Origin of the sequence: Chitinophaga sp. YIM B06452 (assembly GCF_039655965.1) — a bacterium.
Taxonomy (GTDB): domain Bacteria; phylum Bacteroidota; class Bacteroidia; order Chitinophagales; family Chitinophagaceae; genus Chitinophaga.
Genome location: NZ_JAWLKY010000011.1, coordinates 1 through 57,671 on the forward strand (window position 1 = coordinate 1; position 57,671 = coordinate 57,671).

Consider the following 57,671-nt stretch of genomic DNA (forward strand, 5'->3'; position numbering starts at 1 on the left):
ACCTGTATCAGGCAATGTGCTTAGCAATGATACTGATCTGGAAGGGAACACATTGACAGCCAGCCTTGTAGTAGCGCCTGTGAATGGAACGGTGGTGCTGAATGCCGACGGTTCCTTCACGTATACGCCGAATGCAAATTACAATGGCACTGATTCGCTGATCTACCAGGTTTGTGATAATGGTTCTCCGTCGCTCTGTGATACGGCAACACTGCACATCGCCATAACGAATGTGAATGAAAGACCGGTGGCTGTGAATGATGCTTACACGGTGAACGAAGATACTGCGCTGAATGTACCATCCCCGGGCCTGCTGGGCAACGACACCGATCCCGACGGCGATACGCTGGCAATTGCAGTTCTGGCTGCCCCAATGAACGGAACATTGACATTGAATCCGGATAGTTCCTTCATTTATGTGCCGGCGCCGAACTTCTTCGGCAACGACACAGCGTATTACACCATTACTGATCCTGATGGATTGATGGATACCGCGATGGTGATATTTACTGTAACCGGCGTAAACGATGCACCGACAGCAGCAGATGATGCACTTACCACTGACCAGAACAGCCCGGCCACCGGCAACCTGCTCAGCAACGACAGCGATATCGATGGCAATATCCTCACTGCGTCGGTAGTTTCAGGTCCGGCAAACGGTACCATCACCCTGAACGCAAACGGCAGCTTTACCTATACGCCTGCCAATGGCTTCAGCGGTGCGGATTCCATCACTTACCGCGTTTGCGACAGTGGCACACCATCCCGCTGCGATACCGCGACGGCAAGGTTCACCATTGCCGCGGGCAATATAAAACCGGTAGCTGTAAACGATACCATTACTGTAGTTTCCGGCGCAACCGTTACTCACGAAGCCCTTGTGAACGACAGCGATGGCAACGGCAATACGCTCACGGCCAGCATCATCCGCCAGCCGCAGCATGGTACGCTTGTGTTCACGCCAGCGGGCAGAGCAACCTACACCGCCAATGCGGGCTATACCGGCACCGATACGGTCATTTACAGGATATGTGATAATGGCGCCCCGGTGCTCTGTGATACGGGCGATATCTACATCACCATCACCGCAGTACCGGAAGAGCCCGCCGCGGGCTTGGCCAAAGCCGCCGATGCGCCTGTGTTACAGCCTGATGGCACGTACAGGCAAACATTCGTATTCACTCTCCGCAACACCGGCAATGCAGACCTGAAAAACGTGATGACCGGGGATGACCTCGGCAGGGTATTCCCTTCACCGGTAGCCTTCACAGTGGAAAGCATCACTGCCAGCGGAACGCTGATCGCGAACACAGCTTACAATGGTATCAGCGATACAGCGCTCCTGCAAAATCTCAGCACCCTGGACGCAGGCCGTCAGGACTCCATTACGCTTACGCTGAAAGTGAATGCCAACGGTAGCTTCGGGCCGTTTACCAATACCGCCACCCTGCAGGCGCAGAGTGTAAGGGACAACCTGCCGGTAACAGATATTTCAAACAACGGCCGCAATGCGGCAGCCCCGGGCAGCCAGCCCACCAGCTTCAGCTTTGCGGCCAACCCGCGGATCGGGCTTGCCAAGGCTGTAAGCGAAACCAGGCTGGAGATAGACGGCAGCTACACCTTTACGTACACCTTCTTCCTGCGGAACATCGGCAATACGGCACTCACGGAAATACGCCTGGCAGACAACCTCCAGGCAGTATTCCCCGCGCCGGTATCGTTCCGTGTAGCCGGAAACGTTACTGCTTCCGGCGGGCTTGCGCCCAACCCGGCGTTCAACGGCACTACAGATCAGCAACTCCTCGTGCCCGGCGGCAGCAGGCTTGAGCCCGGCAGGGAGGATACCGTTCGTTTGATGTTGAACGTATTGCCCAATAAGTCTTTCGGCACCTTCAACAACGTCGCGAATGTGCTGGCAAGGGTAGCCGCAACAGGCAATGATATCTCGGATGTATCCACCAATGGCAACCTGGCCGATCCGGACGGCAACGGCATCCCGGATGAACGGGCCGCCACGCCGGTGGTACTCAGTCCCACGCAGCTGCGCATCCCGCAAGGCTTCTCGCCGAATGGGGACGGGGTGAACGACCGCTTCGTGATCGGCAATGCCGGCAGCGACAAGATCAGCCTGGAAGTATACAACCGCTGGGGCAACGTCGTCTATAAATCCACTGAATACAGCAACGACTGGAATGGTACCTGCAACCTGGGTATTCACATGGGGCAAGACCTGCCTGACGGTACTTATTATTACGTAGTCGTGAATAGTACAACCGGTGAGAGGTACGTGAACTTCATCACCATAATGCGTTAAACCATGAAAAAGATCATCACCCTCTTCGTGATATTGTGCATGAGCCGGCAGTTGCTGGCGCAGCAGGAAGCCATGTATACGCAGTATATGTTCAATATGATGGCCGTAAACCCCGCCTATGCCGGCAGCCGCGGCGTGCTGAGCGCTACCGCTATGTACCGCAACCAGTGGGTGGGAGTGGAAGGCGCTCCCCGGACCGGCACACTTTCTTTTGATATGGCCACGCGCAATAAAAAAGTGGGGTTGGGGATACAGGCGTTCAACGACCGGATCGGCATTGTGAAAACCACCGGCTTCTACGCCTCTTACGCTTACCGCATCAATTTTAATGAGAATGGGTCTGCGCTTGCGATCGGTTTGCAGGGCGGGCTGAGCAATTACCGGGCGGACCTGACGAAGGTAGAGCTGACAGACGGCGGCGATCCGGCATTTATGCAGAATATCAATGCTATCATGCCCAGTTTTGGCGCGGGAATATTTTACAACACACCTAAATTTTACGCGGGGTTCTCTGTTCCCAATCTTGTAAAAAGCTACCTGCGCAAAGATCAATATCTGTATAGTACGGAAGTGGTCGCAAAAAAATATATGCATCTTTTCCTGGTAGCCGGTTACGTGTTCGACCTTAATGAAAACCTGAAGCTGAAGCCTTCTTTTCTCGTGAAAGCCGTAAGAGGAGCGCCGGTAGTGGTAGACGTCAATGCTAATTTCTGGATAAAGGAAATAGTGGGCATCGGCGCATCCTACAGAACGGGCGATGCTATTGCCGGGCTGCTGGAATTGCAGCTGAGCAACCAGTTCAGGCTGGGTTACGCTTATGATCACAGTATTTCCAATCTCGTGAAATACAACCAGGGCACGCATGAGATCATGCTGCGCTATGAATTCGGGTGGGACAGGAAGCAGGTGGTTTCCCCGAGATTTTTTTAACACGATATAACGAGCATTCATGCGTTTATCCGTCATCATACTTTCCTTTTTCATCCCGGCCTCCGGCCTGGCGCAAGCCGCTATGGCGGATTCTGCGCAATGGGAAACGGCTTACCTGAATATGAATTCCGGGTACGATGATCTTTGCCCCGCTGTGTTTAACCGTGGCCTCCTGTTCGTCAGCAACCGCGGCAGAACGCAGGCGGCTACGCGGCAGGATGCCGGCAACCGGTCCCCGTTCTTCACGCTCTTTTACGTGTACGACGTGGCCAGCCTGAAAGGCACTGCCGCGCCGCAATGGAGAACCGCTTCACCTGTGCAGCCGCAGGCGGTATCCGCCAGCAGCAACGATACCCGCAAACTGGCCGCCACCAGGCCGCCGGCGCCTTTGCCGCAGAATGTTGAACGGCTGGGGAAGGATGAGATATTATTGTTCAACGTGCAGGTGAACGACCGGCTGAACGATGGCCCCGTTGCATTTAACCAGCGGCAGGATACGATGTACATCACACGCAATGGCCGCAGCAGCGGCAAAAACAAGACGGACCGCCTGCAGATCCAGACACTGATATACCGGTATGGCAACTGGCTGCCGGCGGTAAGCCTGCCTTTCAATTCCGGTGAATATTCCACCGGCCACCCCGCGCTGCATCCACAGGGCAGCCTGTTGTATTTTGTATCAGACATGCCGGGTGGTATGGGAGGAAAGGATATTTATTACGCGCTTAAAACGGATTCAGGCTGGTCAGCCCCGCAAAACGCAGGCCCGCTGGTGAATACACCCGGGAATGAAATGTTCCCTTATTTCGCGCCGGACGGTACTTTGTATTTCTCTTCAGATGGCAGGGGAGGGCAGGGCGGCCTGGACCTTTTCTCCATCCGGCTTTCCGGCAATATGCCTTCCGGAGAAGCGCTTAACCTGGGCGCCCCCGTCAATTCCCCGCAGGATGATTTCGGCATATGGCTGAATAATGATGGCAGAACGGGTTACTTCAGCAGCAACCGCTATGGAACGGATGATGTGTTTGAAATGAGAAGGAAATGATCAGACGAGCGAATTCAAATGCCAGACCCTCGCAGCCACAAACGCCGCGATGGCCGCGTACAGGATATATACCCACAACCTGCTGCCGCGGGCGAGGAACAGCCCGGTGCCGGTGAGCACAATGATCAGCAGCGCCCATACGTGCAGAACCAGGAATGCATCATTATCCAGCTGTTTGATCGAGGGATCATACGCATACCGGTAAGGTGAGGTAATGGCAAAAAAGAAGGTGATGACGGCGATCACCGCGAGACAAACGACCTGTAATATCTTATTCTCTTTCATACAACAGGAAAAATGAAAAGCCCCCGTGCTGCGGAGGCTTTTTGAATATTTATAACGGGATGTTCCCGTGTTTTTTCTTCGGCATGTTCACCACTTTATTCTCCAGCATCTTGTAGCCTCGGATGAGTTTGTCCCGTGTTTCTTCGGGGCTCACCACCTCGTCTATATAACCTTTTTCGGCTGCGAGGTAAGGGTTGGCGAAGCGTTCGGTGTAATCGGCCACCAGTTCGTTCATGCGGGCTTCTTTATCCGTAGCGGTATCTATCTCTTTTTTGTAGATGATCTCTACTGCTCCTTTCGGGCCCATCACGGCTATTTCCGCCTGCGGGAAGGCAAAGTTCAGGTCTGCGCCGATGTGCTTGGAATTCATCACGCAATACGCGCCGCCGTATGCTTTGCGGGTGGTAACGGTGATCTTGGGGACAGTGGCTTCGCTGAGGGCGAAAAGCAGTTTGGCGCCATTGGTGATGATGCCGTTCCACTCCTGGTCTGTACCGGGCAGGAAGCCGGGCACGTCTACCAGCACCAGCAGCGGGATGTTGAACGCGTCGCAGAATCGGGTGAAGCGGGCGCCTTTCACGGAAGCGTGAATGTCCAGCACGCCGGCCAGCACAGCGGGCTGGTTGGCCACGATGCCGATGCTCCTGCCTGCAATGCGCGCAAAGCCCACGATGATATTGTCTGCAAAATCTTTATGCACTTCCAGGAAGCTGCCTGCATCCGTCAGTTCCGCGATCACTTCCTTCATATCGTAAGGCTGGTTCGGGTTCTCGGGGATCATGTTATTCAGTGCGGGGCGGCTTTCGTTGGTGGTTTCGTAGGGGTACACCGGCGCCGTGTCTTCACAGTTCTGCGGCATATAGCTCAGCAGTTCCTTGATGTTGCGGATGCATTCCACTTCGTTGGCGCAGGCAAAATGTGTTACGCCGCTTTTGGTGGCATGGGTATGCGCGCCGCCGAGGGCTTCGCTGGTCACTTCTTCATGGGTAACGGTCTTTACCACGTTGGGGCCGGTCACGAACATGTAGGAAGTGTTTTCCACCATCAGGATAAAATCGGTGATGGCGGGGGAATAAACGGCGCCGCCGGCACAGGGCCCCATGATGGCGGATATCTGCGGTATCACGCCGGAGGCGCGGGTGTTGCGGTAGAAAATGTCGGCGTAACCGGCGAGGCTCACCACGCCTTCCTGGATGCGCGCGCCGCCGCTGTCGTTCAGGCCGATAACGGGCGCGCCGTTTTCCATGGCGAGGTCCATCACGCGGCAGATCTTACGGGCATGCGGCTCGGAAAGGCTGCCGCCATACACGGTAAAGTCCTGGGAAAATACATACACCAGCCGGCCGTTCACGGTGCCGTAGCCCGTTACCACCCCGTCGCCGGGAAACTGCTCCTGGTCTGTGGTCATACCCTTATTGCGGTTGTGCACAAACATGCCCAGTTCTTCAAAAGAACCTTCGTCCAGCAAAAGCTGTAATCTTTCGCGGGCCGTCAGTTTGCCTTTCTTATGCTGGGAATCGATGCGTGCCTGTCCGCCGCCAAGCTGCGCTTCGGCGATCTTGGATTGTAGTTCCTGGATTTTACTCATTTTGTAAAAATACGGAAAGCGCCTTAATTAACAGGCTGCCTGTTTATGGAAAGTGAATGGCCACTTTCGGCAGGAGGAGGGTATCTGAAGAATTGCCTGCATTGTCTTTGATAAATACTTTCAGCTGGCTGGTATCTACTTTGTTGGGAGGGGGATTGCCGCTGCCGAACTGGCGAAGGCGGATGAAGGTCTGGTCTGAAGCGTCGCCCATGATGAGCGTCAGCTCCGCATTGATCTTGGTGCCTTTGTGGATCTCAAGGCTGGGCATTTTAATGAATTCATAGGGGTCGCGGGTGCCATTGTCGGTGGCGGTATCCATCCGGTAAAGGTCCAGGAAATAAAGGTTGCCTTCTGTATCGCCGTCCCCATCCTGCAGGTTAAAATAAAACTCAACCTGCTCTACTTCCACCGGCACGTCTTCCATGGTTACGGACTTAAAGGTCAGGATGGGCTTGGTGCCACCGGCCCCCTCTTTTTTACAACCGAAGAAACCGAAGGCTATAGCGGATAAAAGTATTATTTTCTTCATATAACAAACCTACATTAAAATGACCAAAAGGCAAAACAACCTGCATTATAAACGCCAGGTATCCCCGGTTTGTTACATATACCTCCGGGTATTCGTAAATTTGCTCCCCAGATGAAGGATCAACTCGCCGCAAGGATATTTTCAGAAAAGGACCCTATGGCCCTGGCGCCGGAGCTTTTCAGGCTCCAGTACGGGCAGAATGCCCTCTACCGGGCTTATGTGGATGCCCTCCGGGTGAACCCCGCACAGGTGAACGCGCCCGAACAGATCCCTTTCCTGCCCATCCGCTTTTTTAAGACCCACCCCGTGGTTTGCGGGGAATTTGAACCCGAAGCCATATTCGAAAGCAGCGGCACCACGCAAACGCAGAACAGCCGCCACCTGGTGAAAGATACGGGCATCTATACACGCAGTTTTATGGACGCCTTCCGCCGCTTCTACGGTCCCGTGGAAGGCTTTGTGGTACTGGGCCTGCTGCCTTCCTACCTGGAAAGGCAACATTCCTCGCTCGTATACATGGTGCAGGAAATGATCACGCGCAGCGGCCATCCCGAAAGCGGTTTTTACCTGTACGAACACGATAAACTGGCAGACACGCTGCTGGCCCTGGAAGCCCGCCGCCAGCCCGTGCTGCTCATCGGCGTCACCTTTGCCCTCCTGGATTTCGCGGAAGCTTACCGCCTGAACCTGCGCCACACCATCGTGATGGAAACCGGCGGCATGAAAGGCCGCCGCGAAGAATGGACCCGCAGCGAACTGCATGATTTTCTCATGGAAAGACTCGGCGTGCCTGCCATCCACGCGGAATACGGCATGACCGAGCTGCTCAGCCAGGCCTATTCCAAAGGCGGCGGCCTGTTCCAATGCCCGCCCTGGATGAAAGTGATGGTACGCGACGAAAATGATCCTTTCGACCTCTCCGCCGCTTCCGCCTCGGGCGTCATCAACGTAATAGACCTCGCCAATATCCACTCCTGCGCTTTCATTGCCACAGACGACATTGGCCGGCTGCAGGCCGATGGCAGTTTTGAAGTACTCGGCCGCCTGGACCACTCCGCCCTGCGCGGCTGCAGTCTAATGGTCAGTTAGTTATGGTGTTTTAGAATAATATGTTTACCTTGCCCGGAGAATCACCAGACCTATGAAAACACCTATCCTCCTGGCATTGGCCCTGTTCCTGTGTATGCCGGCCCTCCAGGCGCAGCTGCTCAAAAAGCTGACCGGCAAAAAGAAGGCGCCCGTTGAAACGGAAGAGACCATAGACGAAACTTTCCCGCAGGCGCGCGGCAGGGCCAAAGCCGCAACGCCGGAACCCACCCTGATCATCGGCGGCGACGAGAGCGTGCGCATGGATTCCTCCTACGAATACGACTGGGCCGTGTACCAGGAAAGCGAAGCCTTCCAGGGCAGCCAGCGGGTGATAGACGGAGGGGAAGACATCGTGATCTATTACAGCAGCACTGAACCGGCTTTCTGCATACAGCTGAAGAGCCGCAGTACCGGCACGCGGTATCATTTTTACGGGGATTTCGGGAAAGAATCGCAGCTTATGCTGGCCGGTGTGGGCGGCATTGCCAGCGGCGACAAAACAAGGCTGCAGCTGGAAGGCATGGAGCCCGTTTATCCCGGTGAGATCGGCTACCTGAGCCAGCTGAAAAAGACCGGCAGCAAAAAAGTGATCGCGGGCGTGGCCTGCGAAGAATACGTGGCGCACAACCTCCGGCACGACCCGCGGGTGGTGAACACCAATCATTCCAAAGTAACCGCCTACGTATGGATCCCTATGGACCCGCATGCCGTATTCCCCGGTTACAGCCTGATGCCTGATCATTTCAAGATACAGATAGAACGTATGCGCATAGCCGGCTCATACCCGCCGGTGGTGATGCCGCTGGAAATGTTCCTGGAATACGGGAATGGCGATAAAGTGTTCACCCACACCACGCACATCATCATCAAAGAAAGACGGAAAGTGGAATTGGCGGACATCAATAAATAGGGTAAAAAGATCCCGGCCCGCATCGGCGCTTCTTCCGGGGGCAATGTTGGCGATATGGGTTGTACAGGGATGAACTTTCATGGGGGATGCGGACAGACCTGGTTGTTCGGGCTCCTATCTATCATCCATAAAAATGCGATAGCAAGCGGTTTATATGAAAATTCAATTGTAATGCGACGGGTTACACGTTAAACAGGCTGCATGAATTTAACGAGTTCGGGGTTCATAAACTATTTTATATTCGGCGGATTATCCGTATATTCTTTGACAGGCGGCAAAAAGCCCCGGCATTGCGCCAGGGCTTTTATTACACTTAAGCTGATTGAAGGTTTCCGTATCAATACCTTCCTGGAACAGGGGCGTTTAGAGGACGATACGCTTATGGGTAAACGAAAGGATGAAAGGCCGGCCCTGCATGCACGTTTTAGAATGGCAGTGAAGCATACGTTGACGCCTCTAAAGTATATGCTGAAGTGTAAAACTTATGTGAAATGTTTGTGAAGTAAATGCTAAAGTACAGGCAGTTACGTGAAGGTTAGCCCACTTATGTTGTAGGGAATTATGTATATTGACAGGAATTCTTGAAATTACACGCGAACAAAATTTAAAACCACACCACATGCGACGTTTAGCCACTTTATTATTTATCAGCGGGGCAGCCATTATGATGTCTTTCGCTGTGCCAGCCAACGAAAACCCTGCAAAACCAACCACGCATGCCAAAGCCGCGTATGCCGTTTACCAGGTAGACAACCAGCAGAGCAAGCTCACCTGGACCGCCAAGAAAGTGACCGGCTCACACGCCGGCGCCATCGCTGTTTCCGCGGGCCAGCTGGATATCGATAAGAACGTATTAAAAGGGGGCAGCTTTACGCTGGATACCCGCAGCATCACCGTGACCGACATCACGAATGCGGATATGAACGGCAAGCTGGTAGGCCACCTGAAAAGCGACGATTTCTTTTCCGTGGAAAAGCACCCCACCGCTACATTCGTGATCACCAGCGCCACCGCTAAAGGCGGCGGCAATTATGATGTTACAGGCAACCTCACCATCAAAGGCATCACCAATCCCGTGTCTTTCCCCGCTACAGTAACCGTAGCCGGCGGCCAGGCAACGGCGAAGGCGACCGTAACCGTAGACCGCACCAAGTTCGACATCAAGTACCGCTCCAAGAACTTCTTCGAGAACCTGGGCGATAAAGCCATCTACGACGATTTCACCCTGGACGTGACGCTGGTGGCCAGCGCGAAATAAATTGACCTTTATAGAACAGAGGGATAATGCGGATGAAGGCATTATCCCTTTTTCTTTGCCGGAGAATCGCCGTCTTCTGCGGCTTTCCCGCCGGGCGAAACCATATTCCGCCCAAATTGGCGTACTTTTGCGGCTTAATGCTACCGGCAATTATGACTTTCAACGATCTGAACCTGAATAAACCGCTGCTTTCAGCCCTGGAAGACCTGAACTTCACCACGCCTACCACCATCCAGCAAAAGGTGTTTTCCGTGGTCATGAGCGGCCAGGATGTATGCGGCATTGCGCAAACCGGCACGGGCAAGACCTTTGCATACCTGCTTCCCTGCCTGCGCCAGTGGAGCTTTACCAAAGACCGCTTCCCGCAGATACTCGTTGTAGTACCCACCAGGGAACTGGTTGCCCAGGTAGTGGAAGCCGTAAAACAACTCACCCCTTACATGAACGTTGAAGTGGCCGGCTTTTACGGCGGCACGAATATGAACCCGCAGATGGCCATCGCCGAAGGCAAGCTGGACGTGGTAGTAGCTACTCCCGGCCGGCTGGTGGACATTGTAATGAGCGGCGCGCTGAAACTGAAGAACATCAAAAAGCTGGTGATCGATGAGGTGGATGAAATGCTGAACCTGGGCTTCCGTACGCAGCTGAAAAACATCCTGGACCTGCTGCCCGCGAGACGGCAAAACCTGATGTTCTCCGCTACCATCACGCCTGAAGTGGAAGCGCTCATCACTGAATTCTTCAACAACCCCGCCACGATAGAAGCCGCGCCCGCCGGCACGCCGCTGGCAAATATTGCACAGAGCGTTTACCATGTTCCCAACTTCAACACGAAAGTGAACCTGCTGGAACTGCTGCTGAAAGAACAGGCGGATATGACGAAAGTGCTGCTGTTCGTAAGTACCAAGCAGCTGGCAGACCAGCTGTTTGAAAGGCTGGAAGCGGATATGCCGGGCAAGGTGGGCGTGATACACTCCAACAAGGAGCAGAACTACCGTTTTAATTCCGTGAAACAATTCCAGGAAGGTAATTTCCGCCTGCTGATCGCTACGGATATCATCGCCCGCGGGCTTGACATTTCGGAGGTAACGCATGTGATCAATTTCGACATGCCGGAAGTGCCTGAAAGTTACATCCACCGCATTGGCCGCACCGGCAGGCAGGACAAGCAGGGCAACGCCATCAGCTTCGCTACGGAAAAGGAAATGGAGCAGCTGGAAAAAACGGAGGAGCTGATGAATTATAAAGTGCCCGTAACACCCCTGCCGGGAAACCTGGAGATCTCTACCGTGCTCACCAAAGCGGAGATCCCCGAAGTGATCGTGCCGAATATTGTATTGAAAAAGCCCAAACGTGAGTCAGGCGCGGCGTTTCACGAAAAGGCCGCGAAGAACAGGAAGGTGAATGTAAAAATAAGCCACAAGGAAAAGATGATGAAGAAATACGGCAAACCCAAATCCCGCGGGAAAAAGAAATAGACTCGTCATTGCTCGAAAAGTCTGTTGTTGCCCGGGAATACCGTCATTGCGAGAAGCAGCAGAGCCCATGCGGGAGGGGCGACGAAGCAATCTCCCGCATTGGATTGATATACGCTATGTTTGGAGATTGCTTCGTCGCGCTTCCCGCTGCATAGAATTCCGCAGCAGCTCCTCGCAATGACGGGTTATAAATTCAGCAGCCCGAATTTATACAGATTATTCACCGGTTTATTATCCCAGAATAATTCAAAATCTTCCAGCCCTGCCGCTGCATAACTTTCTTTCACTTCCTGCAGTGTGAGTGTTTTGGGCTGGTCTACGGATACTTTTTCGAGTATGTCCGCCAGCCATTGCCCCTGCTGCGGTTCCACGCTGATATTGATCTTTTCTTTCCGGTTTTGGAAAGTGAGGGAAGCCACTTCCCAGGTATTGCCTTTTTTGCTTTTGGTGACGGTTTGCAGGGCGGGTTTTTTGCCAAGCCACACGATCTTCGCGGTAGGTTTGGCGGAAGCGAGCTTGTCTTCCACCAGCGCGTTCACGATGTAATCGGGCGCAATTTTCGTTTTGGGTACTTTGAATTCAAACCACTTCTGCAAAGGATCGTCCAGGCAAATGCCGTGCATGTAATTGAAGAGCGATTTTTTGAGGCCGAAGCTGAAAGATTCATGATCGGCGCCGGTTTCGTCGACGTGCATGATGTCGTTGTTCGCGAAGGCGCCGATGGCTTCTGTTTCTTTTCTCACTTTGTATTTCGCGGGGTCCAGGCCAACGGGGCTGTGGGCGGTCATGGTGAAGAGATGCCAGAAAGCGGATTGCAGGATGCCCGCTTTGAACATCTGCCGTACCATTTCCAGCGAATCGATGGTTTCCTGCGCGGTTTGCGTGGGAAAGCCGAACATCAGGTAAGCGTGCACCATGATGCCTGCTTCTGTGAAGTTGCGGTTCACCTGCGCTACCTGCGCCACGGTGATGCCTTTTTGTATCAGCTCCAAAAGCCTGTCTGAAGCCACTTCCAGGCCGCCGCTCACGGCAATGCAGCCGGATGCTTTCAGCAGCAGGCAGAGGTCGCGGGTAAAACTTTTTTCGAAGCGGATATTGGTCCACCAGCTCACGGTCAGCTTCCTTCTGATGATCTCCAGCGCCAGCGCGCGCATGAGGGCGGGAGGAGCGGCTTCGTCCACGAAGTGGAAACCGGTTTCGCCGGTCTGCCGGATGATCTCCTCCATCCGGTCTACCAGCAGCGAGGCGGCTATGGGTTCATACAGGCGGATGTAGTCGAGGGAAATATCGCAGAAGGTGCATTTACCCCAGTAACAGCCGTGGGCCATGGTGAGCTTGTTCCAGCGGCCGTCGCTCCACATGCGGTGCATGGGGTTCACCACTTCTATGGCGGAAATATATTGATCGAGTAAAAAATCGCTGTAGTCGGGCGTGCCCACCTGGCCTTGTTTATAGTCTGCGCAGCTTTGGTTGTTGAAGTACGTCACCTCGCCGTTTACCAGCATGAAGGTGCGTTTCAGTTCCTGTTGCGTTTTGGCCCCGGTGATGTACCCGTAAAGGTTTTCGATGGGCGCTTCTCCATCATCCAGCGTGATGAAATCGTAAAATTCGAACACTCGCGCATCGGTGAGCGAGCGCAGTTCGGTATTGGCAAAACCTCCGCCCATGGCTACTTTCACATCAGGGTAATTCTTTTTTATCCATTGCCCGCAGCGCAGGGAAGTGTAGAGGTTGCCGGGGAACGGCACGGAAATGGCTACCATTGCAGGTTGTAGCGTGGCTATGCGTTCGGAGAGGATGCGGATGAGGATTTCGTCGATATAGGTGTAAGGCTGCTGCAGCGCGTTGTAAAGTTCATCGAAGCTGTTGGCGGAGCGGGCCAGCTTTTCGGCGTAGCGGCTGAAACCGAAATGTTCGTCCACGCATTCCATGATCAGGTCGCTCAGGTCTTCGAGGTACATGGTGGCGAGGTGTTTGGCCTTATCCTGCGTGCCCATGGAGCCGAAGGCCCAGCCCAGGTCTTCCAGCTGCGCGAAGCGCGCCGCTTCCGGCAGGAAGTCGCGCTTGCAGATACGGTGCGCCAGGGTAGGGTTGTGGCCCTGTAAAAAGCGGATCACCTCGTCGATGGTATGGATGTAGTCTTCCTGTAGGGCGATAATGCGGGAGATATTCTCCGAAAATTCGCCGCCGCGTTGCGTAATACGGTCAAACAGCGCCTGGAGCCCGTTTTTGGAGAACAGCGCTACGGTTACCTCGATGCCGAGGTCCGCCTGGAAAGCCGGTATGTTCCTGGTGTTCAGGAAGCCCTTCAGGTAGGCGGTGGCCGGGTAAGGCGTGTTCAGCTGTGTAAAAGGCGGCGTGATCAGGAAAACGGAAGCGCTCAAAATCAAATCGGTTTAAACAGCAAAAATATCACTAATTCATTAAACAGGGATTTCCTATTTTACGGTCCATGGCTTCTTCACAAACTTTAACGGCCCTTTTCGCCCTGGCGTTCGCGCTTCCCGCTATGGCTCAATCAGATACCACTACCCTGGGCGGTATTACGGTGCACGGCTATTCCCAGCAGCGGGAGCTGGCTTCCATCCCGGCCGCGGTGGCCCTGGTGCGCGGGCAGGACCTGCAAAGGCTTTCCGGCCAGTCCATTCTTCCCGCGCTGAATGCCCAGCCCGGCGTGAGAATGGAAGAACGTTCCCCGGGCAGTTACCGGCTCAATATCCGTGGCAGTTCCCTGCGTTCGCCTTTCGGGGTGCGCAATGTGAAGATGTATTACAATGGCCTTCCCTTCACCGATCCCGGCGGCAATACTTACCTGAACCAGTTTGCCGTAGGCAGCTTTTCGGGTATGGAAATATTGAAAGGCCCGGGCAGCAGCCTTTACGGCGCAGGCACAGGCGGCGTGTTGCTGGCGGAGAGCGGGTTTGATGAGGAGGACCATTTTACCGCTGGTTACACCGGCGGCAGCTACGGCAGTCATTTGCTGGCAGGTAAAGGCAATTGGGGGACGGAGAAATTCAAACAACAGGCGCTGCTGAGCTGGCAGGAATCCAACGGTTACCGTGCGCAAACCTACATGCACCGCACGGTGGCGGGATGGGGCGGCCGCTGGAAGCCCAATGACAAAGCGGACTTTGAAGCGCATCTTTTATACGGTGATCTTTTTTATGAAACGCCCGGCGCCCTCACGCTGGCGCAGTTTGAAGCGGACAAACGCCAGGCAAGACCAGCAGGCGGAGGTTTTCCTTCCGCTGCCGGCGCGCATGCGGCCATCCACCAGCAAACGTTGTGGGGAGGCGTACAGTTTGGCTACCGCTGGAATGAGCACTGGGAGCAGCGCACGGGCATATACGGCGCATTCAGCAAACTGGAAAACCCTGCGATCCGGAACTTCGAAAAGCGCCGGGAGCCGCATTTCGGCGGCAGAACGGTGTTCACGTATTCCCGTTCCATCCTGCGCGTGCTGGCAGGCGCGGAAGTGCAGCACGGTAATTTCTCCACGAAAGTATTTACCAATGCCAGCGGCGAACCCGGCATACTGCAAACGGACGATAAGATCAATAACACGCTGTATTCGCTGTTCCTGCAACCGGAACTGCTGCTGCCGCGCGGCTGGACGGTCACCGCGGGCATCAGCATGAACAATACCCGTACGGCATTCACCCGCGTGTCTGAAACGCCGGCGTTTAATTTCACGAGCCGTTATAAAAATGAATGGGCGCCAAGGCTGGCGATGATGAAACAATTCGGCGCATGGGCGAACCTGTACGCCGTGGTGTCCAAAGGTTTCAGTCCGCCCACGGTGGCGGAGCTGCTGCCCAGCACCAGCGTGATCAATACCACTTTGCAGGCGGAGAAAGGCTGGAACTACGAAGCCGGTATAAGAGGCGGTAAAAGCGGTTTCTGGTACGACGTAAACCTGTTCTGGTTCCGCCTGCGGGATGCGATCGTACAACGCAGGGATGCCAGCGGCGCGGATTATTTCGAGAACGCGGGCGCTACTACGCAAAAAGGTTTTGAAGCGCTCCTGCAATACCGGTTCAACACCCTGCTCACACTGCGCGGAGCATACACTTACCATCATTTCCGCTACGATGAATTCCGCCAGCAGGATAAAGTATACGACGGCAATGCCCTTCCCGGCACACCCGCGCATACGGTGGCTGCTACGGCCGATCTCCAGCTGCTGCCTGCTCTCGGGCTTTACCTGACTTATCAATACAACAGCGATACCTGGCTGAACGATGCGAATACCGACAAGGCAACATCCTTTCACCTGGTCGGTGTTAAGGCGCAATATACTTTCACGTGGAGCGGCCGCTGGCGGGCCGGTGTGTTTGCCGGGGCAGACAACCTGCTGGATCAGACCTACAGCCTCGGAAACGATATCAATGCCGCCGCGGGCCGTTATTACAACGCCGCGCCGGGCCGCAATTTCTATGCAGGCTTCAGGGTGCGGCTGGATGGGCGGTGATAGAACAACAAACCCGGACAAGCTGCCGCCTGCCCGGGATGTTCTTTGTTATACCAGGGAATATAGGACGGGCTAAACAGGATTTCCGTATATGCGTTACAGTGATAATACTAATACCAGTTTTTCTTTCTCAGGGAAGCTTTTTGTATTTGCCTGAAATCAGCGCGTGGCGGTTGTTTACCTCCAGCTTCTGGTAAATATTCTTGATATGGGTCTTTACCGTTTCGAGTGAAATGTCCAGCCTGATGGCGACTTCTTTATTGGTAAGGCCTTCTTCTATGCCCTGGAGTATCTGCGCTTCACGGGGTGTGAGTTTTTCCTCCAGGTTCTCGGCTGATTTAGGATTGAAATAAGCTACTACTTTCCGCGCTACGCCGGGAGACATGGGCGCGCCGCCGTCGCGGAGGCTGATCAGCCCTTCTTTGATCTTTTGCAGGGAAGTTTGTTTCAGCAGGTAACCGGTGGCTCCTGCGCAAAGCGCCTGGAATATCTTTTCGGGGTCGTCGTACACCGTAAGCATCACCACCTGGCAGCGGGGCGCGCGGCGTTTGATGCGCTGGATGCCCTGTATGCCCGATTCCCCGGGCAGGCCGATGTCTGACAATACCATATCCAGCTCAACCTGTCCGTCCCAGGCAGCGAGGAAAGAAGTTACGTCTCCCGCGCTTACAGCGCAGGTAAAACCGGGCTGCCGGGAGAAATACTCCGTTAAGGTATGCCTGATCTCCGCATCATCTTCCAGTATTCCCAGGTGAATCATGTTGTAAAGATGGGTATTAAGGTTGAAAGAATATCTCCCTTCTTTGGGGGAGGCTTTTACCAGGGAACGGACAGCTTAACAACGAAGAAGCCGTTCTGCGCGCCGGTTTCCAGCGCGCCTTTCATGCGTTCGGCGCGCAAGCGCATATGCTGGAGGCCCTGGCCGCCCTGGTAGGTCCGGAGCGGACGGGTATGTTCGTCGCAGGGGTTCTGCATCGTGAGCGCCAGCTGCTGCCCGAAGTGAAGCGTGATGTTCATATCCCCGGCGGTATACCGCGCGGCATTGTTTACCGCTTCTTTGAAAATAAGAAAGAAATTTTGCCGGATCATCTGGCTCAGGGCCCGTTCGGCATACTGCCCTGTTACCTGGAAGTTGCAGGAAAGGCCGAGGTCCTGCTGGAGCTTCACCACGTAATCGCGCATGCGGCTTACAAGGTCGGCCGCGGTATCGAACCGCGCGTCTATGGACCATACCATGTCGCTCATGGTAGTGAGCGCATCGCGGCTGGTGTCGGCTATTTTTTGCAGCGCGGGGGTATGCTCCTCTTTCATGCGCAGCAGGTCTGCCTGGAAGTAGATGCGGGTGAGCGAGCTGCCTACCTCGTCGTGGAGGTCGCCGGCTATTTTGGTGCGCAGTTGCTGCTCTTTGCGCAGTTGCTGCATGCGGTAACGCCAGATGAGCCATACCGTGCCCGCGGCCAGCAGCACGGCCATGATGCGGAACCACCAGGTTTGGTACCATGCGGGAAAAACGGTAAGGGGCAACGAAAGCAACGGCTGCACCGGGTTGCCGGGAGTAATGCGGGCCGCCAGCTGCACGACGTATTTCCCCGGCGCAAGGCCGGCAAAGCTGATCTCCGGCTGCCGCCCGATCTCTTTCCATTCTTCTTCCTTCAAACGGTAAAAATATTGCAGCTGCTTCACTTCCTCCTGGCCGGGCCCGCCGAAGCGGAGGGAAAAATATTCCGTGCCGGGCTGTATTTCCAGGGACCGCGGCATTTTGTAGGGTAATGTAAAATCCTGTACCTGGCCGTTGTTGCTGCTGGTGGTGAAGCTGGTGAAATAAACAGGCGGCAGGCGTTTGGTGGTATCGGCCGCCAGCAGCTGCGAAAGGCTGAAGCTGGTGAAACCGTTGATGGTGCCGAAGTACATCCTGCCATTGTTTTGCAGGGCGGCGGAGTGGTTGAATTCGTTGGAGGGCAGCTTGTCCAGCCGGGAATAATTCCGGATAGCAAAGCTTTCCGCCTGCACCAGGCTCAGGCCATGGCCTGTTCCTGCGGCAATGTAACCGCCATCCGCCAGTAACGCATACACAGCATTGCCGGCAAGGCCGTTGGTGGTGGTCAATGTTTCCAGGAGCTTGCCCTGCGCATCCAGCACGAGTATACCGCGCCCGTTTGTGCCTGCCCAGATGCGGCCGTTCACTTCGAACAGGCAGTACACGCTGGTTTCCGGCTGGTCTTCCGCCGCTTTGCGCACCGTGCCGGCAGCGGTGTTGTAAATAAAAAGCCCGGCGGTGGTGGCGATGTATCTCAGCGGGCCTTTTGCCATCACCTGGAAGACCTTCGCGGTCATGATGCGCTGCTGGCTGCTGATGGCAGGAACAGGTACAATACGCCCTGTGTATACGTTCAGCAGGAAAAGCCCGGCATAGGTGCCGGCCCATACCAGCGAATCATTTTCGCGGCAAAGGCTGGTGGTATATTTTGCGAATGCTGCAAAACCGCCGGTGGCGCTGCTATGCAGGGGCGTCAGCGTGTGCTGCGGGATGGTCAGCCAGTGGAGGCCGTCGCCTTCGGTGGCTGCCAGCAAAGTGTCTTTGCTCCAGGGTATCATCGTGTATACGAACCGCTGTGCCAGTTGTTTTGCCTGGCCGCTTTTTTCGTCGAACAGGGTGAGCCCGTCTTTGTAATTGCCAATGAGCCATGTGCTGTCTGCAAGCTGGTAAAGGCTGCGAACGCTGTAAGGCACTGTTTCGGAGGAAGCGGTGCCCAGGTAGTTGCGGAAGGGCGTGAGAACGGGTTCCAGCACGGCGATGCCCCTGTTGAAACCGAAGTAATGCCTGCCTTCCCCGCCCCGGTACAGCGACATGCTGATGTTCGTAAAATGCTGCATCACTTCCGGCTCCGGTTCCTGCGTTTGCCCGGTGACGGGATCGAGGGTTATAAACCCGTATTTGTTGATGAAGATGCCAACGTTACCGTCAGGCATGCGGAAAAAATTGACCTTCCGCCGGCTGGTGAGGGAATCGTTGAGCGGATGCTTCCAGCGCGAAACCTCGCCGGTGGCCATGTTGCCAATGTATACGCCATCGCCGGTCACATTAAAAACGACTTTGCCGCTTTTGTGAAAAAACACTTTATCGGTGATGGCTGCTTTCATGGCCACTGCAGGAAAATACCGCAGCATTTTCTGCTGCCGTACGATCACGAAGCGCCCGTTTACCAATACCCACAATTCGCCTTTTACGGGCTCAAATACGCCGCCAAGTTGTATGTTGTCTTTCGGCAACAGGGCGCGGAAATCCGCCGCCTGCACCAGCTCGCCGCCATCGACGCGATACAGCGCGGCGTCGCCCGAGATAATGTAAATGGAACTGTCCTGCCCTTCGTAAATATATCTTACAACCAGGTTCTCTTTTGTGCCGGGGCGGTGTATCCATGAATTAGCTTTCCAGGTCAGCAGGTCTATCATGGTGAGCCCGTTGGACGTGCCGGCCCAGATGCGGTCATGTTTGTCTGCCAGCAGGCAGCCGATGGCGTTGCTGATGAGGGCAGGTTGGCTCAAAAGGTCGAAAGTGAGGAGGCGGTTGCCGTCGTAACGGTGCAGGCCGCTGCTGGTGGAAAACCAGAGCATCCCTGTCCGGTCTTCCGCAACGTGCGTGATGCTGACGTCGCGCAGGGAGGCGGGCAGCTCCAGGAAGCGGAACCGCAGGCCCTCGTGGGCAAACAGCATGCATGGCAGCAAACAAAAGCAGCAGAAAAGCCAGGAACGGATCATGATGGATATGGTTGCGGTAAGCGCTCCAAAATTCACGTGGCACAGCTCTGCATAGGGAGGGCGCTTCCCCGGCTAAAATACGATTAGTTTTCCATGTATTCCCAGGCGCTCCGGTAAGCGTCCCGCGCTTCGGCGTAAGCGATGAAATCCGCGTAGAAAGGCAGCTGCGAAAGCGTGGCGCTGTCGCCGATCACCACCAGCTTTTTCCGCGCGCGCGTCATGGCCACGTTCATCCGGCGTACGTCTGCCAGGAAGCCGATCTTGCTTTCGGTATTGCTGCGCGTCATGCTGATGTACACGATGTCGCGCTCCTGCCCCTGGAAACTGTCGATCGTGTTCACGGAGATCTTGTCGCCATAGGCTTTGAGCGCGGGCGAATGTTCGAGCTGTTCTTTCAATAGATAGATCTGTTCTTTATAGGGTGAGATCACGGCGATGGAAGGGAAGCTTTCTGCTTTGAAATGCGGATGCAGCACGCTTACCAGCTGGGTGAGGTGTTTGAAAAGAAAAGCGGCTTCTTCGGGATTGCTCGTGCTGGTGCCTTCCGTTTTTTCATCGAAGCCGCAGCCGGCAGTGTCCACAAAAGCCAGCGGCGCCTCCCCGGGATGCAGCAGGTGCCCCGCCACGGAAGCGTGTGCCCGCAGTTTGTCTTTATAAAAAATGGAAGAGGAATAACCCATGATAGTTTCGTGCATGCGGTACTGTTCTTCGAGCATTACAACGGCTTCAGGATACAATGCGGCGCATTTCTCCAGCAGCGTGGTGCTCAGGCCTTTGCGGGCCGCTTCGTCGGACTTGATGGTGGGGGAAAGCTGGCAGTGATCTCCCGCCAGCACTGCTTTCTGTCCTTTCAGGATAGGTATCCAGCAGGCGGGTTCCAGCGCCTGGCCGGCTTCGTCTATTACCACGGTGTGGTATTGGCGGTTGCGCACAGTGTAATGGCTGGCGCCTACCAGGGTAGCGGCCACTACCTGCGCTTTGGAGATCACGTCATCTATGATGTACTGTTCCGTGTTCTCCACTGATTTCATGATGTTCCTTGCTTCGGCGAACAGCGCTTTTCTTTGCTCTCTTTCGGCTTTGCCGAAGTTGCGTTTGTATTTATGCGCCATATCGCGGAATTCGTTGGCCTGTTTTTTCAGGCGTTTGATCTCTTTGATGCTGGGATGGTCTGCGATCCGGCTGTCCAGCGTGAGGGCGGTGAGCCGGTCAGACACGCGGGCGGGATTGCCTACGCGCAATACGTTGAGGCCTTCTTCGGAGAGTTTTTCGCTGAGCAGGTCCACTGCGGTATTGCTGGGCGCTACTACGAGTATCTGCCCGGGTTGCTGTGCTGCCAGCGTTTTGATGGCCTGTACGAGCGTGGTGGTCTTGCCCGTTCCGGGAGGACCGTGAACGATGGCAACATCGTTGGCGGACAATATCTTTTGAACGGCCTCCTGCTGCGATGCATTGAGGCGGGGATGTTGAAAAGGCGGCGCGTCTGTATGGAAGGAGGGCGCCTGCGAACCGGTGAGGATACGCACGAGGCGGCCTTCATTGGGCTTTTCAGCCAGCGCGGCCGCCTGTTTGAGGGCGTTTTGCATTTCATCGTAGCTGTTGTCGTCAAACAGCAGGTCGATGCCCAGCTTGCCATCATCCGCCCAATCCGGCAGTTCGTCTGTGCGGAGGGTGAGCTTGAGGCGGTTGCCGCTTTGCCAGGAAATGACGCCTTCCACATGATCTTCTTTGGGGTTGTGGTTGGAAAACAGCATGGCGGCAGCGCCGAAACGCAGCTGGTGCACGATCTCCTGGTGGGTGGTGCGTTCCAGCTCAACGGTCAGGTAATCGCCCCGGCTCATCTCGGAGCCGCGGATGGCGATAGGGTACCAGGTAAGGCCATTGGCCCGTCTTACAGCCACGGGTGAGGTTTCCGTAAGCTGACGGTAGTTTTTCCTGTCTTCTTCCTTTTCTGTTTTCAGCAATTCCTGCAACCGTGCAAAATAATCCATCGCGCAAAGGTACGATTTATCCCGTCAGCCTGCGGCAGCGAAAGGAATGGATCATTTTCCAGGTTCCTGCAATACGGATAAGATGTTGCCCGCCGGATCGGCAAACCAGGCGATGAGCGGTCCTCCGCCGCGGAAAATGCCTTTTTCATCGGTCTTCAGCTCACCCTCGTATTGCTCAAAGCGCACACCCTTCTGTGTAAGCTGATCCACAGCCTGCTCTATGTCTTTCACCGGGAAGTTGAGGATGGTGAAGGTGGCGGGGGAATGATTGGGCTTCTGGTAGATCATGATGTTGCCGCCTCCTTTGATCTTCAGGGTGAGGGTGCTCATTTCGCCTTCTTCTACATCGAGGCCGAGTGTTTGGCCGTAGAATTGTTTTGCTTTTTGCAGGTCGTTCACGGAAAAGCCGCTGAATGCTTTGGTGTTGTTAAACATAAGCCGGTTTTTTGTTTACCCGAAGTTACACCCTTTACCCGGTCGGGAAGAGGGGCAAATGCGGCAAATGTATGGGCTGGATGAGCAACAGCAGTGAAATAACTATCTTTGCGTATTGAACAAAAAGGGAATGCCCAGAAAACAAAAAACGATCCCGGTGAGATCTTTAGCCGAAGAACCTGGCAAAGGCATTGCTCTCGTACAGGTATTGTCAGGCGCTTTTCAGTCGGATGAAGAAATCAAACAAGCGCACCGGGACAACTATCATGTATTTTTTATGCTGGAGGAAGGGACCGCTTTATTTGAAGTGGACTTCCAGGAACACAGGTTAATATCTCCTTCGTTGATGTATATTCAACCTTACCAGGTTCATAAGGGGCTGGCAGTAGATAGTGTGGCGTTCACAGCATTGCTGATCAGCCAGGAAAATTTAAACCCGGAATACCTCAGGATATTGGAGGGCATAGCACCGGCAAAACCTTTGCCATTAAATAAAGAAGTTTTCTCCCTGATATCTGAAGCGGCATCACTCTGTATAAAATTCCATAAACGGAAAAATGAGAGGTTATATCATTCCATGTTAAAAGACAGTTGTAATGCTTTAGCCGCCCTGGTTGCTTCACAGTATTTAGTCCAATCCAAACCACCGGACGCACTTTCCCGGTATGAAATAATCGCCAGGGCCTTTAAAACCTCATTGGAACGCTTTTTTTTAACCGAGAAGCGCCCTTCCGGCTACGCCGGGAAATTAAAAATTTCAGTTCCCTATTTGAATGAATGTGTAAAAAACGTAACGGGGTACCCCGTTTCGCATCATATCCAGCAACGGGTCATTTTGGAAGCAAAAAGATTATTATACCATACGGATAAATCAGTAAAGGAAATTACGATAGAGTTGGGATATGAAGATTATGCTTACTTCTCACGGCTGTTTACTAAAATAACAGGGAGGTCTGCCCTGGCTTTCCGGAACAAAAACCGCGATTAGTCCAATACTTACGGCCTTCGTTCCATTGCCTGATCCGGCCATTCATTGTTTCTTTGCTGTGAATTAAAGTATAATTAAATGGATGCGTCAGTTTCCGTAGAGGAAAAACCTAAGCTATTATCCCTGCGGGATTTGTTAAGCTTAATAAAGCCCGTCAGGGGCAGTATGATCATCGCCTGCGTTTTACAGGCCATTTCTGCGATTGCTTCAATTGTGCCATTCATCGCAGTTGCCGATCTGGCGAAAGTATTACTGGAAGAACAGGCGCCGGTAAATGCTGATGCGGCATGGAGGGCCTGCTGGATTGCTTTCTTCGCGTTGATCGTCCGAATGGCTGCCACTTATACTGCTTTTTTTATCTCTCACAATGCGGATAATGATTTTCAGCTTTATATCCGCAGAAGGTTGGCGAAACATTTGGTGAAAGTTCCCTTGGGCTGGTTTACCGGCCGCAGTGCGGGTGATGTAAAGAAAGCGATGGCAGATGACGTGATGAATATGCACAATCTTATAGCGCACGCGGCATTAGAGCTGCTGACGGCCATCATTGTTCCTGTTGTTACGGTCGTATACCTTTTTTCAATTAGCTGGATAATGGCTTTAGCGGCGCTTATTCCTGTCGTCATCGGTGTATATATGTATACCAGGCAATTAAAGAAGGGGCTGGAATTAATGGACACTTATACCGAATCCATGGGAAAAATTAACGGCGCAGCCATTGAATTTGTGCAGGGAATAAGCGTAGTGAAAACGTTCGGGCAAACCGGGCGGGCATATAGCCGTTTTTTTGAAGCCGGCGAAAATTTTCTCTCTGTCATGTGGAATATGATGAAAGGAGCCCTGCGCGTTTCATCAATTGCTGAATTATTCCTTACTCCCATTACAGCATTGGTTTCCATTTCGGCGGCAACCATCTTTGCCGTTCAGATGGGATGGGTATCTTCTTTTGTCATCATTCCTTTTACCTTGTTGGGATTAGGGATTACCGCACCATTGCTGGCGATGATCTTTGGAGGCCGGTCGCTGCAGGAAGCGGCCGTAGCGGCTGCCAAAGTGAAAGCATTACTGGCTACGCCCGTTTTGGAAGAAGCTGCTGCTGCGAAGGAAGTCAATAATTTTGAGCTGGAATTGCAGCACGTGTCATTTAGCTATGATAATAAAACAAAGGTGCTTGACGATATAAATATCGTTTTAAAGCCGGGAACGACCACCGCTTTGGTCGGCAGGTCAGGTTCCGGGAAATCGACCATTGCCAAACTCATACCCCGGTTCTGGGATGTTTCAGAAGGAAAGATTTTGATTGGCGGGGTGGATATTAAAGATTTACCCTCCACTGTATTGTATCAGTATGTCAGCTTTGTATTTCAGGAAGTACAAATACTCAGGGCCAGCGTCCGGGAGAATATTGCTCTTGCCAGGCCGGATGCAGGCCAGGACGAAATCATTAAAGCCGCCAAAGCAGCTAAAATTCATGACCGGATCATGGAATTGCCCCGTGGCTACGACAGCATTGTAAGCGAGGATGCTTTGTTTTCGGGAGGCGAGGCGCAGCGGTTATCCATAGCGCGGGCTTTATTAGCAGACACGCCAATATTGGTGATGGACGAGGCCACCGCTTTTGCCGACCCTGAATCGGAAGCATTGATCCAGGATGCGCTTTCCAACCTGGCAACAGGGCGTACCCTGCTGGTAATAGCTCACAGGCTTTCTACAATACAGTATGCAGACAATATTATAGTACTGGATAAAGGCCGGATTGCAGAGCAGGGAACGCACCGCCAATTGCTGGATGATAACGGAAAGTATAGCAGGTTATGGGAAAGGCACGAACGTTCAACGGAGTGGTTCCCGGAGACACGTGTTGCAGGAAAACACAAAAGCAATTCATCCTTCAGCAATCAAAGCGTTTAATTATGTTTCGCAAAATCTTAAGAATATTGGACACCGGCGCTCATAAACTCAGATCATTGATTTTTGTGCATTTTTTATGCGGCGTTTTACAAGGTATTGCATTTGCTGTTTTAGTTCCGTTACTGCGCTCAATTCTGGGAGGCAACCTGCAAAATGCGTGGAGGTGGATGCTGACGGAGCTGGCGATACTGGTTGTTTATTCCGCATTATCTTATTGGGCGAAATTAGCGGGCTTAAGGATATCCACCGATTTGTGCAGCCTTTTATGGAGAAGATTGGGCGACCATATCTCCATTCTTCCGCTTGGGTGGTTTTCAGGAGGCCAGGTAGGGCAGGTGGCCAAATTAACAAGCGATGGCGTGCTAAATGTAATGGGCGTTTCAACCAACCTGTTAAAACCATTGATGGATGCCTTTGTAACGCCATCGGTTGTTGTGATAACGATCGCGCTGTTTGACTGGAAATTAGCTTTGGCGGTAGCGGCCACTGTTCCGTTTATTACTGCCGCTTATTTTATTGCCGAAAGAATTACGCACCGGTTCGACGACCAGTGGTACGCAGCCTCTGTAAATATGTCCGGCCGTATTGTCGAGTTTGCGCAGGCGCAGCCTGTACTCCGCGCATTCAACAGAACGGATAACAGTGTACAGCTCCTGGATAGTGCATTGCTGCAAAGCAGGAATGCCACAAAAAAAAGTTTAAGTATGGGTTCATTGGGGCAAATACTATTTTTAATCGTGATACAGGCCGCTTTTACTATCGTGCTTTTCGTGGGAACATACCGCGCTCTTGGCTCCAGCATTGATGCCCCTGAGCTGATAGCATTGTTGATCCTGGTTACCCGGTTTGCACAACCGCTTACGGATGCGGGAGGACTGGGTGTTGCTGCCAGGGTAGCCCGTAACCTCTTGGGGCGTATGGAAAAATTGATGGCAACCCCGGGCCTGCCAGAAACAACATCTCCGGGCAAAGTGCTGAATGCATCCATTGAATTTAAAAACGTATCATTTGGTTATGATGCCGGCAGAACTGTATTGCAGGATGTCAGTTTTAAAGTTCAGCCTAATACCGTAACCGCCCTGGTAGGAGCATCGGGATCGGGTAAAACCACGATCACGAGGTTAATAGGCCGGTTTTGGGATGTTAACGCCGGAACGGTATCTGTCGGCGGGTGCGATGTCAGGGAACTTTCAGGCAGGGACCTGATGGCGCAGGTTTCATTCGTATTTCAGGATGTGTATTTGTTCACGGGTACGATTGAAGAAAATATCCGTATGGCCAAACCCAATGCTACAAAGGAGGAATTTGAGTACGCCATACGCGCCGCAAGAGTAGATGAGATCATTGAAAGGCTCCCCGAAGGCTTAGCCACGCAGGTCGGCGAGGGCGGGGGCTCACTTTCGGGCGGAGAACGCCAAAGGGTTTCAATTGCAAGAGCTATTTTGAAAGATGCCCCTGTTATTCTTTTGGATGAAGCAACGGCAGCCCTGGATGCTGAAAACGAAGCATTGGTCCAGGAAGCATTAAGCGCGTTGAGCGCAAACCGGACACTTGTCATTGTGGCGCATCGCCTGCAGACCATTATGGCGGCAGACCAGATATTGGTGCTGGGGAACGGCAAAATCCTGGAAAACGGCAGGCATCAGGATTTATTGGCAAAAGGAGGCCGCTATGCAGATTTTTGGAGAGAAAAAGAAAGGGCGAAAGGTTGGAGGGTCAAGGCAAATAACATCGGCTAAACGGAATTTGTGCGGGACTTTAGAAGGATCTACTGAAGTTTTTGAAAAAAAATCAGAAAAATGACCAACTTGAGCTGGTATAAATCAGTTGTAATATGTCTTCAAGAAGGAGCTTCCTGCGGAATGCCGCATTGGGCGTGGCTGCAGCCACGGTTTCTCCCGTAGTGTCCAGCGCAGGGTATGCCGTTAAAGCCGGCCCTGCTAAATTTCCCGTCGGGATGGCCGGCTACACTTTCGCCAAATTTGACCTGGACAAGGCCATTGCCATGATGAAACGCGTGGGCATCCAATTCATTTCCGTGAAAGATATCCACCTGCCGCTGAACAGCGGTCCTGAAAAGATCAAAGAAGTGCTGGATAAATTCGCCGCCGCGGAGATCAAGGTGTATGCCGTGGGCGTGATCTATATGAAATCCGAAAAAGCGGTGGACGAAGCCTTTGAATACGCCAAACGCGTCGGCGTTCCCCTGATCGTGGGCGTGCCCAATCCCGAGCTGCTCGACTACACGGAAAAGAAAGTGAAAGAATACAACATCCGCATCGCGATCCATAACCATGGGCCGGAAGACAAGCTCTACCCCGGCCCGAAAAATGTATACGACCTCATCAGGAACCGCGACGCGCGCATGGGCATCTGCCTGGACATCGGCCATGCCATGCGTGCAGGAGAAGAGCCCGGCAAGGCTATCCGCGAATATAAAGACCGTATTTTCGACCTGCACATCAAAGATGTGACCGAGGCATCCAACAAAGGAAAAGCCACGGAGATCGGCCGCGGTGTGATCAACTTCGCGGGGCTGGTGAAAGCCATGCAGAAAGCAAAATTTGCCGGCGTGGCGAGCATTGAATTTGAAAAGGACATGAACGATCCGCTGCCTGGCATTGCAGAGTCAGCGGGCTTCTTCAGGGGGGTGATCGCTTCGGTGGAATAGGTTATTAAGTTATCAGCAATTCCCTTCCGGTATGCCGGGAGGGAATTTTTTTTAATGCAGCTTCAGGATCTGCATACGGCCGCTTACGCTGAAACTGTCCGGGCTCCGGTGGGTGGTAAAGTCGTAGAAGTTATCATTCACATTGGTAACAGTCACCTTTATTACCGACTTTTGCAGCATTTCAAAGTTAACGCTGGTATCGGAAGAACTAATGAGCCGCAGCTCGTATTCGCAGGGGCTGGTCCATTTCACGGAAAAGTTAACAGACTTGCCTGTGTAATGATTGATCTCCTCCTGGGTGGAGTCGTTGCGCAGGATGGTCCAGGTTTTGCTGTTATCCGGGCCTTTGAGTTTGAATTCGCCTGTTCTTATGTTTTCACAGGGATTTTTTTCTTTCGCCGCTGTGCCGCAGGCGATAAGGCAGATGAGTGGTAACAAATAACGCATAGGGTTGTTGTTGGAACAACAAGGTAGAGAATTTTCCGCCAGGGATGCATAGACAGCCGCGGGATATGGGAAATTTCATATAAAGGAAACATACGCTCTGCCCGGGAGGATCATGGATTAATAAACAACCGCAGGATATACGAGACCTCATACACCAGGAACACGATCACCAATGTCCCATGGAATCTCGGGTTGTTCGTGCGCATGGCGATCATGCACAGGATGAAATGGACGGCATTGCGGATGGGGTATTCCGGGCCGAAATGGCGGAAATAATCCACGCCTTTGATGAGCGTGTCTACCACATCCAGCACATAACTGGCGCCCAGCAGGCCGAAGAACCACTTCTTCCGCGAATAAAAATAATCCCGGAAACCGCTGTAGTCTTTCAGGTCATCCGGGTACAGCAGTGCGCAGATCACATAATACACGATGATATACATGATAACGAAAAAGTACTCCGGGAAAAACCAGTGCTGGATCTTCGTGAGATGCCATTCCCACCACCAGAAATGCACCATCAGCAGGAACACATAAAACGACCAGGTGAAATGTACCCAGTAGAAAGGGTTGCGGTCCGGGTGCTGCACCAGTTTGATAGCGCCGTTCAGCAACTGCCTGATGCTGAGGCCCAGCAATATGCCGAGGATCACCTTGATGTGGGCAAATGAATCCATGAAGCGGTTTTTGGGTATATATAAAAATAACGGATAATGGCTTAATTACAATGGGTATGCCCATGGCTGTTGCCCGCATGGCCTTTTTTTTGAGGACGGATACGCATGGAAACACATGCAACACCCGGCAACCCTGTGATCAGGCATAAATACACGGCGGACCCGGCCGCCATCGTGCACGACGAAACGGTATACCTCTACACCGGTCATGACGAAACGCCCGAAGGGGAATACAACTACCAGATGCACGAATGGTGCTGTTTTTCGTCGGATGATATGGTGAACTGGAAAGAACATCCCACTCCGTTGCGCGCCGCTGATTTCGACTGGGTGGAAGACGGGGCCTGGGCCTCGCAGGTGATAGCGCGCAACGGCCGTTTTTACTGGTATGTGGCAGTGGCTCACAAGACCATCCCCGGCAGGGCGATAGGCGTGGCCGTGGCAGACCGGCCGGAAGGCCCATTCCGGGATGCGCGCGGTTCCGCGCTTATCAGCAACGATATGACGGCGGAGTATGAAAGTGATAAGGACGACATCGACCCTACGGTGATCATCGATAAAGATGGGCAGGCCTATCTTTTCTGGGGCAACGGCCAATGTTATTACGCGCCGCTGAAAGAAAATATGATTGAGCTTGACGGGCCTATCCGCACTATCGCGCTCCCGGAGTTTTCAGAAGGCGCCTGGATACATGAGCGGGATGGATGGTATTACCTGCTATACGGCTACCAGTTCCCCGAAAAAGTGGCGTACGCCATGAGCAGGAGCATTCACGGTCCCTGGGAATTCAAAGGCATCATGAACGAACTGGCGGGCAACTGCCAGACGAATTCCCCTGCCATCCTCGATTACAAAGGCGCCAGTTATTTCATTTACCACAACGGCGGTCTTCCCGGTGGCGACAGCTACCGGCGCTCCGTATGCATAGACCGGCTGTATTTTAATGAAGACGGCACGATCCGCCGGGTAGTGATGACCTCCGAAGGAACAGCGGCTTAATGCGCTTCTTTTTTCCGCGCCGGCCCCCAATATTTGAACTTGTCAAAATCAACGTCCGAAGAGGTGACGCGGGGATCTTTGGTATTTTCCAGGTATTTGCGAAGCTCAGCAGATAAGGTCTTTTTAACCGATTGGTACTTTTGCTGACCCGCGAGGTTGACCAGCTGGAAAGGATCATTTTTTACATCGTAAAGTTCTTCCTCGGGCCTCGGGCCAAAACTCAGGTCATAGTACTTCCGGTAAGAATTTTTATGATCGATGAGGAATGATTTTGTGGGGCCGTCATCAGCATCCGCAAAATGATCCGATGGATGCGTGGCGCCTTCGGGCACACCAACTGGCCATCTTTGAGGGAGCAGGTTATGGATGTATAAAAAGTCATCCGTGCGGATGGCGCGGGCCGGGTATCCATCATTAGAAGGCTTGGCCTGTGCAGGGGTATGCCGCTCCCTGCCAAATACGATAAAATCCCTGGTGTTGTATTTTTCGTTTTGGTTCCGGAGTAAAAGCGGCTTTAAGGAACGCCCGGTCATTTCACGGGGTACCGGTACTCCTGCCAGCTCCAAAAACGTAGGGGCCATGTCCGTAAAAGAAACAAAGTCGTTAAGCCTGGCGCCTTTTTTTAAGTTGTTGCCCCAGCGGATCACCAGGGGAACACGCGTGCCCATATCGTACAAATTGGCTTTGCAACGGGGGAAAGGCATGCCGTGATCGCCGGTGACGATAATGATCGTGTTGTCCAGCTCGCCTTTGCGTTCCAGCAATTTAAGCGCCGCTGCAATATCAGCGTCAAATCTTTGTACCTCGAAATAGTAATCGGCCAGATCGCTGCGGATCTCTTCCTCATCCGGGTAAAACCCGGGCACTTTCACAGCCTTCACATTTATTCCCGAAGCAGCCCCGCTGCCTTTTTCATAACCCCGGTGAGGGTCTGATGCGCCCAGCCAGAAGCAAAACGGCTGATCCGCCGGCTTTTCTTCCAAAAATGCTTCAAAACCTTTTTTGTATTCTTTACCCGCTGGTTTGTGATTGACATAACCGCCCGGCACGAGATTGCCCGGGCCCCAGGACTTTCTCCATGATCCTGTGAAATAACCCGCCTTCTCCAGAAGAAGCGGGTATACGGGAATATTTACATCCAGTGTGGACCAGAGATTTGCGCCTTCCTTCAGCCGCCAGAAGTCCTGGCCGGTGAGTATGGCATTTCTGCTCGGTGTACAGGAAGGGCTGGAAACGAAAGCCCTTTCAAAAAGCACGCCTTCCCTGGCCAGCCGGTCAAATGCCGGGGTCTTAACTGACGAATCGCCATATGCACCGGCATGCGGCCAGCCCCAGTCGTCCGCTATGCAGAAGAGGATATTGGGCCTTTGGGTTTCCTTCCCGGGTTCTTTCCTGGTTTCTTTAAAGCTGATAAAAAGGGAGCCGAACAGGCAGAGAACGACCAGTACTTTGATTTTCATATTTCGATAGTCTTTTAGTTTCCAGGTAACGGGAATTATTTTCAAGCCTAAGATAAACAACAGCCGTGAAAATGTATAACCGGGAGGATAACCGGTTTTAAATATTTGTTTACTTACTACTAAGTAAGTACCTTGCACCTGTTTTAATTGCAGGTTATGTCTGAAACAAAGGAGAAAATCGTATCTATGGCGGACAAGCTCATCAGGGAGAAGGGCTTCAATGCCTTCAGCTATAAGGATATATCAGAACCTTTGCAGGTAAAAAATGCGGCGATCCATTATCATTTCCCTTCCAAGATGGATCTTGGCATTGAAGTGGTGGAACAGGAAATACGTTCGCTGGCGCTGAATACGGAGAAGTGGAAGAAGTTGCCGGAAGACGAACAGCTGGCGAAGTTCTGCAACGTGTTCCGCAAGCATTGCAACAATGGGAATGTTTGCCTGATGGGATCGCTCGCGCCGGATTACGAAACGCTGTCGCCGGAAATGCGGGAGAAAGTGCATGAGATGGCTGCGGCCATCGTGGAGTGGGTGACCGGCTGCCTGGAGCAGGGCCGCAAACATAAACGATTTCATTTTAAGGGCAGTGCGGAAGACAGGGCTTTGCTCGTGATCTCCAATCTCCAGTCTTCGCTGCTGCTGTCGCGGGTGCTGGGGCCTGCTGCATTTCACAGGATCAGCCGGCAGCTGCTGGCGGACCTTGGCGCATAAAAAATCATTGAACTATGAAAAGAGTTGTCATTACCGGTATGGGCGCCGTTACGCCGCTTGGGAACAACGTAGCATCTTTCTGGGAGAACCTTTCAGCCGGCAAAAGCGGAGCGGCCACTATTACCCGGTTCGATGCTGGCCGTTTCCGCACCAGGTTCGCCTGTGAGTTGCGGGGCTACGATCCTTCGCTGGCGCTGGATAAGGCAGAGCTCCGCAAAACGGATCCTTTCACCCAATACGCCCTGTCTGCCGCCGCGGAAGCCATTGCCGATGCGGGGCTGAACTTCAGCGCCATGAACCCTTTCGATACCGGCGTAATCTGGGGCTCCGGCCAGGGCGGCATGCAGACGTTCGAAGAACAGGTGACGGAGTATGTGGAAGGCGGTTATAACCCGCGATTCAGTCCTTACTTCGTGCCGCGCCTGATCACCAACATGGCCTCCGGGATGATCTCCATTAAATATGGACTGATGGGTATTAATTATACCACCGTTTCCGCATGCGCCACTTCCAACACGGCCATCATGGACGCGCTCAATTACATCCGCCTGGGCAAAGCCAAAGTGATGATCACCGGCGGTTCCGAAGCACCCATTACGCCAGCGTCCATCGGCGGCTTCTGCGCGATGAAGGCGATGTCTGTCAGGAATGATGATCCCGCTACCGGCTCGCGGCCGTTCGACACAGAGCGGGACGGCTTCGTGATGGGGGAGGGCGCGGGCGCGCTGATCCTGGAAGAATATGAGCATGCGAAGGCAAGGGGCGCGAAAATATACGCGGAAGTGGCAGGCGCCGCCATGACGGCCGATGCGTACCATATGACCGCCACGCATCCCGAAGGGCTGGGCGCTTACCAGGCCATGAAATTCGCGCTGGAAGACGCGGGGCTCAATGCAGAAGATGTGGATTACCTGAACGCGCATGCCACTTCCACGCCCGTGGGCGACCTGAGCGAAATAGCCGCCATCACCCGCATGTTTGGCGAAAACCCGGCGCATTTGCATATCAGCGCCACCAAATCCATGACCGGCCACCTGCTGGGCGCGGCCGGCGCAATAGAAGCGATCGCATCCATAAAAAGCATCACCGATAATATTATTCCACCCACCATCAATACCACTAACCTGGACCCGGGCATTCCCGCCGGGATGCAGATCGTATTGCGGTCCGCATACGAGAAGGAGGTGAAAGTGGCGATGAGCAATACTTTCGGCTTTGGCGGGCATAACGGGATCGTGGTGTTCAGGAAAGTGTAAATAGATGCATATATTATATAAAAGCCGCTCCTGTGAAGGAGCGGCTTTTTTTTGCCTGTAGTACAATTACTACAACCGTGTGCAATAATTACTATAGACGGATAACATGCATTAGCCTACTTTCGCATCTATCGTACTTTTCCCGGAGTGTGAATAGGACTCCGATAATGAAAAACCGGTATCCTTAAACCTTTTTAATAACAACATTTTTCCTATGGGAGATCTTTACCCGAAACCCGCAATGTGTATCCCGTATACCCATGCCCTGTTACCATTACCCTCCACCACATTCCTCCTGAAATTTTTTGTACAGCAATTGTGCAGGACTGTATGGCGTATCAGTAACAATATCGTGTAATAGGACCATATCCAAATATGCATAACTGAGGTTCTCCCGGAGAGCCTTTCCTGGCGTGCTGTACAGAGCAGCAAGCCGGGCGTTCCCCTTTTTTACCCAAAGCACCGCACCATGTTCCGTTTGAATGCAAGCAACCCGAATCCGAGATCTTTCAGCAAAAGCTGCAGAATTTTTATGCTTTTACTGCTGGGCATTACGATGGCCGCCACTTCCACGGCGAAAGACTTCCCCGTGACCAACACTAACGATGCCGGGCCGGGCTCTTTCCGGCAGGCCATCCTGGATGCGAACGCGGCGGGAGCGGGGCCTCACTCCATTGTATTTAACGTTCACGGGCAGATCACGATCGCCACAACGATGCCGACCATTACGGCGAAGAAGCTGACGATCGACGGGGAGAACAAGATCACGATGTATTCCACCGGTACCAATTCGGTGATCAATCCCTTCGTGATCGATGCGGACAGCGTGACGATCAGGAATTTTACGATCCAGAACAATGGGGACATCAACGTAGACATTTTTGCGAACAGGACGGGCATTACCATAGAAAATATCCGTTCCTCCAGCACTGTGGGCAATTTCCTGAATGCAATCGTGCGGGCGCGGGGGGCAACTACCAACCTGACGATAAGGAACATTTACTCCACCGACGTTGAGCCGAACGGAAACGCTTACGTTGGCCGTGCTTTTTATTTTACAGGCGGTACGCAGACCAACCTGGTGATGGATAATATTAACCTGAGCACGTTAAATAATACCAGGGGAGGGGAAGCTATTGTGTTCCGTGATGCATCAATTAACGGATGGACATTTACGAACTCGAACATCAGCGGTTTCGTGAATGCGGTCATGCTGGACAACACCGGTGGTGCGGTGGAAACAGCCAACAACATCATGTTCCGGAACGTGACCATCGATTCGCTGTATAGTGGCGTGTCTTATGGTTTTTACAGTGATTTTGTCAGTGCCAATATAGAACTGAACAGGTTTACGGTGGACCTGGATGGAGCAGGGGACAATGAGGGGGATTATGCCATCCGTTTCGATAACACGACGAATAATGTAACGCTGGATACGATCAATATCAATGAGACCGATCTTCAGTCCATCTGGTTCAATGGCGCTGCCAGCAATATTACGATCAACCAGGCCACGATGGGGTTAAGTAATCCCGGGATTTACCCGTCGCCGGTCTATATCAGGTTCGAAAGCACGTCAAACACCGTTAACATCAGCAATTCTGTGCTGAATGGCGATAAGCCTGGCACTACGGACGACGCGGATTACGGGATCTACTTCGTGGGTACAGCGACCGGCGTCAATATAAATAACGTTTCCTTCAATGAGTTTGACGGCGACGGGATCACTGTAGTCGGCGGGGCGACCAATTTCCAGGTCAATAATTCAAAATTCACTGCCAACAACGACGGCATTGAATTCGGCGGGAGCTTTGCACGTAATAATGTAGACATTGTTAACTCTTCCTTCAGGGACAGCAAACGGGCCGGCATTGTGCTCAACTGCGCCAATGCGGTTTCTGATTATGACCTGACGGGCGATACGGTGACCGCTAACGTCAGCCACGGCATCTGGTTCGTTGGTGCCGCTGCCGTTACGGATGCTCAGGTGACAGGTTGCGTGGTGTATGATAACGGCGGCTCGGGTATCCAGAATGAGGCATCCAATAAAGTGCTCATCACCAACAACTCCATATATAATAATAAGCTGCTCGGCATTACACATGTAACAGGGAACTGTACCTACACCGCCGCGGGCGGCAAAACGCCGGTGCTGATTTCATCTACGCCATTGGGAGGAGGGCAGTACCAGATACAGCTCACTGTTCCAAACATAACGGCCGGCGCGCAGTATACGATAGATATTTATGCGAACGATCCCGCTACGTCCAAAACGAGCGGGCAATATTTTGTTACCTCCATACCGAATGTAAGCGCGGGCACCTCCACGCAAACGGTTACTTTCAACAGCGGCCCCGGCGCTACGGGCCTCGGTTTCTGGACAGCTACCCTCCGCATACCGGCCAACACCTGCGGTACGTCAGAGTTTGGCAACAGCATACCCATGACCTTCTCCGGCCCGGCCTGCGTGAACAACGGCATCCTGGCCTGGTACCGTGCGGACCAGGCGGTGAATGGCGCGAACTGGGGCGATATTTCCGGTAACGCCAACCACATGATCGTGGTGGGCGATCCCGAAACAACGACCGGCACAGTGAACTTCAACCCCGCTTTTTATTATGACGGCAACGATGCCCACCGCGTACCTGCGGCCGCGGGCGTTACCGGCGCTTATACCCTGATGGGGATGGCCGAGCTGGAAGGCTCGCAAACGGGCCGCGTGTTCACCAGCTACACGGGCAACAAGCTGTTTGGCTGGCATGGCGGGCTGGAAAACCGGCTGTTTGTGGAAGCCTGGGCGAATGCAGGTAACGCGGTTACCACCAAGGGAAAAATGTATTCTTTCCAGCGGGCTGCCACAGGCGCCTATGAGTTCCGCCGCAACGGCACGACGCTCAATGCCGCCGCTGCTTCAAATGCTACTGTATGGACGATGGACATAGGGGGTGCATATAACGGGGAATATTCCAAAGTATTTGTGCCGGAAGTATTCATCTATAACCGAGACCTTACGGCCGCGGAAGTGCAGCGCATTGAATCTTACATGGCCGTGAAATACGGCCTCACGCTCAGCAACGGCACCACCGACTATATCACGAGCGACGGCGCCGTACAGGTGTACACCGCTGCCGGCAATACCGGCTATGGCAGGCGCATCACCGGCATCGGCCGCGATGAATGCACCCTGCTGGACCAGAAGCAGTCACTGAGCCAGGACACCGGCCACGTGACCATTGCACTGGGTAATGCCATTTTTGCATCCAATGCTGCGAATACCACCGCTTTCACGAACGACAAAGCCTTCCTGGTGTTCAGCGACAACGGCGGCAATACCAATTACTTCACCGCAGTGACCGGCACGAATGTAACGCGCCGCATGGCGCGCGTTTGGAAAGTGCAGAAAACTGCCGCCTGGGATAATACCCAGCAGGTAACCCTGAAAGTGGAAGGCGGTTCGCAGGACAACTACCTGCTCATCAGCACAGACGCCGCATTCGGCACGATTACCCATGAGCTGAAACTAAGCAGCACCGGAACGGTAACGCTTTCCAGCGCCAACCTGGCCGATGGCGCGTTCTTTACTTTCGCCAGGCAGCAGCGTTACCCCGGCGGGGTGGCCACAGACCTCCAGTCGTGGGTGAAGGCAGATGCAGGAATCGTAGCTGTGGACAATAATGTCAGCAAATGGGTGGACCAGGCTGCGCAAAGGGAATACCTCAAAGCCCATCCTGCAGTGATACTTCCCTGGCAGGCAAACTCCATTAACTATAACGCGACCGTAAATTTCGCCGAGAACAGTTATTTCACGGTGGCGCAGTTTGCAAACGCCTTCACCGCCGCTGAAGTATTCTCCGTACAGTTTTCCAACCTGGCGGCTGCTTCCACCACCGCGAGCTTCCCCTTTGAATTCGGTGGCGGCGAAGCAACCCTGCTGGACCAGTTTTATCATTACAGCAACGGGCAGCACTATACGCACTTTGGTACCAATGCACGGCGGAACTTCCCGCTCGGCGGCATTAATATGAACCGTGCCCATATATTAAATAACTGGAGCGCGCCCGGTAGCTGGTCGCTGAACTTCGATGGTAAAACAATCGGTACCAGCGCTGTTTTCCCGGTTAATTTCGACAGGCCGGCAGGTCTCAATAATGCTATCGGCGCAGGACACAATTCCATCTTTAATGGCCGCATCTCCGAAGTGATCCTTTACAACAGGCGCCTCAGCGATGCAGAGCGTACCCAGGTGAACAGTTACCTGGCCCTGAAATACGCCCTGACCCTGCGGAACGGCGCAGGCGCGCTAACCGACTATATCGCCAGCGACGGCACTACCCGCATGTGGACCGCCACCAAGAACACGGGCTATGGCCAGCGCATTACCGGCGTAGGCCGCGACGACAACGGCACCCTGTTCCAGAAACAAAGCCGCTCGCAGGTAGACGATGCCGTGGTAAGTGTTGCCGTAGGCACCGCCTTCTACCCGTCCAATACGGAAAATCCCCGTACTATAGCCAACGATCTTTCTTTCTTTACCTTCAGTGATAATGGCGGGGCAAATGATTATACTGTGGGTGTTGCAGGATTGGATAACATTACCCTGCATACCGCGCGCATTTATAAAGTAGACCGCACCAACTGGGCCAATACGCCCATGCGCCTGGCGCTGGCATCGGCAGACAGCACGAAATACCTGCTGGTAAGCTCCGACGCAACCTTCGGCGCCGGCGACCAGGTTTACCAGCTGGGCGCTACCGGCCTCGTAACGCTCGACAGCGACCAGCTGCCTGACGGCTACTACTTTACATTCGCCACCGCGCAGCAGGCCCCCGCGGGTGTAGCCGCCGGCCTGAATGTATGGCTGAGGGCGGATAACGGCGTAACCGGCGGCACTAACGTTACACAATGGAAGGACATGGCGCCTTCAGGACGTATTTGGCCTAAGGTGAATACCGCAGTAATGCCCTGGAAGGCCGCTTCCTTCAACTTCAACCCAGGCATCGGGTTTGGGGCTGCTACTTATTTCTCTGTGCCCCAGTTTGCAAATACAATGACGGCCGGTGAAATATTCTCCGTGCAGACGTCCGGCCTTGCCAACAACACCGGTACTTTGCACTATCCCTTTGAGTTTGGCGGCACCTATGCGAGCGCCCAGTCAACCTATACATGGACCAATAATAATCACTATACATATTTCGGCAGCGGTACCGCGCGCCGCAATTTTGCTTACCCCGCGGAGGTGGATGTGCTCAACCCGCATATGCTCAATATCTGGAGTGCCACTAACGACTGGGCTGCAGGTATTGACGGTAAAGTATTGCTGACCGCTGCCACCAACGCCGTGAGTTTTGCGTCAGTTCCTACGACAGACTATATCGGCGCCGGCCATAATTCCCCCTTCAATGGAGATATCCCGGAAGTGATCCTGTATTCCCGCAAGCTGAGCAGCCTGGAGCGCCAGCAGGTGCAGTCTTACATGGCACTCCGGTACGGCCTTACGCTGGGTATCGATGTGCCTATGGACTACCTGGCCAGCGATGGCGCCACCACTATGTGGCAGGCCTCCGTGGGCGGCAGCTATGCCAAACGCATTACCGGCATCGGCCGTGATGACAGGGGGACACTGCTCCAGAAGCAATCCATCAGCTCAGAAGACGGTATTGTTACCATTGCAGCCGGCACTGCTATCGCGGCATCCAATGCGGCGAATACAACAACGATCACCAATAACCTCTCCTTCCTCAGTTTCGGCGACGACAATGGCGCTGCCACTTTCCTGACGCCGATAAGCGGCATCACCGGCGTTAGCCAGCGCATGGCCCGCATTTTCCAGGTGCAGAAAACCAACTGGGCCGACCAGGAGGTTACCATTAATTTATCCGGCGGCAGCGCGGAAACTTACTTACTGGTAAGTGCGGATGCAACCTTCGGCGCGGGAGATGCTGCTTACGCCATGGACGACAACACCGTTACCATCAACAGCAACCTGCTGCCCGACAATGGTTACTTTACTTTCGCCAGGCTGGTGAGAGGGCCGAACGGCGTGAAAGACGGCCTTACGTTCTGGCTGCGTGCAGACGATGGTAAATCCAGCGGCGGCCAGTGGAACGACTACAGCAACTTTGGCAACAACGCTTTGCAAGCCGTATCTGCCAGCCGGCCTAACACCGATGCACGCGGGCTGAACTTCAATTACAGCCTGGTATTTGACGGTACGGACGATTACCTGGATATTAACACTACCCGTATTAATCCTGCTGCAGCCACAATTTTTGCTGTTGCCAGCGGCACCGGATATAACGCGGTAAGAGACCTGGTGAGCAGCGGGGACGTTGGTTCCGCGCATGGCATGGAATTCCGTATTACCAATACAGCCAATTTGAATTTCCTGGAAAATGCAGGAGCGATTACCGGGGCCGGAGGCACCAGGACGATCCTGCCTAATAAAACATATATTTTCAGCGCTACGGAATCCAATACTGCAAACGGCTTGCGCCTGTTTGAAGATCACGCCCTTGATATCCAGGGTACTTCTTCCGTCACCCCCCTTACCGCTAATCTTATTTCCATCGGTTCCCGCACCATTGCTGCCCGTGGATTATACTGGTTAGGCAGCATGGGCGAGGTGATCGCTTACGACCGCGTGCTGACCGATGTTGAACGCCAGACTGTAGAATCATACCTTGGCATCAAATACGGCATTACGCTGAACAACGGCGCTACCAATTATCTTGCGACAGATGGTACTGCGTACTGGACGGCTGACGCGATCTACAAGACCCGCGTAACCGGCATAGGCAGGGACGATGCGACTAACCTCAACACCAAACAATCCCTCAGCGTAGACAATGGCTTTGTGACCCTTTCACTGGGCAACAACATCGCCATTACCAACGAACAGAATATCAATACTATCACCAACGATAAATCATTCTTTGTATTTGCAGATAACGGGCTGTCTACCACCGCATACGCCAATAATGTCAGCGGTACCAACGTAACCCGCCGCCTGCCCTGCGTTTGGAAGGTAGATAAGACCAACTGGACCGATCAGCCCATTACCCTGAAAGCAAATGCAAAAGGTACAGCAGTATACCTGCTGATCAGTACCGATCCTACTTTCGCGACCATCAACCAGGAGCTGCCGCTGAACCCCGATAAGACGGTGACGCTGAACACCAGCCTGATGCCTGATGGTGTGTACTACACTTTCGGCGCGCCTGCTAAATACCCCGGCGGTGTAAGCAGCGGTAACCTTGTATGGCTGCGGGCTGATTATACATCCGCCACGGCTGATAATATGCCTATCAACGAATGGAACGATTACAGCCCCAACCTGAACGACGTAACACAGGCTACAGCGGCCAACCAGCCGTCTTATTTCAACAATGCGGCCGATAACCTGAATTTCAACCCTGTGGTTAGATTCAGCGGAACTACGCAAGGCATGACGGGTGCTTCCTTCCTGAAAAACGGTACCTATAACGCCGCCGCGGCATTCGTGGTAAACAACCAGGCAACGCCGACGGCATCTGTTATCTTCACAGAAGCTCTCGGCACAGGCACCCAGTTCACACTGCATGCCACCTGGTCAGATAATATTGTGTATTGGGATGCACCTTATTCCAGCAACCGTATTACATATGCGGCAGGGAATGTTGTTAACCAGACTATCCTATGGACAGCCACAAACGACGTTACCCTTGCCGCAAACAAGCAGGCCATTTACAAGAATGGGTTAAGCGTGTCCACCGGTAATTTTACCAACACCTTTACCGGCAACAACAGCATCTTCCAGGTAGGCAGGAACGCCGGCACCAACTCTTACAACGGCCGCATAGGCGACCTGGTCGTGTTTTCCCAGGCGCTGACGCCGCTTGAACAGCAGCGCGTAAATTCTTATCTCGCTATTAAATACGGTATCACGCTCAATAACGGCGCTACCGATTACCTGGCTACCGATGGCACAACGAAGGTATGGGCCATTGATGCCACTTATAAGAACAATATTGCCGGCATTGGCCGTGATGATTTGGAGGACCTGTTCCAGAGACAAAGCCGCAGCATCAATACCGGCATGCAGTTGGCCATTGGCCTTGGAGCGCTGGCGGAAACAAACAGCGACAATGTCAACAACCTCGCTGCCGACAAAACATACATGGTATGGGGCGACGACGGCGCCAGCACCTTGTTCAAAACCGCTATCACAGGCAACCCTGCCGTGAATTACCGCATGACGCGCACCTGGAAAGTGCAGGAGACCGGCACGGTAGGCAGCGTGCAGATCGCAGTGCCTTATGATGCATTGCCCAACGCCGCGGAAACCTTCCTGGTGCTGAGTGCTGATGCGACATTGAATGGAACGGACCAGTTCATTCCTGTGAGCGAGATCACATTAAACGGTGTAAAACATTATGCGGCCAATGTTGACCTGGCCAACGGGCAATATTTCAGCTTCGCATCTTATATTAAAGCGCCGGGCGGCGTAGCAGGTACCAGCCTGTGGCTGCGTGCCGACGCCGGTACATCTTCCACCACCGATAATACAGCTATCGATGGCTGGACGGACTATGCTTCTGACCTGAACAACGCTACGCAAACAGCTACCCCGGCCAGCCAGCCGCTGTACCTGAGCAACACTGCCAGCAATGCTAACTTTAACCCGGTAGTGAAATTTGACGGTGCAGACTTCCTGAATCTTGATATTACCAAACTGCCGATGGGCACCAGCGCCAGGACCTTCTTCGGCGCAGGCCGCCTGGATGTAACCACCGGGTCCAATAAGTTCATCCTCGGGTACGGCGCCGCAGCTACCAGTACCGGTTCCGCAATTGCGGTAACAAATGGAACAGGAATAGCGAATTTTGTGGGATACGCCAACGACGTAGTAAGTGCTGCGGGCAACTGGCAACCTGGCGTGTTTAATGAAATAGCGGGTGCATGGGCCGGCGCTGGCGGCCAGGCTACCCTGTACAGCAAAATGAAAGTGTTAGGCGGTCCCCTGGCCAAAGCCTGGAATACAGGCACTGGCGGCGCCCGCATCGGCATGGCTCCATGGGATGCAGCCCAGGCGTGGAACGGTGTGATAGGTGAGGTGATCGTTTACCCGGCTGCGTTAACTTCCGTTGAAAGCCAGCGTGTATCCACTTACCTGGCTATCAAGTACGGCTATACGATCGATCAGACCGTTGCAACCGACTACCTGGCTACCGACGGCACCACCAAAGTATGGGATGCCACAGCCAATTCAACTTACAAAAACAATATCACCGGTATAGGCCGCGATGATGTGGAAGGGCTTGCGCAGAAACAAAGCCGGAACATCAACGCAGGCTTCCAGCCCATAGTGGGCCTCGGCGGCATTGCGGCAGACAACCTGTCAAACACCAGTACATTTGCCGCGGATAAAAATTACCTGGTATGGGGCGACGATGGCGCTTCTACTTCCTTCGTCACCGGGATCACCACCAAGCCGGGCGTAACCGCCCGCATGACCAGGGTTTGGAAAGTGCAGGAAACCGGCACAGTAGGGAATGTGCAGATCGCCATCCCCGCGGATGTCATTTCTTCCTCCATGTCGTCTCCCCAACTGGTAGTGAGCAACGATGCCACTATCGACGAAAATGATCAATACAGCGCGCTTTCACTGACCACTATAGACGGTACGGATTATTACACAGCTACTGTAGATCTGAACAATGCCCAATACTTCACCTTTGCCGCACTGGTAACCGCACCGGGCGGCGTGCTGGGCGATGTGTTGTGGGTGAAATCAGACGCAGGCGTACAGGTGAATGCCAGCAACCAGGTGGAAGAATGGATTGACCAGAGCGGCAGCAATAATATTGCCACGCAACTGCGCGCAGCCCCGGTTGCGCACACAGACGCGGTCACGCCTACCGCGGCGATCACATACGAACCGGTTGCGATCAACTTTAACCCGTCTGTAGACTTTACGGGCGCCGTGGGCAGGTCACTGAAAGGCAGGGCCCTCACGGCATGGAACTCTACCAACCCGATCGCGATATTCGGCGTGTCGCAACGCGAAGGAACCGCGACGGAATTCGGCGGCATCTTCGCATCAAACGGTGATTGGGTGGGCAGCGTTTCAGGCAGGGGCCTTCTCAATAGCCCTACCAACAATTACACTATGGATGGCAACGGATGCCTGATGAGCCAGTCTCCTGTAGCCGGCCCGGCGCCTTCCGTAGCAAGAGCTGCCTATATCAGCCCCAATAACTCATTGGGAGGAAGCACCTGGCTGAACGGTAAGCAAAACGCTTTAGGCACCAACTGTGTTACCCAGGGTGATGGCCTCAACTTCGAAGTTGGCGGCCGCACTACCGGCGACGCTACTTTCGACGTCCGCATCTTCAGCGGTAAGATCCCCGAGGTGATCGTATACAAGGCAGCGCTCACCACTACCGAAGCGCAGCGTGTGGAATCTTACCTGGGCATTAAATACGGCGTCACGCTGGATCAGAGCGCGCCGCAGGATTACCTGGCTACAGACGGCACCACCAAAGTGTGGGACGCCGCAGCCAACGCAACTTATAAGATCAACATCTTTGGCATAGGCCGCGATGACGCAGAAGGGCTCGTTCAGAAACAAAGCCGCAGCGTGCACAGTGGTTCCATCCTCACCGTCGGGCTGGGTGGTATTGCAGCTTCGAATGCAGATAATACCAACACCTTTACAGCAGACAGGAGCTACCTGATGCTGGCCGGCAACAGCGCCGCTACAACGGTTTCTACCACAGACCTGCCGGTGGGCAGCTGTATCGCTCAACGCCTCACGCAGGAATGGAAAGCACAATTCACCAATTACGACATCGCCACACAACCTCTCAGCCTCCAGTTCGACCTGAACGGTATCACCGTATTGGGCACTGCCGCGGAAGACTTCACCATCCTGGTCGACCAGGACGGCGACGGTAACTTTGCCACCGGCACGGTGAGCGAAATACCCGCAACAGGCTTCAGCGGCGGCATAGTGAGCTTCGATAACCTGGTAGCACTGCCCAACGGCGCAGTGTTCACCCTCATCACCAGTCACCCGGAACGCACCGCCAACCTGGTGCCGGATGCAACGGTGAGAACGGTGGCAGCTACCTGTATCGAGAACGGTACGCTTTATTTCATCGATCCTTCAGACGCCAATAAATACATTGCATCCATTGCCCTGAACGGCAACACCATAGACGTTACCAAACTCTCTGCCGTAGTAGATGTGAACAGGGATATGACAACAGCCCTCGGCAGGAACAACGGCACTGAATACGGTACGCAGCTGATGCGCAGGCTGGTGCATATCGCTTACACCGGCGCGGACCTCACCGTGAACGGCGGCGTACAGCTCCGCCTGTTCTGGGATCCAGTGGAACGGACCAATGCAGAGACCATGCTCTCCGGCACCCGTGGTGTGACCGGCACGCAGAAGTGGGCATGGTTCAAACACAGCGGTGATATTACCGCTACCCTGGCAGACCTTGCGCCTGAAGGGCTGGCGAACATCACCGAACTGACCCCGGCCACCGGCCAGCAGGACGGCCTGGAATACGTTGAATTCAGCGGCATACAGAACTTCTCTACTTTCGGAGCGTTAGCAACCGCCAACCAGGTGCTGGCCATCACTAAAACGCAGGACGGCACGGAAGGCACGCAGGACGCCGCTTTCAGCATCAGCCTGCCCAACGGTATAACCGCTTCGGAAGACATTACCATTAACTATACCATTACCGGGACCGCCACTAACGGCACCGATTATACGACAATTACCAATACGGTTACTTTCCCGAACGGCAGCAACAGCGTTACCATACCGGTAACTGTTACTGACGATAACATCATCGAAGTGGCGGAAAACGTCACTATTACACTCAATACAGCCACAGGTGTGTCCAGCAGCAATGCTTACAGCATCAACAGCACGCAGAATGCGGCTACGGCAAGTATCGCAGATAATGACAGTAACGACCCGGCTAAAACCGTAGTGGTGGTGACCAATGGCGGCAATGCAGCTGAGCCTTCCACAAACGGGGTGTTTAACGTTGGCCTGCCTGCCGGCGTCACTTCTTCGGAAGATATCACGGTGACCTATACCGTTGGCGGAACAGCCACAGCCGGCACGGACTATGTTGCACTAAGCACCAGCGTGGTAATTCCCGCCGGTCAGAACAGCGTGTCAGTACCTGTTACTGTAACGAACGACCAGCTCATTGAGAATACCGAGACAGTCATACTGACCATTACGAACGGTACCAGCACCAACTTCAATTTACCTGCATCACCCACTAATGGGTCTGCTACCGTAAACATCGTGGACGACGAAAATACCCCGGCAAACCGGGTGGTAAGCGTAACACCTACCGTGAATGGAGTTGAAGGCAGCGGTGCTCTCTTTGGGTTCCGCATACAATTGCCTTCCGGTATCACCAGTTCAGAGCCCATAACAGTAACCTATACGGTAGGCGGTTCCGCAGTAACAGGTGCAGACTATAACGGCATAAGTGCGGCACATTTCAGTGGCACGGCAACCATACCGGCCGGAGGATCTACAGCGATAACCGGTACGGTGGTAGATGATCAGATCATCGAAGGGACCGAAACAGTAACCATCACCCTAACCGGTGCTACTTCAACCAGCTTTACCTTTACCCTGAACCCTGCGGCAACCATCGCTTCAAACAACATTCTCGATAATGACGATATAGCGGCCAACCGCGTGTTGAGCATCGAGAAAACAACGGATGGCGCAGAACCTTCCACAGGCGGTTCATTCACCATCAGCCTGCCAACAGGCATTACGGCTGCACAGGACATTACCGTGAACTACACCACTTCCGGTACGGCCACCAGCGGTACGGATTATCCCGCATTGAGCGGCACTGCAATCATCGCTGCCGGCCAGAATACCGTATCGCTGCCTTTTGCGGTGACCGACGACCAGGTTATCGAGAATACCGAGACTGTGATCGTTTCTCTCACCGGCGGTACCGGCGGAAGTCTTTCTTATACTGTGAGCAGTACCGATGGCAATGCCAGCGCGGATATTACTGATGACGAAAACAGCGATCCCAACGACCGCATACTGAGCATTGCCAACGCAGGCGATGCGGCAGAGCCAGGCACGAATGGCGCATTCACCATCAGCCTGCCCGCGGGTATTACTTCTTCGGAACCAGTTACGGTTAATTATACGGTAAGCGGTACAGCCACCAATGGTACGGATATGACGACACTCACCGGTACTGCGGTCATCCCTGCGGGCCAGAACAGTGTACCCGTTCCCGTAACCGTTACCAACGACCAGCTGCTGGAAAACACAGAGACAGTTATCCTGACCCTGAACGGCGGCAGCTCTGGGAGCTTTACCTTCACAGGAACCGGCAATGCTACGGTGAATATCACTGACGATGACAATACCCCAGCTAACCGTGTATTGAGCATCGTTAAAAACACCGATGCGGCAGAACCCGCCACCAATGCGGCATTTACTGTTAGCTTGCCCACCGGTATACTGCCTACAGAAGACATTACCATTAACTATACCATTGCCGGAAACGCTGTTAACGGCACCGACTATACGACCCTGACCGGCACGGTGACCATCCCGGCCGGCCAGAACAGTGTGGGATTACCGGTAACCGTTACCAACGACCAGGAAATAGAAAATACAGAGAACATCCAGCTGACCATTACAAATGGTACCAGCACCAACTTCAATTATACTGCCAGCGCTACCAATGGCAGTGCTACTGCTACCATTACAGATGATGATAACACAGCGGCCAACCGTGTGCTGAGCGTTACCAACACCGGCAATGCGGCAGAGCCGGCCACGAACGGCAGCTTCAGGATCAGCCTGCCTGTCGGGGTGACATCTTCCCAGCCGATTACGGTAAACTTCACCAGGACAGGAACGGCCGGTGCAACAGATTATACGCCCATGGCGAGTCCTGTGACTATACCTGCGGGCCAGAACGGCGTGACGGTCGATGTTGTGGTTACGAATGACCAGATCATTGAGAAAACAGAAACAGTCATCCTGAACATAACGAACGGAACCAGCACCAGCTTCAACTTCACGGCATCTGCAACAGCAGCTTCCGCAACGGTAGACATCGTGGATGATGACAACACTGCGGCAAACCGTTTGATAAGCGTAACACCTACGGTCAATGGATCTGAGGGCAGCACCGCCTTCTTTGGGTTCCGTTTACAACTGCCTGCGGGCATCACCAGTTCAGAGAACATCACCGTAAACTATACGGTAGGCGGCACCGCGGTGAAGGGTGCGGATTATAATGGCATAAGCGCGGGACATTTCAGCGGTACTGCAACCATCCTGGCCGGGGCCTCTACATCCATTACGGGTACAGTGGTAGACGACCAGATCATTGAGGGCACCGAAACTGTGACCATTACCATTACCAGCGCATCTTCCGCCAGCTTTACATTTGCCCCGGATCCCGCGGCAACCACTGCTTCGAACAATATCATTGATAATGACGACCTGGCGGCCAATCGCGTACTGAGCATCACAAAAACAGCTGATGCAGCAGAACCCAATACCAACGGGGTATTCCGCATCAGCCTGCCTACCGGCGTTACGGTTGCACAGCCTGTTACGGTGAATTACACCGTTACTGGCACCGCCACTTCAGGCACCGATTATGCGGCACTGAGCGGCACGGCCACTATTCCTGCGGGCGCCAACAACATTCCGCTGCCCGTGAATGTGATCGACGACAAATTCATTGAGAATACAGAAACCGTGATCGTTACCATCACCGGCGGCACCGCAGGTTCGCTGACCTTCACGCCCAGCACTACCGACGGGGATGAAACCATCAACATCACCGACGACGAAAATACCCTGGCGAACAAAGTGCTGAGTATCGCGAAAGTGTCTGACCTTGAAGAACCCAACATCAACGGTTCTTTCAGAGTCAGCCTGCCGGCAACGATCAGGACCACCGAGCCTATTACCGTTACTTACACGGTAGGCGGCACCGGCACCGATAACGTGGATTATACATCTATTGGCGCCATCACGATCCCGGCAGGCGAGAACAGCGTGCTGGTACCGGTGAGCGTGATAGACGACCAGATCATTGAAGGAACGGAAACGCTGATTGTAACCCTGACCGGCGGCAACAGCACCAGCTTTGCCTTCACGGCGGCAGCTTCGCCCGACAACAGCGCCCAGGCCAATATTACCGACGACGATAATGTTGCGGCCAACCAGGTGCTGACTGTTACCAAAGGCGCAGACGGTTCTGAACCTTCCACACCGGGCTCCTTCACGATCAGCCTGCCTGCAGGTTATACTTCAGCGCTGCCCATTACGGTTAACTATACAATAGCCGGTACAGCCGGCAGCGGAGTGGATTACACCGCCCTTGCTGCCAGCGTGGTATTACCCGCTAACCAGAACAGTGTGTCTGTATCCGTACCGGTGCTGGATGATGCATTGGTTGAAAATACCGAAACGGTGATCATGACGCTTACGGGCGGCACTGCCACCGGCTTCACTTACACCGGCACGAACAATGCGACGGTAAATATTACAGACGACGAGAACAGCACGACCAACCGCGTACTGAGCGTTGCCAACACCGGCAATGCGGCAGAACCGGGCACCCCGGGCAAGTTCACCATCACCCTGCCCACCGGCGTAACGCCGTCTGAAGACGTGGATATAACCTACGTGATCAGCGGTACAGCCACAGGTGGCGCAGATTACACCGCGCTGACGGGCACGGTGGTATTGCCTGCCGGCCAGAACAGCGTAGATGTGAACGTTGCAGTGTCTGACGACCAGATCATAGAAGGCACTGAAAACGTGATCCTCACCCTGAGCGGCGGCACCAGCGCTAACTTCGCCTTTGCCGCCAGTACGACCAACGGCGCTGCAACCGTGGATATCACAGATAATGATAACACCGGCGCCAACCAGGTGCTGACTATCACCAAACAGGCAGACGCGGCAGAACCAGCCACCAATGGCGCATTCCGCATCAGCCTCCCCGCTGGCTTCACCGCGGCAAACGACATCACTGTAACCTACAGCATAGGCGCGGGTACTGCTACCCCCGGCACAGACTATACGGCCATTACGGGCTCCAAGGTTATTCCTGCAGGACAGAATTACGTGGACGTGGCTGTAAGAGTGATAGACAATCTTGTCATAGAACCGACGGAAACCGTCATAATGAATATCTCCAGCGGTACAGACGGCGTGCGTTCTTACACAGTATCCGGCGGCACTGCCACTGTTGATATCGCGGATAACGATCAGGTAACTAACAGCAGGGTAGTACTGCTCACTAAGGTTTCTGATGCCATTGAAGGCGGAACGAACGGCCAGTACAGGATCTCCCTGCCGCCGGGCGTTACCAGCTCCGAAGATGTGGTGATCAGCTTTACAGTGGGCGGAAGTGCGGTTAACACTACAGATTACACCCTGCTCGGTTTAAGCGCCGGGAATATTGTGATCCCCGCCGGCGCCAATGAAGTATTCATTGACGTAGACGCTGGCAATGACGGCGCAGTAGAGGGGCCGGAAGATGTGGTGCTGAATCTTACCAGTGCTGCTTCAGCCAGCTATCCGTTTACAATAGATCCCGCAGGAAATGGCGCTATCGTGAACATTGTGGACGCCAATGCGGCCAGCAGCACACCGTTGCAGGTAATTTTTGGCAGCAATGCTTCCGAGCCCAGCAACAGTGGTCAATTCACTGTTAAACTTGCAGGCGTGGCAACATCCGCATGGCCGGTAACGGTAGGATATAGTATATCAGGCACAGCCGTTTCAGGCCTGGATTACCAGGCAATCGGCAACATCGTTATTCCCGCGAATACGAACGCTGTTAACGTGAATCTCGATGTGCTGGATGACCTGATCATCGAGCCGACTGAAACAATGGTGTTTACGCTATTGTCAGGTACCGCAACAGACGGAGGTGGTAATGCTTTCATCTTCCCGCCAGATCCGGTCAACGATAACGTAAGCGTCAACATTGCGGATGATGATGCAACAGACCCGGATAACCTGAAATTGGAAGTAACCACAACCAATCATGCGGCGGAGCCCTCCACCCATGGCGCTTTCACTGTAAGCCTGCCTGCAGGGTATACATCCTCCGCCAATCTTACCCTGAGCTATACCATGACCGGTACCGCCGTGAGAAATACGGACTACTCAGTATTTACGATCACGCTGCCGGCTAATTCCAACAGCATAACCATACCGCTCACCGTGACCGACGACAAGATCATCGAGAGCATCGAAACTGCCATATTCAATCTCAACGGCGGTACGGATGGCAACAGCTTTACCTATACAGCCGGCACTAACAATGTGGCCACCCTCAATATCGCGGACGACGACAACACCAGTGCGAACCGCGTGATAACCGCGACCAATACCGCCAATGGCGCAGAACCTGGCACACCTGGTCAGTTCACCCTCAGCCTGCCCGCAGGTTATACCTCCGCGGAAGCCATTACGGTGAACTACGCCATAACCGGCACTGCAACGAGCGGTACGGACTACACTGCTATCGGCGCTTCCATCGTGATCCCTGCCAATAACAACAGTGTTACCATCCCTGTAACCGTACAGGACGACCAGGTCATTGAAGGCACTGAAACTGTCATGCTCAGCATCACCACTGTTACCGCTGCCAGCGGTCCGTACGCAGCCGCCCCCGGCGGTGGTACCGCTACTGTGAACATCGCGGACAATGATAATACCCTGGCCAACCGCGAACTGTCCGTAACGGCAACCAACGCGGCAGAGCCTGGCACTGATGGCGCATTCACCATCAGCCTGCCTGGTACCACCATAACATCCGCGCAGCCGGTAACGGTGAACTACACCATCACCGGCACCGCCCTGAACGGCACCGATTACGCCAGCCTGAGCGGCACAGTGATACTGCCTGCCAACCAGCACAGCGTACAGGTACCGATCGATGTAACGGACGACCTGATCATAGAAGAAACCGAGACAGTTATTCTTACCATCAATAATGGTGCGTCTCCCAGTGACAACTATACCGCCAGCGCTACCAACGGTAATGCTACGGCCAATATCACAGACAACGACAACGTAGCTGCGAACCTGGTGCTGGAAGTGAACAAAACCTCCGACGCGGCAGAGCCCGGCACCAACGGCAACTTCCGTATCACATTACCTGCCGGCTATACGGCATCACAACCCATCACCGTGAGCTACACCATCACCGGCGATGCAATTCCAGGCAGCGACTACACGACCCTGAGTGGCACCGTATTGCTCGCAGCCGGCCAGAACGGTGTGAATGTACCGGTTGCAGTGAAAGACGACCAGGTGATCGAGAACCTTGAAACAGTTACAATGGCCATTACAGGCGGTCTTTCATCCAGCTTCACGCTTAGCCCGGGCACATCTGCTAATGCCACTGTAAACATCACAGACAACGACAACATCCCTGCAAACCTGGCCCTGAGCGTGACCAGGACCGCGGATGCAGCAGAGCCCACCACGGACGGAACATTCGTGATCAGCCTGCCTGCCGGCGTGACCGTTGCCGAGGCTGTAACAGTGAACTACACCATCGGCGGCACGGCTGCGGACGGTACCGACTTTGCGACCCTTGGCAGCAGCGTTGTAATACCTGCCAACCAGAACAGCGTGACGGTGACTGTAAACGTAACCGACGACCAGGTGATCGAGAACACTGAAACCGTGACCCTGACAATCAACAATGGCATCAGCACCAACTTTGCATTCACCGCCAACGCAACAGCGGCTACAGCAAGCATGGATATTATCGACAACGATAACAGCCCGCTGAACCTGGTAGTAAGCGTTGTACAAACGGCAGACGGCTCCGAGCCTGGTACTGACGCAGGTTTCAGCGTGAAACTGCCCGCAGGTTATACCGCTGCCGAAGACATCACGGTAAGTTATACCACCACCGGTACTGCCACCAGTGGCAGCGACTATGCGGCCATGAGCGGCAGCATCGTGATACCGGCCGGTCAAAATGCCGTGGCATTGCCGGTAGACGTTTCAGATGACTTCGTGATAGAAACACAGGAATCCGTGATCGTAACGCTGACCGGGGGCGCCTCCACCAGCTTCAGCTTCACACCTGATGCAGCCACAGGCAGCGCCACCGCGTACATCGACGATAACGATAACGTAGCGGCTAACCTCGTGCTGATCACAGAAATGACAGCGAACGCCTCAGAACCGAATACCAATGGCACATTCAGCGTGAGCCTGCCTGCGACCTACACCGCTTCGGAAGACATCACCGTGAACTACACCATTGCAGGTACAGCCACCGCAAATGCGGACTACCCGGCACTGAGCGGCTCCGTGGTGATACCCGCCGGCCAGAACGGCGCGACCGTAACCGTAACAGTCACCGACGACAAGATCATTGAAGTGACCGAAACCGTTGAATTGACCATTACCGGCGGCAGCTCCGCCAGCTTCACGCTTGCGCCCAGCGCGACCGACGGCGTGGCATCGCTGAACATTGCTGACGACGACAACACCACGGCGAATACCGAACTGAGCGTGACCAGCACCGGCGACGGCGCAGAGCCGAATACCAATGGCATCTTCAGCATCAGCCTGCCCGCCGGCGTTACTTCATCAGAGCCCATTACGGTAACCTATAACATCGCCGGCACCGCGGGCGCAACAGATTACACCGCCCTCCCCGGCACCGTGATCATACCTGCCGGCCAGAACAGCATCGCAGTGCCTGTGCCCGTACTCGACGACGATATCATCGAAGGCACAGAAACCGTGATCATGACCCTGGCTACCGGCGCATCCACCAGCTTCGGCTTCAACGTCAGCACGACCAGCGGTAATGCGACCGTTAATATCAACGACAACGACAACACCGCCGCCAACCGAGTACTGAGCGTCGTAAATACGAACGATGCATCAGAACCGCTGACCAACGGCCTGTTCACCATCAGCCTGCCAGCAGGTATTTCCGCTGCAAGCGACATCACGGTGAACTACACCGTGGGCGGTACAGCAGCGGCTGGCGCGGGCGCGGATTATGCATCCATCGGCACTTCCGTGGTGATCCCTGCCGGCCAGAACAGCGTGACCGTAGCAGTTCCTGTACAGGACGACCAGGTGATAGAGAACACCGAAACCGTTATACTGACGATCACCGGTGGTACTGCATCCAGCCTGGCATTCACCGCCAGCACTACCAGCGGTGCAGCAACCGTGAACATTCTGGATAATGACAACGTAGCGGCTAACCTGGTTGTAAGCGTACCGGCCACCACCGATGGCGCAGAACCCAATACCAACGGTACCTTCACCGTAAGCCTGCCTGCAGGTTACACGGCTTCAGAAGACATCACCGTGAGCTACACCATCGGCGGCACCGCCACAGCAGGCGGTGACTATACCACACTGGGCGGCACCATAGTGATACCTGCAGGTCAAACCAGTATACCCGTAACCGTTATTGTTACCAACGATGATATCATCGAACCGGCAGAAACAGTGGTACTGACAGTAACAGGCGCCGCTTCCGCCAGCTTCACGCTCGCGCCCAGCGCGACCAGCGGCAACGGAACCGTACAGATCATTGATGAAGACAATACAGCAGCCAACCGTGTGCTGAGCGTAACCAACGCCGGAGACGCGGCAGAACCTGCCACAAACGGCAGCTTCAGTATTGCCTTGCCCGGTACCGTAACTGCTTCGGAAGACATCACTGTAAACTATACCATCACCGGTACAGCCACCAGCGGTACAGACTACGCTACTATCAGCGGTTCAGTGATCATACCGGCCGGCCAGCATAGCGTGACCGTGCCTGTAACCGTGATCAACGACCAGGTCATAGAAGGAGAGGAGACCGTGATACTCACCATCACCAACGGTACATCAGCCACCATGGGTGGCTTCACTGCCAGCGCCACCAATGGCAATGCAGAAGTGAAGATCGCGGATGACGATAATACTACTGCGAACCGCGTGCTGCTCATCACTAAAACTGCCGATGCGGCAGAACCGGGCACAGACGGCAACTTCAACATCAGCCTGCCTGCCGGCATCACTGCTGCAGAAGACATCACCGTGAATTACGCAGTAACAGGCACTGCCACCAGCGTTGCAGACTATGCCGCCCTCGCAGGTACCATCGTGATCCCTGCCGGCCAGAACAGCGTGGCCATACCGGTAACCATAGCGAACGACCAGGTGATAGAAAGCACAGAGACCGTGATCGTGACCCTGACCAGCGGCACTTCCACCAGCTTCAGCTTCGACGCCAGCAACAGCGCCACCGTGAATATTGCCGATGAAGACAACGCTGCTGCGAACCGCGCACTGACAGTGACCAGAACGGCAGATGCGGCAGAACCGGCTACCCACGGCGGATTTGCCATCGCGCTGCCTGCAGGGTACACAGCGGCGGAAGACATCACCGTGAACTTCGCCATCACCGGCACCGCTACAGACGGTACAGATTACGCCACCCTGGGCAGCAGCGTGGTAATACCCGCAGGTCAGAACAGCGTGACCGTTCCTGTGACCGTGATAGACGAAAAAGTAGTTGAGACCGCAGAAACGGTGATACTCACCCTTTCCGGCGGTACATCCACCAGCTTCACTTACGCCGGCACAGGCAATGCCACCGTGAATATTGCGGACGACGACAATATTCCGGCCAACCTCGTGCTGACGGTAACCAATACGACAGATGCTTCCGAGCCTGCCACCAACGGCATGTTCACCATCAACCTCCCTGCGGGTGTTACCGTATCGGAAAACCTGGTGGCGAATTACACCATCAGCGGCACAGCCATACCGGGCACAGACTACGGCACCCTCGGCGGTTCCGTGGTGATACCGGCCGGCCAGAACAGCATCACCATACCGGTAACCGTTATTGACGACCAGGTCATCGAAAACACCGAGACCGTGACGGCAACCATGACAGGCGGCACTTCTGCCAACTTCAGCTTCACCGCTGCGGCAGGCAATGCAACCGTAAACATTGCGGACGACGACAACACGGCTGCTAACCGCGTGCTGACCGTTACCGCCACGGCAGATGGCGCAGAGCCTGCTACCAACGGCGAATTCACGATCAGCCTGCCCACGGGCATTACTTCCGCTGAGAACATTGCCGTTAGCTATATCATAGCCGGTACTGCCACCAGCGGAACGGACTACACAGCCATTAACGGTATTATTACCATACCGGCCGGCCAGAACAGTGTAACCGTGCCCGTAGCTGTACTGAACGACCAGGTACTGGAAAGCACTGAGACCGTGATCATGACCCTCGGCGGCGGCTCCAGCACCAGCTTCATCTTCACCGGCACCAACAGTGCAACGGTGAACATCACGGATGACGAGAACACACCGGCCAACCGCGTGCTCAGCATCGTGAACACCGCCAATGCCGCAGAACCGGGCACCAATGGCAGCTTCGAAGTAAGCCTGCCCGGCACTCTCACTTCAGCGGAAGACATCACCGTGAACTTCGGTGTGAACGGCACTGCAACACCAGGTACAGATTACACCGCCCTCACCGGCAGCGTAACCATACCCGCAGGCCAGCACAGCGTGAGCATACCGGTGACCGTGATCAACGACCAGCTGATCGAAAACACAGAAACAGTAGTTGTTACGCTCACCGGAGGTTCCAGCACGGGAGGTAATGCATTCACCGCCAGCACCACCAACGGCAATGCAACGGTGAACATTACAGACGACGAGAACGTGCCCGCGAACCTTACGCTGAGCATTACCAATACCACCGACGCAGCAGAGCCTGCCACCAATGGCAGCTTCACCATCGGCCTGCCGACAGGCATTGCTTCTTCCGAAGACGTGACGGTGAGCTACACCATCACCGGCACTGCCGCAAGCGGCGTGGACTACACAGCGCTGACAGGCACCGTGGTAATACCCGCCGGCCAGAATAACGTGAGCATACCGGTAACCGTTACAGACGACCAGCTGATCGAGAACACTGAAACAGTGATCATGACACTGGCAGGCGGTACCAGCACCAGCTTCACTTTCACCGGCACCGGCAACGGCACCGTGAATATTACAGACAACGAGAACACAGCGGCTAACCGCGTGCTGACCGTAACCAATACGGCGGACGGTGCAGAACCGGGCACCAACGGCAGCTTCGCTATCAGCCTGCCCACAGGCATTGCGTCTTCCGAAGACGTAACGGTGAACTACACTATCAGCGGCACTGCCACAGCAGGCGCGGATTATGCGGCCATCACCGGTACCATCACCATACCGGCCGGACAGAACAGTGTAACCGTTCCGGTTACCGTGATGAACGACATGGTAATTGAAGGCACCGAAACCGTGATACTGACACTGGCGGGAGGCAGCAGCACCAGCTTCGCCTTCACCGGTACCAATAACGCCACCGTGAACATCACCGATGATGAGAACGACCCGGCTAACAGGGCGCTGACCATCACGAAAGTAACAGACGCAGCAGAACCCGGCACCAATGGCAGCTTCGAAATCAGCCTGCCTTCCGGTATCACATCTGCCGAAGCTATCACGGTGACCTATAACATAACCGGCACCGCGGCCAGCGGCGCAGACTACACAGCGCTCACCGGCACCGTGGTGATCCCTGCAGGGCAGAACAGCGTGAACGTTCCTGTGACCGTGATCAACGACCAGGTGATAGAAGTAACCGAGACCGTTATCGCCACCCTCGCCGGCGGCACCAGCACCAGCTTCACCTTCACCGGTACCGGCGCTGCAACGGTGAATATCACTGACGATGAAAGCACCGTGCCGGCCAACCTGGCGCTGACCATCACCAAAGGCGCCGATGCTGCGGAACCTGCTACCAACGGCAACTTCGTAATTGGCCTGCCCACAGGCATCACTTCATCAGAAGACATCACGGTGAACTACACCGTGACCGGCACCGCCAGCGGCGCGGATTACACCGCCCTCAGCGGCACCGTGGTGATCCCGGCCGGCCAGAACAACGTGAGCGTTCCTGTAACCGTAACCGATGACCAGGTGATAGAAGTAACCGAGACCGTGATCGCCACTCTTACCGGCGGCACGAGCACCAGCTTCACCTTCACCGGTACCGGCAACGCAACAGTGAACATCACCGACGATGAAAGCACTGTACCGGCCAACCTCGCGCTGACCATTACGAAAGGCGCAGACGGTTCAGAACCCGGCACCAATGGCAGCTTCAACATCAGCCTGCCCACAGGCATCACTTCATCAGAAGCCATCACGGTGAACTATACCGTAACCGGTACTGCTACCAGCGGCGCGGATTACACGGCCCTCACCGGCACCGTGACCATCCCTGCCGGCCAGAACAGCGTACCTGTACCGGTAGCCGTGGCGAATGACGATATCATAGAAGTAACAGAAACAGTGATCGCTACCCTCAACGGCGGCAGCAGCACG

The 57,671-nt window shown here is 54.1% G+C and carries 27 protein-coding genes (1 of these 27 running past the window's edge); 16 read left to right on the plus strand and 11 right to left on the minus strand.

The window, feature by feature from the left end:
• The 3 genes from R3I13_RS26810 to R3I13_RS26820 all read left to right on the plus strand — a co-directional run.
• Nucleotides 1–2,314 (plus strand): Ig-like domain-containing protein (locus tag R3I13_RS26810; protein WP_346321079.1); only part of this gene is annotated, 2,314 nt, incomplete at its 5' end.
• 3 nt (nt 2,315–2,317) lie between these two features.
• Entirely contained in the window at nt 2,318–3,244 is a 927-nt protein-coding gene (locus tag R3I13_RS26815; RefSeq protein WP_346321080.1) for a type IX secretion system membrane protein PorP/SprF, read from the plus strand.
• Between the two features lie 19 nt (nt 3,245–3,263).
• A complete protein-coding gene (locus R3I13_RS26820; RefSeq protein WP_346321081.1) occupies nt 3,264–4,289 on the plus strand; it encodes a hypothetical protein in 1,026 nt (341 codons plus the stop codon).
• Here R3I13_RS26820 and R3I13_RS26825 read toward each other — a convergent pair whose 3' ends face one another.
• From R3I13_RS26825 to R3I13_RS26835, 3 genes are read right to left on the minus strand one after another with little or no spacing between them, the layout of a single operon-like run.
• Nucleotides 4,290–4,574, minus strand: coding sequence for a hypothetical protein (locus tag R3I13_RS26825; RefSeq protein ID WP_346321082.1), 285 nt, complete (start codon nt 4,572–4,574; stop codon nt 4,290–4,292).
• A 49-nt stretch (nt 4,575–4,623) separates the two neighbouring features.
• On the minus strand, nt 4,624–6,162 hold the full coding sequence (locus R3I13_RS26830) for an acyl-CoA carboxylase subunit beta (protein ID WP_346321083.1): 1,539 nt from the start codon (nt 6,160–6,162) through the stop codon (nt 4,624–4,626).
• A gap of 43 nt (nt 6,163–6,205) precedes the next feature.
• Nucleotides 6,206–6,691, minus strand: coding sequence for a hypothetical protein (locus R3I13_RS26835; protein ID WP_346321084.1), 486 nt, complete (start codon nt 6,689–6,691; stop codon nt 6,206–6,208).
• A 111-nt stretch (nt 6,692–6,802) separates the two neighbouring features.
• Between R3I13_RS26835 and R3I13_RS26840 the strand changes: the two genes are divergently transcribed.
• The 4 genes from R3I13_RS26840 to R3I13_RS26855 all read left to right on the plus strand — a co-directional run bounded on the left by R3I13_RS26840 (nt 6,803) and on the right by R3I13_RS26855 (nt 11,426).
• A complete protein-coding gene (locus tag R3I13_RS26840; protein WP_346321085.1) occupies nt 6,803–7,780 on the plus strand; it encodes an acyl transferase in 978 nt (325 codons plus the stop codon).
• 52 nt (nt 7,781–7,832) lie between these two features.
• A complete protein-coding gene (locus tag R3I13_RS26845; RefSeq protein WP_346321086.1) occupies nt 7,833–8,690 on the plus strand; it encodes a hypothetical protein in 858 nt (285 codons plus the stop codon).
• A gap of 619 nt (nt 8,691–9,309) precedes the next feature.
• Entirely contained in the window at nt 9,310–9,948 is a 639-nt protein-coding gene (locus R3I13_RS26850) for a YceI family protein (RefSeq protein ID WP_346321087.1), read from the plus strand.
• 152 nt (nt 9,949–10,100) lie between these two features.
• Nucleotides 10,101–11,426 (plus strand): DEAD/DEAH box helicase, encoded by a 1,326-nt coding sequence (locus R3I13_RS26855; protein ID WP_346321088.1) that lies wholly within the window; start codon nt 10,101–10,103, stop codon nt 11,424–11,426.
• A gap of 185 nt (nt 11,427–11,611) precedes the next feature.
• On the opposite strand, the gene R3I13_RS26860 is transcribed toward R3I13_RS26855, so the two are convergent.
• Nucleotides 11,612–13,810 (minus strand): B12-binding domain-containing radical SAM protein, encoded by a 2,199-nt coding sequence (locus tag R3I13_RS26860; RefSeq protein ID WP_346321089.1) that lies wholly within the window; start codon nt 13,808–13,810, stop codon nt 11,612–11,614.
• Between the two features lie 68 nt (nt 13,811–13,878).
• On the opposite strand from R3I13_RS26860, the gene R3I13_RS26865 reads away from it, so the two are divergent.
• Nucleotides 13,879–15,897, plus strand: a complete 2,019-nt coding sequence (locus tag R3I13_RS26865) for a TonB-dependent receptor (RefSeq protein ID WP_346321090.1) — start codon at nt 13,879–13,881, stop codon at nt 15,895–15,897.
• 130 nt (nt 15,898–16,027) lie between these two features.
• On the opposite strand, the gene R3I13_RS26870 is transcribed toward R3I13_RS26865, so the two are convergent.
• The 4 genes from R3I13_RS26870 to R3I13_RS26885 form a co-directional block, all read right to left on the minus strand.
• Complete coding sequence (locus R3I13_RS26870) at nt 16,028–16,657, minus strand: response regulator transcription factor (protein ID WP_346321091.1); 630 nt, start codon at nt 16,655–16,657, stop codon at nt 16,028–16,030.
• Between the two features lie 56 nt (nt 16,658–16,713).
• Nucleotides 16,714–19,656 (minus strand): histidine kinase, encoded by a 2,943-nt coding sequence (locus tag R3I13_RS26875; protein ID WP_346321092.1) that lies wholly within the window; start codon nt 19,654–19,656, stop codon nt 16,714–16,716.
• A gap of 83 nt (nt 19,657–19,739) precedes the next feature.
• Nucleotides 19,740–21,647 carry an AAA domain-containing protein gene (locus R3I13_RS26880; RefSeq protein WP_346321093.1) on the minus strand — a complete coding sequence of 636 codons (1,908 nt, stop codon included), beginning with the start codon at nt 21,645–21,647 and terminating at the stop codon, nt 19,740–19,742.
• Between the two features lie 51 nt (nt 21,648–21,698).
• A complete protein-coding gene (locus R3I13_RS26885) occupies nt 21,699–22,082 on the minus strand; it encodes a VOC family protein (RefSeq protein WP_346321094.1) in 384 nt (127 codons plus the stop codon).
• A gap of 130 nt (nt 22,083–22,212) precedes the next feature.
• Between R3I13_RS26885 and R3I13_RS26890 the strand changes: the two genes are divergently transcribed.
• From R3I13_RS26890 to R3I13_RS26905, 4 genes are all read left to right on the plus strand, one after another.
• Complete coding sequence (locus tag R3I13_RS26890; RefSeq protein ID WP_346321095.1) at nt 22,213–23,070, plus strand: helix-turn-helix domain-containing protein; 858 nt, start codon at nt 22,213–22,215, stop codon at nt 23,068–23,070.
• Between the two features lie 165 nt (nt 23,071–23,235).
• Nucleotides 23,236–24,981 (plus strand): ABC transporter ATP-binding protein, encoded by a 1,746-nt coding sequence (locus R3I13_RS26895; RefSeq protein ID WP_346321096.1) that lies wholly within the window; start codon nt 23,236–23,238, stop codon nt 24,979–24,981.
• Nucleotides 24,982–24,983: 2 nt separating this feature from the next.
• Nucleotides 24,984–26,720: an ABC transporter ATP-binding protein gene (locus R3I13_RS26900; protein ID WP_346321097.1), complete on the plus strand. Its 1,737-nt coding sequence runs from the start codon at nt 24,984–24,986 to the stop codon at nt 26,718–26,720.
• A gap of 95 nt (nt 26,721–26,815) precedes the next feature.
• A complete protein-coding gene (locus R3I13_RS26905; RefSeq protein WP_346321098.1) occupies nt 26,816–27,652 on the plus strand; it encodes a TIM barrel protein in 837 nt (278 codons plus the stop codon).
• A gap of 51 nt (nt 27,653–27,703) precedes the next feature.
• Here R3I13_RS26905 and R3I13_RS26910 read toward each other — a convergent pair whose 3' ends face one another.
• Nucleotides 27,704–28,099 (minus strand): hypothetical protein, encoded by a 396-nt coding sequence (locus R3I13_RS26910; protein WP_346321099.1) that lies wholly within the window; start codon nt 28,097–28,099, stop codon nt 27,704–27,706.
• Between the two features lie 110 nt (nt 28,100–28,209).
• Complete coding sequence (locus R3I13_RS26915) at nt 28,210–28,776, minus strand: hypothetical protein (RefSeq protein WP_346321100.1); 567 nt, start codon at nt 28,774–28,776, stop codon at nt 28,210–28,212.
• 105 nt (nt 28,777–28,881) lie between these two features.
• Here R3I13_RS26915 and R3I13_RS26920 point away from each other — a divergent pair, with 105 nt between their 5' ends.
• Complete coding sequence (locus tag R3I13_RS26920; protein ID WP_346321101.1) at nt 28,882–29,775, plus strand: glycoside hydrolase family 43 protein; 894 nt, start codon at nt 28,882–28,884, stop codon at nt 29,773–29,775.
• Here the strand turns inward: R3I13_RS26920 and R3I13_RS26925 are convergent.
• Nucleotides 29,772–31,235, minus strand: coding sequence for a sulfatase (locus R3I13_RS26925; protein ID WP_346321102.1), 1,464 nt, complete (start codon nt 31,233–31,235; stop codon nt 29,772–29,774). The genes R3I13_RS26920 and R3I13_RS26925 overlap by 4 nt on opposite strands.
• Nucleotides 31,236–31,391: 156 nt before the next feature.
• Here R3I13_RS26925 and R3I13_RS26930 point away from each other — a divergent pair, with 156 nt between their 5' ends.
• From R3I13_RS26930 to R3I13_RS26940, 3 genes are all read left to right on the plus strand, one after another.
• The gene (locus tag R3I13_RS26930; RefSeq protein WP_346321103.1) at nt 31,392–31,946 is read left to right on the plus strand and encodes a TetR/AcrR family transcriptional regulator; all 555 of its coding nucleotides are present in this window, start codon (nt 31,392–31,394) and stop codon (nt 31,944–31,946) included.
• 14 nt (nt 31,947–31,960) lie between these two features.
• On the plus strand, nt 31,961–33,202 hold the full coding sequence (gene fabF, locus R3I13_RS26935) for a beta-ketoacyl-ACP synthase II (protein ID WP_346321104.1): 1,242 nt from the start codon (nt 31,961–31,963) through the stop codon (nt 33,200–33,202).
• A gap of 532 nt (nt 33,203–33,734) precedes the next feature.
• Nucleotides 33,735–57,671 carry the 5' portion of a Calx-beta domain-containing protein gene (locus R3I13_RS26940; protein WP_346321105.1) on the plus strand. The gene runs 420 nt beyond the window's last position, so 23,937 of the gene's 24,357 nt are visible here — the first part of the coding sequence; its start codon is at nt 33,735–33,737; its stop codon lies beyond the right edge, outside the window.

Coding starts and splice junctions, on each gene's coding strand:
- R3I13_RS26865 (WP_346321090.1), top strand. CDS start 13,879: ATGGCTTCTTCACAAACTTTAACGGCCCTTTTCGCCCTGGCGTTCGCG.
- R3I13_RS26930 (WP_346321103.1), top strand. CDS start 31,392: ATGTCTGAAACAAAGGAGAAAATCGTATCTATGGCGGACAAGCTCATC.
- R3I13_RS26915 (WP_346321100.1), bottom strand. CDS start 28,776: ATGGATTCATTTGCCCACATCAAGGTGATCCTCGGCATATTGCTGGGC.
- R3I13_RS26825 (WP_346321082.1), bottom strand. CDS start 4,574: ATGAAAGAGAATAAGATATTACAGGTCGTTTGTCTCGCGGTGATCGCC.
- R3I13_RS26900 (WP_346321097.1), top strand. CDS start 24,984: ATGTTTCGCAAAATCTTAAGAATATTGGACACCGGCGCTCATAAACTC.
- fabF (WP_346321104.1), top strand. CDS start 31,961: ATGAAAAGAGTTGTCATTACCGGTATGGGCGCCGTTACGCCGCTTGGG.
- R3I13_RS26880 (WP_346321093.1), bottom strand. CDS start 21,647: ATGGATTATTTTGCACGGTTGCAGGAATTGCTGAAAACAGAAAAGGAA.
- R3I13_RS26905 (WP_346321098.1), top strand. CDS start 26,816: ATGTCTTCAAGAAGGAGCTTCCTGCGGAATGCCGCATTGGGCGTGGCT.
- R3I13_RS26850 (WP_346321087.1), top strand. CDS start 9,310: ATGCGACGTTTAGCCACTTTATTATTTATCAGCGGGGCAGCCATTATG.
- R3I13_RS26925 (WP_346321102.1), bottom strand. CDS start 31,235: ATGAAAATCAAAGTACTGGTCGTTCTCTGCCTGTTCGGCTCCCTTTTT.
- R3I13_RS26815 (WP_346321080.1), top strand. CDS start 2,318: ATGAAAAAGATCATCACCCTCTTCGTGATATTGTGCATGAGCCGGCAG.
- R3I13_RS26840 (WP_346321085.1), top strand. CDS start 6,803: ATGAAGGATCAACTCGCCGCAAGGATATTTTCAGAAAAGGACCCTATG.
- R3I13_RS26920 (WP_346321101.1), top strand. CDS start 28,882: ATGGAAACACATGCAACACCCGGCAACCCTGTGATCAGGCATAAATAC.
- R3I13_RS26895 (WP_346321096.1), top strand. CDS start 23,236: ATGATCATCGCCTGCGTTTTACAGGCCATTTCTGCGATTGCTTCAATT.
- R3I13_RS26870 (WP_346321091.1), bottom strand. CDS start 16,657: ATGATTCACCTGGGAATACTGGAAGATGATGCGGAGATCAGGCATACC.
- R3I13_RS26855 (WP_346321088.1), top strand. CDS start 10,101: ATGACTTTCAACGATCTGAACCTGAATAAACCGCTGCTTTCAGCCCTG.
- R3I13_RS26830 (WP_346321083.1), bottom strand. CDS start 6,162: ATGAGTAAAATCCAGGAACTACAATCCAAGATCGCCGAAGCGCAGCTT.
- R3I13_RS26910 (WP_346321099.1), bottom strand. CDS start 28,099: ATGCGTTATTTGTTACCACTCATCTGCCTTATCGCCTGCGGCACAGCG.
- R3I13_RS26875 (WP_346321092.1), bottom strand. CDS start 19,656: ATGATCCGTTCCTGGCTTTTCTGCTGCTTTTGTTTGCTGCCATGCATG.
- R3I13_RS26885 (WP_346321094.1), bottom strand. CDS start 22,082: ATGTTTAACAACACCAAAGCATTCAGCGGCTTTTCCGTGAACGACCTG.
- R3I13_RS26835 (WP_346321084.1), bottom strand. CDS start 6,691: ATGAAGAAAATAATACTTTTATCCGCTATAGCCTTCGGTTTCTTCGGT.
- R3I13_RS26890 (WP_346321095.1), top strand. CDS start 22,213: ATGCCCAGAAAACAAAAAACGATCCCGGTGAGATCTTTAGCCGAAGAA.
- R3I13_RS26820 (WP_346321081.1), top strand. CDS start 3,264: ATGCGTTTATCCGTCATCATACTTTCCTTTTTCATCCCGGCCTCCGGC.
- R3I13_RS26845 (WP_346321086.1), top strand. CDS start 7,833: ATGAAAACACCTATCCTCCTGGCATTGGCCCTGTTCCTGTGTATGCCG.